We start from the raw sequence: 57,671 nt of genomic DNA on the forward strand, positions 1-57,671 counted from the left end.
GAATGTCGGAGATCTGTGCGATGCGAAAGCCGTGAAAGGCTCCGGGCAAATCACGGACTGAAATGGTGGTCTTCACCAGATCGATCTCGTGGCGTGCGATCTCACCGGCGTAGAAAGCCAGTCCCGCGGCAGCAACGCCGGATCCAAGAATAAATTTACGACGTGATAAGCGCGAAGGCGAGGAGCCCCCCGGCGAAACGGACATAGAGTTCATGATAACGGTTCCTGCGCTCCAGATCCTACCCTGTAATGCCCCCCGGTTGAGTAGAATCAAAAGGATGAACTTTAGGGCCAGAAAAGCAGCAGCGACCCGGGCAGTCAGAGCGCTCGGGGCAGACGGTTTGCTCGTCACGCATCCGGCTGATGTGCGCTATCTCTGCGGATTCACGGGATCGAACGCCGCTCTCGTCCTGGCAGGTGGCAAGTCTGTCCTGTTTACGGATGGAAGATACACCCTGCAGGCAAAGAATGAGGCGCTCGGAACCCGAGTGACGATCGTGTCCAACAGACCCGTTCTACCGGCCGCTTGTGAATGGATCGTGCAGACTGGAATCAAGCGGTGCGGCTTCGATGCGGCGGTTACGACGGTGGCCACGCTCGAATCCCTGCGAAAAGAAGTTCCTGCACGGATTCGGCGCAGCCTGTTTATGGCGCTTCCGTCGCCGGTTGCCAGGCTGCGGCAGGTCAAAGATTCCGACGAGATCTCGAAGATCCGGGCGGCGGCCAATCTGGGGTGCGAACTCTTTGACGACATGCTTGAGTATCTTCGGCCAGGACTGACGGAGATCGATGTCGCCTCTACACTCGAATATCGCGCGCGCCAGGGCGGTGCGGAGGCAATGTCTTTCGACACCATCGTTGCGAGTGGAGAGCGCAGTGCGCTGCCCCATGGTCACGCCAGTATGGCGAAGTTGCCCCGTCGTGGCTTCGTGACGCTCGACTTCGGCGTCGTCCTGGACGGCTATATGAGCGATATGACCCGCACTGTTCACCTTGGAAAGGCACAGGCCTCCGAGAGAGACGTGTATGATGCGGTTCTGGAAGCGCAGGAGGCGGCAGTTGCGATCGTTGCCCCCGGTGTAACCGCTGGCGAGGTCGACGAGGCTGCACGCAGTGTGCTGCGCAGGACTGGACTGGATCGTTGGTTTACTCACTCGACAGGGCATGGGGTGGGGTTGGAGATTCATGAAGGACCGCGGCTCGGTGCGAAGCAAACCCAGCAGCTTGAGCCGGGGATGGTGGTCACGGTTGAGCCAGGAGTCTATATGCCTGGTCAGTTTGGCCTCAGAATTGAAGATATGGTTCTAGTCACGTCAGGAGGGCACGAAATCCTGACGCCGAGTGTAAAAGCCTGGATTGAGCTGTAAACAACGAGAGAAGTGCCGCAACAGGCACAGGAGCGAAGATGGACGGAACAAAGATGCAGGAGCTTCGGGAGCTGGTCGAATTTCTCAAAGCGAACGAGATTGCAGAGTTCGATATGGAACAGCCCGATCTGAAGGTGCGGATCAAGTTTGCGGGTGAGCCCGCTCCAGCTGCGGCCCCCGGAGGAATCGATCTGGCTCAGTTGAGCCGGCTGGTGGCATCCGCTCCCGGCAGTGCAGCCCCGGCAACTGCCGCCTCGGTTGCTGCTTCGGCTGAAGCTCCTGCCGCGACGGAGAAGCTGCACGAGGTCAAGTCGCCTATCGTCGGTACCTTTTACGAGTCTCCGGCCCCGGGCGCGCCGCCTTTTGTTCAGGTTGGCGACCAAATCGAGGCTGGCCAGGTGCTTTGCATCGTGGAAGCGATGAAGCTGATGAATGAGATCGAATCCGACATGGCGGGAGAAGTCGTCCGCAGGATTGCCAGCAGCGGACAGCCTGTAGAGTATGGCCAGCCTCTCTTCGAGATTCGTCCACGCTAACCGCACAAGATGGGCATGACAGCCTTACATTCACAAGAAAGTTCTACGGAAGGCATCTGAAGTATGTTTCGGAAGGTACTGATTGCAAATCGTGGGGAGATTGCGCTGCGCGTCATCAGCGCGTGCAAAGAGTTAGGTATCCGTACGGTTGCGGTTTACAGCGAAGCTGACAGAAATTCGCTGCACGTCAAGTTCGCCGATGAAGCCATCTGTATCGGTCCCCCACGCTCTGCAGAGAGCTATCTCAATGTTCCGGCGGTGATCTCCGCCGCCGAGATCGCCGATGTGGACGCAATCCATCCTGGATATGGCCTGCTCAGCGAAAATGCAAACTTCGCTGAGGTCTGTCGCGCCTCCAATATCAAGTTCATCGGACCTCCTCCGGAGGTCACGCGCATGATGGGAGAAAAATCTACCGCGCGCCAGACGATGAAGAAGGCGAAGGTGCCAATCCTTCCGGGATCGGATGGTGTGATCGCGAGCGAAGGTGAGGCTCTGGAATGGGCGAAGACTGTCGGCTATCCGGTGATCTTGAAGGCGGTCGCGGGCGGTGGTGGTCGAGGTATGCGCATCTGCCGCAATGCTGAAGAACTTCCCGGACTGTATAACCAGGCTTCGACGGAAGCTGCGGCGGCGTTCGGCAACGGCGACCTCTATATGGAGAAGTTCATCGAGCGTCCGCGTCATATCGAGTTCCAGGTGCTGGCAGACGAGCACGGTAATGTGATGAGCTTCGGGGAGCGCGAGTGCTCGATTCAGCGCCGCCATCAGAAGCTCATCGAAGAGGCTCCAAGTCTGCAGATCACACCTAAGCTGCGTGAGGAGTTGGGCAAGACGATCAAGAAGTCTCTTGAGAACATCGGATACTGGAATGCTGGCACGATCGAGTTCCTGATGGACGAAGACGGCAAGATTTACTTCATCGAGATGAATACCCGTATCCAGGTCGAGCACTGTGTCACTGAGATGGTCACTGGAATCGACCTCGTGAAGTCGCAATTGAAGATAGCTGCCGGAGAAAAGCTCAGTTCCGTCGTACCTGGCCCGATCGAGATTCGCGGCCATGCCATCGAGTGCCGGATTAACGCCGAGCATCCGGAGAAGTTCACTCCGAGTGCCGGCAGAATCACCGCCTTCAATGTTCCCGGAGGGAATGGTGTGCGTGTTGACACCGCTCAGTACGCGGAGGGTGTGGTTCCCCCTTACTACGATTCCATGATCGCGAAGCTGATCTGTCACGGTAAGGATCGTGAAGAGGCGATGAACCGGATGCAGCGGGCGCTCAGCCAGTTTGTAGTGCAGGGGATTCACACTACGATTCCGCTGCACCAGCGCATCTTTGCTGACGAAGACTTTCGTGCCGGGAAGTTCGACACCAAGTTCATGGAGCGTTTCCTGGAAAAACAGAAGGGTAGCTAAGATGGATCCGATGAGTTCACAGGCTTCTCCATCGACCCGGCTCCGTACTCACCGTGTCTGGTGCTCCTCTGCCAGGCCTGCGGGGAATTAGCCGGTGGAAGAGAGCTCGGATAAGCAGTCTCCTTCCGTTAAGCTCCCCCGCCTCTATGCCATTGTGGATGCGGAGACAATCGCCAGCAGGGGAATCGGCCTTAAGGCGTTTGTCCAGGAGCTCCGGGATGGAGGCGTCACCCTTCTGCAGTACCGGGACAAGCAGGGAAGTAAAGATCAGATTCTTGAGAACGCTGGCGTCATCTCAGAGATCTTCAGCGCAACGACTGCAACCCTGGTCATGAATGATTCCCCGGAACTGGCCGCAGAGGCAGGCTGGTCTGCAGTGCATGTCGGACAGGGCGATGTAGCTGTTGCGAAGGCTCGTCAGGCTCTCTCGACCGGCTCTCTCGTTGGCTGTTCCACCCATACCCCTGAACAGGTGAGTGCAGCGGATGCTGCTGGCGCCGACTACATTGCGATCGGGCCGGTCTTTGCTACCTCCAGCAAGCTCAATCCGGAACCGGTCGTGGGACTGGAAGGCGTGCGTCAAGCGCGTTCGCTAACACGCGGCCCGCTCGTTGCCATAGGAGGGATCACACTGCAGAATGCCGCCAGTGTGATCGAAGCGCGAGCGGACAGTGTAGCCGTCATCGGAGCTCTTTTGCAGCCGGGTGAAAGGCCGTCTCAACTTGTGAGAGCCTTTCTGGATTTACTGTCGCGCTGACATATTCGTTCCCTGATGACTGAGTTTTGATGTCAATTTGCTATGCTTCGTCTGGAACCTTCAGCAGCGAAACGGAAGATGAGCTTCAACGGGGAAAAATGCTCCAGGGAACAGTTACGGTTGTAATCCCGGTCTATAACGGGCAGCGGTTTATCCGTAGGGCGGTCGATAGCATCCTCAAGCAGACCTACCCTGTGACGCAGATTATTGTTGTGGATGACGGGTCGAAGGACGCGACCTGCTCCATCGTCGAATCTGAGTATTCCGACCAGGTAATACTCCTCCGTCAGCAGAACGGTGGCCCGGCAAAGGCGAGAAATGCAGGTCTCCGAATCGCCATCGGAGAGTTCATTGCCTTTCTGGATGCGGATGACTGGTGGGAGCCCGAAAAGATCGCAACCCAGGTGAAGGTACTCCGGGAACACCCGACTGCAGTTGGGAACTACACAGGACTGCGCGTTATGAGCGATGAAGGAGCGCACCTGATCGATCTCAAGCCGGTCGATCACACCACGCTCTGGCCCACGCTTCGCTGGTGTAATCCCGGTGTACCTCCGTCATCGGTCTTGCTGCGTCGGGCGGTGCTCGAGGAGTTGGGCGGCGGATTTAATGAGCGCCAGTTGGGAAGTGAAGACTGGAATCTCTGGTTTCGTCTCATCACGAAGGGGCCATTCTGTGTCTGTCCCGAGCCGTTAACGGATTATCGATCGAGTGCCGGTGGTCTCAGTGGCGATGCCAACCACATGTACAACGATTTTATGAAGATGCTGGACGACACGCTGCTCGGAGATATGACTGGCCTGCAGCGTTCTCTCTGGCGGCGAAGGATCATCAGCTATCAGGCCTTCAAGGCTTGCCTGACCGCACGTGCGGCGGGAGATAAGAAGACCGAGCGAGAGTACATGAAGAAGTCTCTGCTCCAGTGGCCCTCTCCCTTCTGGGCGTCGGAGCGCTTTCGTTTCTTCGCAGTAACGCTGCTCCGCACCTAACGAGAAGATGTTGCAAGACTTTCTTCGATATTTGGGATAGAAAAGACTGCAACGTGAAGATTTCTACAAAGCAAGCTGACCCAACCTCTGCAGCGCAGCCACAGTTTGTACAGGGCATGGGGCTGTTCTCTGCAACAGCAATCGTGATGGGATCCATGATCGGTTCCGGCATCTTCATCGTGCCGGCAGACATGTCACGTCTCCTGGGTTCACCGGCATTGCTGATCGCTGCATGGCTGATCACCGCAGCCATGACGATAATCGGTGCTCTGAGCTACGGGGAACTCGCAGCCATGATGCCTAAAGCTGGCGGCCAGTACGTCTATCTACGCGAGTCCCTGGGGCCGTTGTGGGGCTTCCTCTATGGGTGGACCCTGTTTCTGGTTATTCAGACCGGGACTATCGCGGCTGTCGGCGTCGCGTTCGGGAAATTTCTCGGCGTCTTCTTTCCATCCGTCAACACCAGCCATTGGCTCTGGCATATAGGACACGTTCCTGCCTGGCATGTAGGTCCGATGATCCTCGGAAACATGGACATCGGCGTTAACACCGCGAACCTGGTTGCCATCGTGATCATCATCCTGCTGACCCTGCTCAACACCTTTGGCATAAGGATGGGGGCGGCGGTCCAAAATCTCTTCACCTCGGCAAAGGTTCTTTCGCTTGCCGCAGTCGTCCTTGTAGGCGTCGTTGTTCGTAACGCCACGGCGCTCGCGACCAACTTCGGCGAGGGGTGGCGGAACTTCTGGGCGGGTGCAGGATGGCACTCCCTTCATCCGTCACAGCTGGGCGGAACGGAACTCGTCGGGGTCTTAACTATCCTCGCCATCGTCCAGGTAGGCTCGCTCTTCAGCGCCGACGCCTGGAACAACGTTACCTTTACAGCCGGAGAGATCCGCAATCCTAAGCGCAATCTTCCACTCTCGCTGGCAGTGGGAACCGGCGTTGTTCTGCTTCTCTATGTGCTCTGCAACTTCGTCTTTCTTAGCGTGCTTCCCCTCGCCGGCAACCCGCATGCCGCAACCATCACGGGGAGGGGAATTCAGTTCGCTACGGAAGATCGCGTGGCGACGGCCGTGATGGAGTTCGCATTTGCCGGCTACGGCGCAAAGCTGATGGCGCTCGCGATTCTGATCTCGACCTTTGGCTGCGCGAACGGGATGCTGCTGGCAGGAGCGCGAGTCTATTACGCGATGAGCCGCGACGGTCTGTTCTTCAAATCGGTCGGCAAATTGAGCGAGCGCTCCAACACTCCCGTCAACTCGCTCTGGGTTCAGTGTGTCTGGACCTGCCTGCTGTGTCTTTCGGGCAGCTATGGTCAGCTGCTGGACTATGTGATCTTTGCCGTCCTGATCTTCTATATTCTGACAATCATGGGGCTTTTTGTGCTTCGCCGGACCAGGCCTGAGGCGCCGCGTCCCTACCGGGCTTTCGGGTATCCGGTGCTGCCGGCTCTCTATATCGTCATGGCAGCCTGGATTTGTCTTGTACTATTGCGTTACAAACCTCAATATACCTGGCCGGGTCTGATCATCGTTCTGCTTGGTGTTCCGGTGTATCTGGTATGGAGGCGGCAGGGCGCTGCGATCGAGGCGGAAGCCGCTGAGTTGCGAACCACCGGGATGTAAAGAAGGAGAACCTTAAGACATTATGTCGATGCTGTTTGCAAGAAAGTCGATGGATGCGCTAATGTCGGAGGCGCGCGAAGAGGGTGAACATACCCTTGAGCGCGCTCTGGGACCGTTCCAGTTGACGGCGCTCGGTGTGGGAGCCGTGATCGGAGCCGGAATCTTTGTCCTCGCAGGCCTTGGTGCTCACTACGCGGGTCCGGGCCTGATGCTCTCCTTCGTTTTGAGCGGCCTGGGTTGTGCGTTTGCCGGTCTCTGCTACGCCGAGTTTGCGGCGATGATTCCGCTCGCCGGTTCTGCCTATACCTACGCCTACGCCACCCTTGGCGAGTTGATCGCCTGGATCATCGGCTGGGACCTCACGCTCGAGTATGCGATGGGCGCCAGCACGGTGAGCTCCGGCTGGTCGAATAACTTCGTCGAGTTGCTGGACGTCTTCCACGTGAAGTTCCCCTTATGGCTCGCCTACGACCACTGGACGGGCCTCAGGAAAGCCATGGAAGAGGTCGCGCGCCAGGTGATGGCGACAAACTTCTCGTCGCTGGTTCCGGGAACGCAGGCGTACATCAAGCAGATGAGTGATCTGATCGCGGCGCCTTCTACCGATATGGTCACGCGGGCGCACGCAGTTCTCGGAGCTCCTGTGCTCTTCGGGCACGAGATCGGCATCAATCTGCCGGCTCTGCTGATCGCTTTGGTCATCACAACTGTCCTTGCCATCGGGATCAAGGAGTCGGCAAAGTTCAATACTGCCATCGTGGTGGTGAAGGTTGCGGTGGTGCTGTTCGTTCTCGGGTTAGGTGCGAAGTACGTTCACCCTGGCAACTGGGGCTCGAACTGGCACGAGTTCGCTCCCTTCGGCCTGAGCGGTATTGGTGCGGGCGCGGCTTACATCTTCTTCGCGTACATCGGCTTCGACGCAGTCTCGACGACGGCGCAGGAGGCCAAGAATCCTCAGCGCGATCTCCCGATCGGGATGATTGCGTCGCTGTTTGTCTGCACTCTGCTCTACATCGGTGTTGCCGGTGTCCTGACGGGAATGGTGCCGTGGCAGTCCGTCAACATCGAGGCTCCTATCGCGCGCGCATTTCTGGACCGTGGACTCACCTGGGCCAGCGACATCATCGTCGTCGGTGCTCTGGCGGGCCTGACGAGCGTGATGCTGGTGATGTTGCTGGGGCAGACTCGCGTTCTGTATGCGATGGCGAGCGACGGCCTTCTTCCCAGGAAGTTCTTTGCCGAGGTTCATCCCCGCTTCCGCACCCCCTTCCGCAACACCTTCCTGGTGGGAACGCTGGCAGGAATCGTCGGAGCGGTAACGCCGATCGACGACATCGGCAAGATGGTGAACATCGGCACGCTGCTGGCATTCGTGATCGTCTGTATCGCGATCATGGTGCTCCGCAAGACCGAGCCGGAGAAGCACAGGCCGTTCCGCACGCCCTGGGTTCCGTTTGTGCCGGTCATGGGAATCCTGTTCAACGGCTACATGATGATTAAGCTTGGATGGCTGAACTGGGCCCGGCTGATCGTGTGGCTGGTGATCGGCCTGGTGGTTTACTTCACCTACAGTGTGAAGCACAGCAAGGTCCGGGCACGGCTGCAGAACTCGGTGAAGGTGGAGGGGTAACCCCCCCATTTTGCGCAAATCTTCAATCCATTGGAGATAGGTCCGGACCTCGCGTTCGGAGCTATCTAGCAAAAGAAGCAAAAGGAGATTCCCGGTCGAGGAATCTCCTTTTGCCTGCTGCTTTAATCTTAACGAATCGGCGCAGGTGAATCGGCATTAATTTTTAGCTGTAAATCTATGCGTTATAAACAGCTTCTGCATTTCGCGGCCTTGACAAACCTCTTGGAAGCTAGCGTGACTGAGGGGCTGGCTGGGAGCGGGCCGATGGGGAGTTGGCCGGCGGGGATGCCGGTTGCGCTTTGGGCGAGTCCGTTGCAGGCGCAGGTGCCGGCTGAGTGTCCGGTGCGGTGGTTGGGGGTGCCGATTCGCTGGGCGGGGGCGCTACTGGTGCCGGAGCCGGAGGCGGAGGTGAGGGAGGCTGCGGAGCACGCGCGATCTGGATCGGGAGGTTGACCAGGTTGGCGGACGCGGGTTCATCCCGGAGCCGCAGATAGAAGCCGCTCTTTGGGGGGCGCGGCATGGTGAGTGTGTTGCTCACGTAGCCCTCAGGAACCGCTATGGGATTGGTGAAGCCGGGGTCGTTCGCCAGGGAGTCGACCAGGTAGAGATCTGAACCGCTGAGGGTGCAGGCGGCAGCGGGATCGGTGGGGCAGTGAATCTCCTGCAGATTGGGCAGGCGTACCAGATTTGCCAGCGAGATCCAGTCGCCTGCGGTTCCGTCCGCAGCGACAGGACGGAGGCGGACCGGCCCGAATGCGGAGGTCCCGAAGGCCTTCAGGGGATCGAAGGTTCCGAGAAGCGTACGTGAGTTCTGCAGGACGAGGCCTGAGGACATGGTCAGGTTGGTGTGGAGGGTCTCGTCTGCGTTCGCAATCTCGATCTGCCCGTTCCGCGGAAAAGGCGAAGACGAGTGCAGAGAGAAGGTGAGCTTCTGGGTGACGGGAAGGTCGTCGGGGTTAGCCAGATGGATCTGTGGACTCGAAGGCTGCGAGATGGCCTTGTTGAGCAGCGTGACCGATGGGCGAGGCGGATCGACGGTAACGGGAACACTGAGTGTGCGGCCATCGCGCAGAGCCACGTGAGCCGTGAGGTGATCTCCGGGATGGATGCCGGGCGCCTGCGCAGACTCAGGAAGAGAGACCGTGAGGTTCTGGATATGCTGCGTGGCGTCTTTCTGCGAGGGGTCGGCGACTGGCTCACCGATCGGTTGGAAGGTAAGGTCGCTGAGGACCAGTTGACGTACCTGATGGAGACTGGTTCCGGTGAGAGTAGCGGCCGTGTCGCCTGCATGGAGGGTGAGTGCATCGATCCGTGCGGGTTCAGAGAAGGTCTGTGCTGTGACTGCGGCCACCGGCGCACCGCCATACTGGTGGACGTCGAGGTGGATGTTACCGGGATCCACGGATTTGAGCGAAAGGGTGACGTCAACGACGTTGGGCTTGTCTGAGTGCTTCCACTCCGCCTCTTCCTTGCGGCCGGAGGCGCGGTCGAAGGTGATGGATTGAATGCAGGCTGTTCCGCTGGAGCTCAACGTCAGGTGATTGTCGCGGCCCGTGATCAGCTGTGGATTGTCGGTTGCGAGCTTCCACCCGGTTCCGGGTACGTCCTGGAGGGGCAGGGTTGGGCCGGTGAACTGGTCGAAGCCCCACCATCCCTTGATGGTTCCGGTGACAGCGGTCTTGGGCGCGCTGGCATCGGTCGGCTGTTTGGGCCCGTTAGAGGAGTCAGGCTTTTCCGACTGCTTCTTTGGTTCCTCGTCTTCCGAAGGGGACATGGGCAGGGCCTTCCGCTCAGAGGGGGATGAGAGGACGAGACCACCTTTGAATGGATCGGGATTCAGCGGAATGTCGGGACGCGTGGGTCCTCCGTTGAGATGGAGCACAAGGTCATGGGCGAATCCGGTCGAGAATACGAGCGGGGCTCCTTCGACAGGCAGTGTTACTCCGGGTTCAAGCATGCAGGTGACGTGCTTGGGGTCGGAGGCGCGCAACGGTGGAGGAACGGCATTTTGGATTGAGGGCAGGCCGATGACGATGACGGATTTCGGATTGTGGAACGAGGGAGCGGTGTTCAACCGCAGATTAAGCGCCTCTGCCTGAGGGAACGCGATCGCGGGGATGTACGTGGTACTGTGCCGTGTGAAGTGTGCTGGTGAGACGGACAAGGTCTACGACCGCGCCGACGTAGGCGCTATAGACTCCGCCTCCAGCCATGGAGGTTGCGGAGGCGGCGCTGATGAAGTCAGAACCGGAGCCATTGGACAGCATGGAGACTACGGTCTGGCCGTGACCGTCATCGAGAAGGGTCTGTGTGCCGGTCTGGGTGAGGCAGTTGTACTGCTGGTCGACGGGCTTGTTGAAGCATTCCTGGTTTGGCTTGAGGCTGAGAGTCCGGGCCAGGAGGGTCGAGTGCTCCTGGAGCGCCTTGGGATCGCCCGGAGGGACGGTCCTCATCGCGGCGAGATACTTTTCGATTCGCGCCTGTTCAAAGCCAGCTTCGGCGAGGTCCTGAGAGGCACGCACAAAGACGCCGGGGCGGCCCTGAACGGCGGAGCGAAGGGTGCTGAAGTCGCCCCCGGTCTCCGGGGCGAGGAAGAGCAAGGCCTGCTGGGCCTCATCCGGCACGGTGATGGTGAAGCCCTCGTCACGAACCTTCTTGTTCCAGGTCTCCATTTTGAAGAACCACTTGTCCGGCGGCGGATTGGTGGTGCCTCGCAGAAAGACAGCTACCAGAAGGTAGTGAACGGACTGGGTTCGGGGAAGGTCGGCAAACAGCCACAGCTTGTCTCCGGCGTGCAGGTTAGGCACGGCGGCGATCGGAAGAGTCTTGTCTCCTCGCGTGACACGTACGTCGATGCGAGGGCCGGTTAGATCGAAGCGTGCACCTGCCTCAGCAAAGGAGAGCCGGCAGCAGAGGAACAGTGCAAAGAGTCCAACAGCGGTGGCGCGCACGCGACCGGAACGGATTGCCATAGTTCCATTTTAGACGTGTGAGGGTAGAGAACCGGATGCAAAACAGGGCGGCAGAATGTATGTGCTCTATTTGTTACGGATACGGCCCGATGCCTGGTCGCTGGCGATGACTCCGTCACGGATGGTGACCACCCGATGGGCGTATTCGGCGATATCCGGCTCGTGGGTGACCAGAACGATGGTATTGCCGCGGGAGTGGAGCTCGTCGAAGAGGGCCATGATCTCGTCGCCGGTCTTGGAGTCGAGGTTTCCCGTTGGCTCGTCGGCGAGGATGATGGAGGGATTGTTGACGAGGGCCCGGGCGATAGCCACGCGCTGACGTTGACCGCCTGACAGCTCGTTGGGCTTGTGGAGCATGCGGGTGCCGAGGTTGACGCTTTCAAGAGCGGCTTTGGCTCTCTGTTCGCGCTCGACCGCCGAGGTTCCGTTGTAGATAAGGGGAAGTTCGACATTGTGCAGGGCGGTGGCACGGGCGAGCAGGTTGAAGGTCTGGAAGACAAAACCTATCTCTTTGTTGCGGATACGGGCCAGCTCGTCGTCGTTGAGCTCGGAGACGTCGTGCCCGTTGAGCCAGTATTTCCCCTGTGAGGGCGAATCGAGGCAGCCGATGAGGTTCATCAGAGTGGATTTTCCGGAGCCGGAGGGTCCCATGATGGCGACGTACTCGTTGTGGCGGATACGGAGATTGACGCCGCGGAGGGCGTGGACCTCCTGGTCGCCCATCTCGTAGGTCTTCCAGAGATTGTCGGTGACGATGACGTCACCGGGACGAGGACCGGCGATGTTGCTGAGAGGAGCTTCCACTGCGGTTTCAATAGCCATCCGAATCTCCGGTGCTTCGTTCCCGGCCTGGTGCGGCGCGAGGGTTCGAGAGCTGATTCTTAAGATAGTACTTTTCCAAGAGCTATACGACCGTGAGAGCCAAGAGGTTCCCGCGGAGAGGGTCGGCCGGTTTTCCGGAGTGGGCGTCAGGACTTGTCGGTGACGGTCTCCGGGGTGTTGTCTCGTTTGATGACAGTCCCGCTTTTGAGGGAGCGCAGGATTTTATAGCGTCCCGTTACGATCTCGTCCCCCTGCTTGAGCCCCTTGACGATCTCGATGTCGGTGGAGCCGGTGACTCCGGTGGTGACAGGTACAAAGACGGCTCGGAGCTTCTTGCGGTCGTTGCGGAGCAGATAGACGCCGGTGACCATCTGAGACTTAGACGCCGGGGGAGCAGTGCTGGCTGCGACGCCATTGGCCGCGGGCGCCTTGCCGTTGTTCTGCTCCAGGGATTTCTCGATGGCAGGGTTGCGCTGCACCAGAGCCTGAATGGGGATGGTCAGGGCATCGGAACGGTGTGCAGTGGTGATTTTGGCGGTGGCGGAGAGGCCCGGCTTGAGGTCGTCTGAGACCTGGTCGAGGGTGACGACGACCTTGAAGTCTTTGGCCTCCTCGGTTCCGGTGGTGGACTGGCTGGTCGCGAGTCCGGTGGTCCGGAGCAGGGCCTGATCTCCGACTTCAGTGACATGACCCTTGAAGATGCGGCCGGGAAGGGCATCCACGGTTACATCCACGGGTTGATTCATCGCGACGTTGACGATGTCCGTCTCATCCACCTTGACCTCGGCGGTGATGACGGACATATCGGCGAGCGTCATCAGGGTGGAGCCTTCGGCGTTCTGGATTCCGACGACGACGGTCTCCCCTTCGCGAACGGGCACATTGGTGACGAGAGCGTCAAAGGGGGCGCGGCTCTGGGTGAGGCCGAGGTTGTAGGAGTTTCCGCGCAGGGTAGCTACGGCCTGCTCGACGTGGCCCTGAGCCGAGGCGGTCTGGGCTTTCGCCTGCGCGACTGCGGCCTGGCGCTGCTGCAGGGTTGCGACGGAGACGTCATAGGCTGCCTTCTTGGCGTCAAAGTCCTGCCTGGCGATCAACTGATCCTTGTAGAGGGCGCTGGCACGGTCGAAGTCGAACTTCTTCTGCTCCAGGTCGGCTTTAGCCTGGGCGACGTTTGCTTCGGCGGTGCGCTCGGCGGCGCGATAGGATTCGACGTCGGTTTTAGAGGCGGCAATCGTAGCGGTCTGGGCCTGGACGGCAGAGGCGGGCTGCTCGCTTTCGACGGTGGCGACCAGTTGGCCGGCTTTGACGTGATCGCCCTCTTTGACGTAGAGGTGGGTGATCCGGCCGAAGGCGGTAGCTCCAACGTTGACATAGGTTTTAGGCTTGATCTGGCCTGTACCGCTGACCATGGAGATGAGATCCTGGCGGACGGCGTGTCCCGTGGCAACCTTTGTGACAGCACCCTGGTTGTGGATGATGCTGCCGACGACGACTCCAGCAAGAACCAGAACCCCGACAGCGATCAGGGCGATTTTTTTAAAGCTCATTGATTTTCTCTGCGTCTTTCTCCGGTTTCAGGCCGGATGGCGCTTTCCAATTGATGTTCTGCTTTGAGATACGGGGCTGGGACCCGTCCCGTTCCATTTGCGGCGAACCTTTTGATATTTTTGTCTTTGCGGACAACCTTTTATAGCTTCCTGCGATATCGGATGAGCCGGAACAGGTTACGGATCGTCAAAAAAGAAACGTTTCAGGTGCGCCCGATGATATCAGGGTCTCCAGAGTGGTTCCACGGCTTGTAACCTGCGCGTAACCCGCTCTACAATATCTACTGGTCAGGAGTATTCGCAGCACTATGAAAACCTCGCGGCACTTGGTTTGTGGAACGGCCTTCTTCTCGCTTGCTCTCTTCGGAGCCTGGATTCTGCCGGCACGAGCGCAGAGCACGCAGGATGATGTGAAGCAGGGAACTCCCGTTGAGGAGAAGCCCGATCCCTTGAAGCGTCAGCCGAGCGACAAGGAACGATTCAAACAGCAGAGAGCGCTGCGGCAGGAGCTGAAGGGCGTCTACAAGAAGTGGCTGGATGAAGACGTTCGCTGGATTATCACCGACCAGGAGATGCAGGCTTTCAAGAGCCTGTCGAACGACGAGGAGCGCGACCAGTTCATCGAGCAGTTCTGGCTACGACGCAATCCGAACCCGGATTCCCCTGACAACGAGTACCGCGACGAGCACTACCGCCGTATTGCGTACGCGAACGAGCACTTTGCCGCAGGTAAGCCAGGATGGAAGACCGACCGCGGCCATATCTACATCGCTTACGGCAAGCCGGACTCGATCGATTCGCATCCGAGCGGCGGCAACTACGAGCGGCCGATGGATGAGGGTGGCGGAAACACCTCCACCTATCCCTTCGAGACGTGGCACTACCGGTATCTGCAGGGTATTGGGGACAACATCGATATCGAGTTTGTCGATACGTGCATGTGCGGCGATTACCACATGACGATTGACCGCTCCGAGAAGGACGCTCTGAAGTATGTTCCCGGTGCGGGTGCAACGATGTACGAGCAGATGGGAATGGCGGATAAGAAGGACCGCTTCTCGGGCGGTGGTCTGGAGCAGCTGGGAACCGGACCGATGTCGACGATGAATCAGAGCAAGCAGTTCGATCGCTTGAATCAGTATGCGAAGCTGATGGCGGCTCCCGAGATCAAGTTCAAGGATCTGGAGGCGTACATGGTCAGCTCGAAGATTCTGACCGGGCCTCCCTTCCTGTTCGATGTGCGTACGGATTATGTGAAGGTCACCAACGACACGATTCTGGTGCCGATCACACTGCAGATTCGCAACAAGGACATTACCTTCCAGAACAAGGATGGGGTTGCGACCGGGACGGTGAATATCCTGGGCCGCATCTCCAATCTGAATCACAGGATCATCCAGCCCTTCGAAGACACGGTGCAGGTGCAGGTTCCGAGCGAGCTTCTTGGGAAGACACAGAACAATGCGTCGGTGTACTGGAAGTCGATTCCTCTGCGTCCCGGCCTGTACAAGGTCGATATCGTGATCAAGGATGTGAACAATCCGGATCACATCGGGCGCTGGCAACGGAGTATCAATGTTCCGAAGTACGACGATGACCGACTTGCTGCCTCGTCGCTGATCCTTGCCGACCAGATGGAGCGGGTTCCGTCGAAGGATATCGGAGCTGGAAACTTCGTTATTGGAAATACAAGGATTCGTCCGCGTGTCTCCTCCGGGGGTACGCAGCCGGTGACCTTCCACCGAAACCAGAACTTGAACTTCTGGATGCAGGTGTATAACCTCGGGATCGACGAAAAGAGCAAGCAAAACGGGGCCAAGATCGAGTACGAGGTCACGAATACGGCAACCAAGCAGGTGCTGTTGAATACAGAAGAGTCGACCGTGAAGACGAATCCCAATGCGGACCAGGTGACGCTGGAACGGTCGATGCCGCTGGCTAGCCTGGAGCCGGGGAACTATAAGATCACCATCAAGGTTGACGATGGAATCTCCAAGCAGCAGATCGCAGAATCTGCGCCGTTTGTGGTAGATTGATTCACTTGGTTTCTGACCTTGAGGTGCGGAAGCAGGAGGCGACACAATTACGCGGATTTCAGTGGCGTAAACGGTCGCAAACGCAACCTGTAACTACGGACCCGGGAACATCCAGGGTTCCGGCCTTTTGGAGCAGTCCTCGACGCCCAGGTGCCAAGACTGTGGAACGTACCAGATTGAAGATCGCGATACTGGCGCTGGTTGTCATGACAGTATCTCTGCGCGGCTGGGCGGCTACACCCGCGGCTGTCTCAGGTGTGGTGCGCGATGCCCAGGGCGTGGCCCAGATGGGCGCACTGGTGCAGGTGATGGGGCCGAATGCCGCCCTGGTGGGGACCGCCTTCACAGATCTCCACGGCCGATATCTCATTGCAAATCTCATTCCGGGCCGATATCAGATTCGTGCCTCCGCCGCACTGTTTGTTCCGGCGCTGCACGGCAATCTTCAGCTGACCCCTGGCGCTCGTGCGGTGGTCAACCTGACGATGAATGCGATCTTCGATGCTGCGGCCTGGTTGCCAGCGGAGCGGCGAAAGGCTGACGAGCCCCGGGATGACTGGACCTGGACGCTGCGATCTGTCGCGAACAAGCCGATCCTTCGGGTCTTTGACGAGAATGGAGACATGGTCATCATGTCTTCTAGCGCCGCCGAGAGGGCCAGGCCAGCAGACAAGGCCAGAGCCGGCGTGCAATCAGGGGACGGCGGTTTCGGAACCGGCGGAATCCACAACGTGTTCAAGATGGATCGATCGATGCCGGATGGGTCGGACGTAGAAGTACGAGCCGACGTGGGCGCGCAGACCGGACCCTATCTGAGAGCGCCTTCCACATCGCTACAGGCTGGATATCAGAGGCGACTCGGGTTCGCTGGCGCTGCCAGACTGGTGACAAGCTACCAGTCGCATCCTGAGATGATGGGGACCGGAGGCACGCGAGGACTGGACGCGATTCAACTTGCGTCCGCCCAGAAGACTCAGCTTGGCGACTCGGTCGATCTAGAGGTAGGTGGCACGGTTTATGTATTGCGCGGTGCTGGATATGGGATGGCGTCGCGACCTTTCCTGAAGATTACGGCTCACCCTGCGTCCCAGTGGAACGCCGGTTATAGGATGGCCACCTCGCGCGATCTACAGTCGTATGGCGGGTTGGACACGGTTGAACTGGAACTACCCGTCGGAGTGATGGAAAAGGGCCGCATGCAGATGGAGAGCGGGCTGCATCAGGAGCTATCCCTCTCTCGGAAGGCCGGGCGCGGATTGGTCCAGGTTTCCTACTACAGAGACAATCTGCGGCGCGCGATGTTGTCGGGGGGCGGCCAACTGGAGGTTGCAGATCTTACCCCGGTGGCAGTTCCCGGAGCGTCCACCAACGGTATCGTTGCCGATACGGCTACGGGGTCCTTCAAGATGCTGGGCGCAGGTTATCGCTCCCAGGGCATAAGCCTGCTGATGACGGAGCCCATCACGCCTGGACTGTGGGTGGCGGTGGAGTACAGCACGGGCGACGCTGTCGCTGCCCCGGAAGACAAACACGCCATGCAGCTGGAGACCGTTGCGGCCGAACTTAAAACGAGGTCGACCCAATCGGCCACGATCGCTTTGAAGGGTCGTGTCATCCACAGCGGGACCCAGGTTCGCGCTTCTTACAGGTATCAACCTGAGATGACAGTTACGGCGGTCAACCCGTTTGCTGCCTTCAGCGATCAGGCGTACCTTAGCTTCCTGGTCCGGCAGCCGATCCGTTGCGGGAAGGTCTTGCCTGACGGTCTGGAAGCGACGGTCGACATCACAAATCTTCTGGAGCAGGGATACCGGCCTGTTCTGTCGCGAGACGGCCACATGCTGTTTCTGGCGCAGACGCCAAGGATGATTCAGGCGGGCCTGGCCTTCAATTTCTAGTCGCAGAGACGCCTTTGTGTTCTCTGGAGCGCAAGCCGATTTCTAAGACCTGCTTCCCTTATCCGAAGTCCAGAGTGGATGCGTCGGTGCCTGCACCGGGGTTGCGCCGGTGCATGATCCAGAAAAGAAGCAGACCGAAGAGTATCCATAGAGTCCCAAGCACCTGTGCCGCATGGCTCAGATTGAGCCATATGAAGGAGCTGATGAGGAGTCCGAGGAGCGGGGCGGTTCCGGCCAGGATCACCTTCTCTTTCGAGCGGAAGCGATAGTGGACCAACGCTGCTGCGTTGACTCCCATGAACGCGATGAAGGCGCCGAAGTTGAGCAGTTCGGCACCGCGCTCGTAGGTGAGGAGAAAGGCGCCGAGCAGGGCACAGGCACCCACGGCGAGAACGTTGAGGTGGGGAACCCCGGTCCGAGCGTCGATGCTTGCGAAGAAGCGGCGGGGGAGCGCACCTCCTCTTCCCATCCCGTACAACAGCCTTGCCGCGCCAAACTGTGCGGCGATTCCTGAACCGAGATTCGCGATGAGCAGTGTTCCATTGAGCAGATGAAAGAGGGCGAGACCACCTACGCGCTGGGCGACGTGGACGTAGGCGGTGTCGACCATGGAGGCAGGAAACGGAGCCGTTGCGGGCCATGCAAGTTGCGCGACGTAGACCTCCACCGCGGAGAGAAGACCTATCACCACGCAGGTAAGGACTGTAGCGAGCATGATGTTGCGCTTCGGGTTTTCTACTTCCTCGCTCATGGTGGAGATGCCGTCGAAGCCTATATAAGTGAGGACTGCGATGGAGGTTCCGCGAAAGAGCCGAGAGGCTGCGAAGCTGGAGGGGTTGTAGAAAGGCACTAACCACTCTCCGCCGACCGGGCGGGCGATGAGGGCGAGATAACGTACGGCATAGGCGAGGAAGACGGCGACGACAAGGCTCATGCCGATCGCGAGGATGGTGTTGGTTCGAGCCGAGGCTCGTACTCCACGGAGATTGAGAGCGGTAAACACCGTTGCGAAGGCGACTGCCCACGCGGCATAAGGGATCTGCGGAAGGATATTGCGAGCTGCGGCACTGCACCAGATGACGCAGATGAGCGGATTGAGGATGTAGTCCAGCAGCATGGACCAGCCGACTACGTAGCCGAGTAGCGGATGAAGCTCACGACCGACATAGGTGTAGGCTGAGCCTGCGCTTGGATAGATTCGGGCCATGCGGCCATAGCTGATTGCGGTAAATAGCATGGCCACCATCGCGATGAGGATGGTAGAGACGACATGGCCCCGAGCTACATTGCTCACAACCCCGTAGATCCCCATCGGAGCCGTCGGCTGAATGATGATGATCCCGTAGATGACCAGATTCCAGAGCGTGAGCGTACGGCGGAGCCCACCGGGAGCCGAGATCTCCGAATCGCTGGGCGAGGTGTTCAGGTGAGCTCCTTTTGCCGGCTGTCAGGTATTTGAACCTAAGCGGATTTTGCAACAAACCCAAAGTTTCTGCTAAGGAGCGAGTATCAGTCGGCCGCAGGATTCGGGCCGCCCAGGACGAGGGTTCCGAAGTGTTCCGGAACGTGGAAGCTCTTGCTCATGGAGGGTTGCCACGCGAGATAGTGACGTGTTTCGGTGGGACCCTGGCAGCGGAAGAGATTGATTCGCAGCCGCTCGCCGGGGGCGGCCGGACGCGTGCTGATAGCGGAGAAGGGAATCCGCATAGCACCATACCAAATCTTGTGAGCTTCATCGATTCGGGCGCTGACCTTCATGCCGGAGTTCCACTTCCAGGCGTTTTTGTCTCCCTGTTTATCGAGATCAATGTCGAGATCGACCCATTCGCCCTGAGGGGAGAGCTCGAACTCTTTATAGCGCCGGATGTTGGTGAAGTCGGAGCCTATAAACGCCTCGGCCACGTCCCAGTTCCATAGCTGGTTCGTCTCTGCGCTGGTGTCGGGAGACGGTTTGAGGTTGAGCTGCTCGTAGGGCGATACGAAGAGGAGATAGAGGCTGTCGCGAGTCCAGCGGGAACGGATCTCGGTCCGATGGGAGGGTACGGGATTGCCGTAGGTGTCTCCGGTGATGAAGACCGGTCTCGTGTGCTGCCAGAACGCAGAGGATGGATCTGTGCTGAGGGAAACGTCCTGAGTGGCCTCTGTGGCCACAATGGTAGAGGATGGAGGTGTGGTTATGTTTTGTGCGCTGGCCATGGGGATGAGTGAGGCAAAGATGACGGGGATCCGAAGACTAAGCACCGATCGCATGCCAACCATCATCTCATCTTCGGAAGATGTACCAACCGATCAGAGGAGAAGCAATGGTAAGAAACGCGGCCAGAGGGAGCTCAAAGGGGATATCGGAAGATCTTTGCTGCAGGAGCGTGCTGAGTGCTGCCATCCAAATGACCAGCCAAGGAAGAGCGGTAATTGTGTCCAGAATTCGTGAGTCCGGCGGCTTTTCCTGATGCATAGACGTAACCTATCAAGCGGGGCTGCCGTCATCTATGTGTCTAAAGTCGTAGCGGCTTTTGTAGGCTTAGCGCCGATGCGCGGGCATGGAAGCTTGATTTGAGAAGGCAGCAGGTGATTCTGCCGATAGACTCGGACGGATTTTGGGGGACAATGAACGACTTTCTACCGATAGAAAACTATGGTGTTATTGGGGATTTAAGAACGACCGCGCTGGTGAGCACGACCGGATCCATCGACTTCTTCTGTTTCCCTCACTTTGACTCTCCTACGTCCTTTGCCGCGCTGCTCGATCCGCAAAAGGGCGGGTATTTCTGTATCCAGGCAAATCTTGAACATAACGGCACGAAGCAGCTCTATCTTCCGGAGACGAATATCCTGTTGACGCGCTTTCTGTCGAGTGCGGGAATCGCCGAAATCACCGACTTCATGCCGATCTACGAGAAGGGAGGACGGGGCCGGATCGTGCGTAGGGTCGCAGTCATCCACGGCAATGTGGAGTTCACCCTGCAATGCCGGCCCCGATTCGACTATGCCCGGGCGTCCCATGTCACGAAGTACGATGGCAGCGCAGTGGTCTTCCGTCCCGAAGATGGCCATCCGCCCTTTGCCTTGCAATCGACGCTGAAGCTCGAGATCGATGGAGATGGAGTACAGCAGGTCTTCCAGCTAGAGGCAGGAGAGATTGCATGGTTTGTTTACAGCGAAGACTGTCCTCAAGCGAGAGAGCCCCTAGTTCCAGAGGATCTGGATAAGGATTTTACAAACACCTCTGACTTCTGGAGGAAGTGGATTTCGCAATCGAACTATAAAGGCCGATGGAGAGAGATGGTCAATCGATCGGCTCTTTTGCTGAAGCTTCTAACGGACCGGGAGTATGGATCGATTGTGGCGGCTCCTACGATGGCGCTGCCTGAACAGATCGGGGGAAACCGAAACTGGGATTACAGGTATACATGGCTGCGCGACTCCTCGTTCACTCTTTACGCCATGATGCGGCTGGGTTTCTTTGAAGAGGCGGCTCACTTCCAGCACTGGATCCACGCGCGGTTGAACTATGACTCTCCGCAGGGACCGCTGCAGGTGCTGTACCGTGTGGATGGGTCGCAGGAGACACCGGAGATCAATCTGGACAATCTTCGAGGCTACATGGACTCCAGACCGGTTCGGGTCGGAAATGCGGCATGGACGCAGTTGCAGCTGGATATCTATGGCGAGTTCCTGGATTCGGTGTACCTGGCTGCGAAGTACGGAGATGGCCTAAGCATCGATGAGTGGGAGAATATCAAACGAATCCTGAGATGGCTCTCCGATAACTGGAACCAGCCTGACGACGGAATATGGGAGGTTCGGGGAGGACGCAGGGACTTCCTCCACTCCCGCATGATGTGCTGGGTAGCGTTCGACCGGGCGATCCGGCTGGGCGGCAAGCGATCGTTACCCGGTCCGTTTGACTGGATGGAGAAGGCGCGGGATACCATTGCAGACGACATCCATAGCAACTTCTGGGATGAAGAACTGCAGACCTTTGTGCAGTACAAAGGCGCTAAGGTTGTCGATGCAGCGATTCTTCTGATGCCGCTGATGCGCTTCATCAGTCCTTCGGACCCGAAGTGGCTTTCGACACTGGCGCGGATTGAGCAAGAACTAACGGTCGACACGTTCGTCTATCGCTATAAGTATGTGGAAGGTTTCGATGGTCTGGAAGGCGACGAGGGCAGCTTCACTGCCTGTTGCTTCTGGTTCATTGAGGCGCTGGCTCGATCGCACCAGACAGCGAAGGCGCGGCTGCTGTTCGAGAAGATGCTGGGATATGCGAACCACCTTGGCCTGTACTCAGAAGAGTTAGGAGCGAGTGGGCAGCACCTGGGGAACTTTCCGCAGGCTCTGACGCACCTGGCCCTGATCAGCGCGGCAACCTATCTGGATCGGGAATTGTCGGGAGCAGAGCCGAAAGAGTGGAGATGAGAGGGAGCCGTCGGCCCGCTCAGGCAGAAGAACATTAGAGGGAGAACCTGTCACAGGAGCGTTATGGATAAGAGAAGACTAGGGAATTCAGACATGGAGATCACGCCCATTGGATTTGGGGCATGGGCGATTGGAGGAGGGGACTGGCAGTTCTCGTGGGGGCCGCAGGACGATCAAGATTCCATTGCCGCAATCCACAAGGCATTGGATATTGGAGTCAACTGGATCGATACCGCTGCAGTGTACGGGCTGGGGCACTCGGAAGAGGTTGTCGCCCGTGCTCTGAAGGAGACGTCTCATAAACCATATGTCTTCACAAAGTGCGGTCTGGTATGGAACGAAGAGCGCGAGGTGCTGAATGACCTGAAGCAGATTCGCCGTGAGGTGGAAGACAGCCTTCGCCGGCTGCAGGTGGAGGCGATCGATTTGTACCAGATTCACTGGCCGAAGCCAGACGAAGACGCCGAGGAGGCCTGGGGAGTTATGGCCGATCTTCGCAAAGAGGGCAAGGTCCGCTGGATTGGAGTGTCAAACTTCAATGTCAGTCAGATGGAGCGTGCCATGAAGATTGCCCCGATCACCTCGAACCAGCCGCCCTACTCGATGCTCAACCGTTCCGTAGAGGATGAGATCCTTCCGTTCTGCGAGAAGAATGGTATCGGCACGATAAGCTATGCTCCAATGCACTCCGGTCTGCTGACAGGAGCTATGACCAAGGAACGCGTTGCGAACTTCCCGGAAGATGACTTCCGTCGCCGCGCCAAGAACTATCAGGAACCGTTGCTCTCAAGGAATCTGGGTGTGGCTGAGTTTATCGGCGAGATCGGACGGCGGCACGGTGTCAGCGCGGGCGTGGTGGCTATTGCGTGGGTGTTACATCACTCCGCAATTACCGGGGCAATCGTAGGAGGAAGAAGCGCAAAGCAGGTAGAGGGAATCAGCCCGGCGGCGAGCTTCCGCTTGCCCGAGGAGGAGTTCCAGGAGATCCAGACCTACCTGGCAGAGCACGTCTCCTAATGCTCTCTTCGCCGGCGTCAGAGGCAAAGAGATCCGAAATGCAGGGCAAATGAGAAAGGGTGAGAGGCCTGTGTGGCTCTCGCCCTTTTATTTTGTTTGCGCAGTTCTCGTTGAAACACTACCTGCTGGAACTGGCCGTCGTTTCGAATGGCGAATATCCGTAGTACGGATGATGCCGGCTCTGTGATAGCTTTATTGCCTGTCACCTGACGTTTCTGTTTTGAGTTTGCCAGTCTCACTATCGGTTCTGTCTAAAGCCGTAAAGCAAATGGCCGGAGAGAACCTGAACTCAGAGTATGGAATGACCTGTGACCTACTTCCTGGATGAAGACAGTGAACAAGCGCTTCGAGATTTGAGGGAATGGATCCTCGGTATGCCCGAGCGCTTTAACATCAGGATCAAATATGAGAGATGGCTCCTGTGGATCGCATTGGGATCTCTCAGTCTGGTTTACTTGCTTTCCTGGTTAGCCTGAAAGTCGGCCTCAGATGCTCCGAATCGTTTATCCGTAGCGAGCGAATCGAGTGCATACTATTACTTCGGAGATGATGGTGGACGCGGAAGGAATCGAACCTTCAACCTGTCGATTAAGAGTCGAATGCTCTGCCAGTTGAGCTACGCGTCCAGGGTTTGCTTTACTTCCTCGGGAGAGGAGCGTCGTCTGAGAGCCGCACGCGGCTACGATCATCCGACTAGTTAAAGATAACACAGCCTGCAGGGATTTGGTGTCCTGCAGGCTGTTCTTTCAACAGTTTTCAGCCGACGAAATCTACATTTGCGCGGTGAGGGATGATCCCGCGCTCGTATCCCATATCGAGCAGTTTTCGGATGGCTTCGCGGCCGTCTTCACCGTAGTTGAGGGTGCGTTCGTTGACATACATTCCTACAAAACGGTTGGCAAGATTCGGATCAAGATCACGCGCGAACTGCATAGCGTAATCGAGAGCCTCTTCGCGATGATCAAGAGCATGCTGGATGCTGTCACGAAGGGCGTTGGTGGCCATCACCATCGTCTCCTGACCAAGGGAGCGGCGAATGGCATTACCACCGAGAGGCAGCGGAAGGCTGGTCTGTTCACGCCACCACTGGCCGAGATCGAGCAGCTTGACGAGGCCATCGTTTGCGTACGTCAGCTGGCCCTCGTGGATGATGAGGCCCGCATCGAATTCGCCTGAGGTAACCGATGGGATGATCTTGTCGAAGGGGACGACGGTGTACTGGATATCCGGAGCGAAGAGGCGGAGAGCGAGAAAAGCCGTGGTCAGCGTTCCGGGGATTGCGATGCGCGTCTTCTGTGCTTCGGCCAGGGTGAGCTTCGGGTTTGCGACGATCATCGGGCCGTAGCCTTCGCCCACGCTTCCACCGCATGCCATCAGGGTGTACTTGTCCTGCAGATAAGGATAGGCATGGAAGGAGATGGCGGTTACATCGTAAAAAGCCTCGTTGATGGCCTTGTGGTTGAGAGTTTCGATGTCCGTCAACACATGCGTGAACTTGTAGCCTGGAACTCGAACCTTGTTGGTCGCAAGGCCATAAAACATAAAAGCATCATCAGAGTCGGGGCTGTGAGCAATGCTAATCTCTTGAACTGCTGTCTGGGGGGTCATGATACGGCTTCCTCTGCAATGAATGGGACGACGAAAGGATGCGCCTTAAAGGCGTTCCAAGAAGAAAAATTATGCCTGGCGCCAGCGCTGAACGGAGGCTGCGATGCCAGCGGCTGCTGCGATCTTCACGATCTCGCCGGGAAGGAATGGCGCGATCGACATAGTCCAGACGGCGGGCGCACTGAGGTGAAGCACCTTTGCAATCCAAAGCGAGCCGACGGCGAAGAGGACGATGGTTGCCAGTGTGCTTGCAACAGCGGCGCGGGCATAGAGAGAGCTTATCCGCGGCATGCGGAAGATCCATCCAGCCATAGCGGCGACGAGTGGATAGGCGAAGAGATAGCCTCCGGTGGGCCCAAGGAGCTGGAGAACGCCGCCAACGGAGTTGGGGTTGAAGACAGGAAGTCCCATCGCTCCCTCAGCCAGATAGAGGACCATCGCGGAGAAGCCTGCCACAGGGCCGAGCGTAAGACCGACGAGGACGACGGCGAAGTTCTGCAGGGTGAGCGGAACCGGAGTAAAGGGTAGAGGGATTGAGACATGAGCGCAAGCCGCCACAAAGAGAGTCGCGGCGAATGCGATGGTCAGGCGACCGGGAAGAGATTCGGCAACTGAGCGTGAGGACTGCGGCGCCAGACTTGAGGAGGAGGAAAAGGAGATTGGCATAAGGAACGACCCTTTCGCGCTATGGATTTTTGGATGACGCGGCACGGTTGCCTGCGATGACGCGGAGGCGAGGAGCGGGGACTGAGTGAAGCTTATCAAAGGCAGCCGATGCGTCGGGAGATGAATCGATCGAAGATCGACGAACGGCATGAAGGCCGGAACGATGATTTGGAGGCTGTCCTTCCGAAGGGGTGTCGTGAGGCTCCTGCCTGGAATCTGCTTCCCAATCTTTCTTCGAGCTGATTGACTGCGCAGATTGAGGAGCTACGATTCGAGGCGAGCGTGGTGAGCCATATTCGGTGGCTGCCTGCAGATGTTCGGCAAAGCTTGGCTCAGGAGGAGCTTCGACGGATCGCTGCAATCGATGACTGACCCGGATGTGATGGACAATTGCCGCAGTGGCACCGATGAGGACAGTGAGAGAGGCTACCGAGATCAGGAAGAGGAGATGCACCAACAAGAGGATATCAAGCGCCGCACTGTCGCGCACCCAATTCGTGTCCGTCGAGGCCTGAAGAGCCGGAAAAGAACTCGAAATCGACGGCAAACGTCGTTCGGAGATGGGCTGAGACAGTACGAAGTAGGTACGTCTGTGCCGGTTGGCGGTTTTCCACTTGACGGTATTCCCGCAGGAAATTTGTACTTTGAAGAGAGATGTCAGGAAAAGGCAAAAGCGGCGCGGGGCAGGCAAGTCATGGAATGGTCATGCGCCTGGTCCTGGGTGTTGTAGGCGGCTGGCGGCGATGGGTGACCGTCGCTGCGGCAATCATTGCAATTGGAATGGCTTATCACGTCGTGTTTGGGCAGAATGGCCTCACTGCGTATCAGCGTAAGACTCACGACGCACATACGCTCGATGGTCAGCTAAAGAGCCTTCAACATGAGAATGATCTCCTTAAGGCGCACATCGACCGACTGAAGGACGACCCTAACGCGATCGAGCATCAGGCACGCGAAGAGTTGCACTATACGCGGCCGGGAGAGGTAATCTACACGCTTCCTGCGGCTCCTGCCGGGTCAGTTCAAGTTACAACCAGCGATGCTAAGCAATAGCCATCGGGCGGATGTATCTCACAAGCGTCGAGTAAACCTATCGTTACGTTGACATCCGGTGGACTCGTAGTTATTATCGGCCAAGTCGATAACACAGATATGGTTCCTTCGAATCAAATACGTGTGGCGGTCTTCTGCCCCCGGTCTTGGACATCATGTTCCAACTGCTTCTGTTGTTGCTAATTCGATAGCACTTTCCCTCTACTCCCAAAACAAAAATTAGAACGCGCGTTCTATCCGTGTAGCTGTGTTCTCTCGGTACGGTGCGCGCGGATCTTCCTGACATGTCTGGAGACGATTGTGTCCTTCCGTAATAGCATCTTTTTTTTCCTTGTAGCGTTTTTTGGGACCTCCGCAGTGCGCGCCCAGGTAGACACTGGAGCTATTGTCGGGACGGTTGTTGATAGCCAGCAGCAGAGAATTGCAGGCGCCTCCATCCGGCTCATCCAGGAGTCGACGAATATCGAGCGGACAACGAAGTCGGATCAGGATGGCAACTTCAGCCTTTCGCCCGTTGCGATAGGAACCTACTCCATCTCTATAGAACAGAATGGCTTCGACCGCTACGTACGCACGAAGGTTGTGATCAGTGCACAGACCACGGTTCAGGTGGATGCGATCCTGCGCGTGGGCTCCCTCAGTGAGTCGGTGGAGGTTGCTGCGGATGCGCCTCTGCTTGAGACCCAGACCTCGTCGCTGCAGCAGGTTGTCAATGGAAGAAGCATCACTGATCTTCCTCTGAATGGGCGTAACGTTACGTTTCTTGCGCAGACGGCCCCTGGAGTGACGTTTGCCCAGGCTGACTCGCGGGGGCTCTCTGCCAGCGGGTCTTTCAGTGCGAACGGCGCGCGACGCGGGCAGAACAATTATCTTCTCGATGGCATCGACAACAACGCGGCCATCGCGGACTACGTAAATCAGACGCAGTACGTCATTATGCCGCCGCCGGATGCGTTACAAGAGTTTGTGGTGCAGACGAATAACTACTCGGCGGAGTTCGGCCATTCTGCGGGGGCTGTACTTAACGTCTCTACCAAGTCAGGTGGAGATGCCTTTCACGGAGCCGCCTGGGAGTTCGTCAGAAATGAGGTGCTGGATGCGCGGAACTACTTCGCGACTGCAGCCAGAAAGCCGGCTTATCGACAGAACCAGTTTGGATTCGATGTCAGTGGTCCAGTTGCGATCCCCAAGGTTTATAACGGACGCGGCAAGACGTTTTTCTTCTTCGACTACCAGGGAACCCGTATCGCCCAGGCAAACAGCAAGGTCGTTACTGTTCCGACAGCGGCAGAGAGGGGCTCTGGGTACACGAACTTTGGCGATCTGATCGAGCAGCAAAGCGGCACACGAACCGATGCGCTGGGTCGTATTTTTCCGGTAGGAACGATTTTCGATCCGGCGACCAGCAGGGCTGTGACTTCGGGGAGAGCGGATCCGACGACCGGGTTGATTGCTGCTTCGACAGGATTTGTGCGGGATCCGTTTTACCGCGGACCGATTGCAGGGCAGCGGAGCTTCACCAGCGATGCTCAGAAAGCTCTCCTTAACCAACTGCCTGCCAATCGCCTTAATGCTTCCGCCATTGGTCTGCTGAACCTCTTTCCTTCACCGACAGGGTCGGGGATCGTGAACAACTTCAGCTCGTTTCCTTCCGCAACGAACAACAGCGATGGTTTCGATGTTCGGATCGATCAACATTTCAGCGAGCGTGATTCTGCATTTGCCCGCTACAGCTATCTAAACACTGACCAGCTTAACCCCGGGCCATTTCCAGGAATTGCAGACGGCCAGTCGAGTCGTCCAGGCAATGGGGCTACACAGGCGCAGAATATTGCGGTGAGCGAGACCCATATCTTCAGCCCGCGGTTGGTTAACGAAGCACGGTTCGGATATAGTCGGGTCGCAGATATTCGACGTCAACCCTTCGCGAATGAGAGCGGTATTCCCGATCAGTACGGGATTGGAGGGATCCCACAGTTTCCGGGCAATGGTGGTCTCCCTCTTCTCTCATTCGGAAGCCTGGCTAACCTGGGACAGTCAGGTTCACTGCCCAGCAACAAGGCGAGCAAAGTCGTTCAGCTGTCGGATAACCTGACGATCTCCCGCAACCGGCATGTTTTTCGTAGCGGTGTGCTGTATCAAAACATCTCGTACCCGACCTCAACTCCATCCTCATCACGCGGCTCTTTCGGCTTCAGCGGAATTTATACCTCCGTGGTTAACCAGACAGATGGATCGACGGATCGGGCACAGTTTCTTCTCAATCCGACTGCAAGCTCTGTCCCTGGGGGCATCAGCAACGTCGGCGGAGCCAACAGCGTTAGTGCATCCAACTTCCCGTTGATCAGCAATCTGCAGCGCTGGTACGTCGGGTTTTATTCTCAGGATGACTGGCGCGTCAGTCCGAAGCTTACCGTCAACCTTGGGTTGCGCTGGGAGTATTACGGTGTTCCGAATGAGCGCGATGGAAGGCAGGCGAACTTTATTCCTGGCCCTGTCGACCCAAGAGTAGGGGCGAGGTTCCTTATTCCGGCATCGCAAGCAGCCGATGTTCCTGTAGCGTTCCAGGCACTGCTCGCGAAGGATAATATCGCCTTTATTCCGACCAGCGAGAGTGCGCTGGGGAGCGCTCAGAAACAGAACTTCGCTCCTCGCTTCGGATTTGCTTATCAGCCGACTTCACGCGTCGTTATCCATGGTGGATTCGGACTTTTCTATGGAGGCTACGAGAACTACGGGCTCAGCGCCAGTCCGCCCGCGAACTTCCCGTTCAACATCGCGACCAGCTACTCGGCTGCGAACTCTGTAACGCCGCTGGCCCCGGATAATTCAATCGGGTCGATCAACAATGGGCTCATCAATGTTCCCCTGAGCGCACAAAACGCTAACCTGACGAACATCAGTCTGCTGGGGCGACAGTTCGAATGGAAGAGCGGTTACAGTGAAGCCTACAACCTGCAGGTTCAGTATCAGTTGAGTTCCAAGGCAGTGCTGAAGATCGCTTACGCCGGATCTGTATCGCGACACCTCCAGGTCCCTGTCAGTACGAATACGTTGAATCAGGTACTGCCTGCGACTGCGAATGCGCAGACGAACAGCTTTTTCCCGGACTTCGCCCGGGGTGGTGCCTTCCTTACCCCGTCTGCGTCGACAAACTACAACGGTCTCCAGTTGGATCTGACGCGGCGATGGGGGAACGACCTCACACTCGACGTAAATTACACACGCTCGAAGTGCCTCGGCAATGCTCGCGACCAGCTCGATAACACCATCGGTGGTTATCGTGCGCCCTATGTTCCGGGCGCTGGGATAGGGTTTGACTACGCGCTTTGCGATACGGATGTCCGCAACATCTTCCATACCAGCGGGGTGTTCGAACTGCCCTTTGGGAATAATCACAAATACCTAAATCAGGGGGTCACCTCCGCGGTTGTGGGAGGGTGGTCGCTGCAGTGGATTGCCGCCGTCCAGGAGGGCCAGCCGTTTACCGTTGCGTGCAGTGCGACGACCGCAGCGGGGCTTGGTTGCAATGCTATGAAGGTGCCGGGGCAGGATCCCTACGCCGGACCTCACAATGCGACGCACTTCCTGAACGCCGATGCGTTTGCCAATCCTGCGTCTTCTGCGACCGGTCTGGCCCTTCTAGGTGGATCTCCTACCCAGGTCACAGGGCCGGCTTACCGAAGACTGGATCTCTCCCTTTTTCGTAAGATTTCTCTTGTCGATCAGGTTCGTCTGGAACTGCGCGCGGAGGCCTTCAACATTACGAACACACCCAACTTTTCGGCTCCGGGTAATTTGAACTTCACGTCACCGTCAACGTTTGCTTCGATCACGAGTACGCGTGACAACGCAAGACAGCTCCAGTTCGCTGGAAAAATTTACTGGTAGGAGTTTTGGAATGTCAGAAAACACACAGAGCCGGCGGTCCTTCTTCAAAGGAAGCATGGCGGCAGCAGTCACAGCCGCCGTGGCGACTACGGCAGAGAGCCAGGGGAAGGCAGCCCCGTCCGCTCCAGCAAAGAGGCCGAACATCATCCTTTATCTCGCGGATCAGTTTCGTGCAGACTTCGTCGGCGCTAACGGACGGAACGGTTCCACTCACACTCCGAATATCGATGCCATGGCAGCCCGGGGAAAGAATTTCACGCATGCGGTGACCAATCAACCTGTCTGCGCTCCTGCGCGCTCGGTGCTGATGACAAGTCGCTACGCCACGGAGACGGGGGTGTGGCACAACGGTCTTGAGCTGGACAAATCTCTGCCGACGCTGGCGGGTGAGTTGCGCAGGTCGGGATATACCGCAAACCTGATCGGCAAGTGGCACCTGGCCCTCGAAAATCCGAAACAGGGAGGCAATCCCGGGCCGGTAAAGGCAGAAGATCGCGGGGGATTTCTTGATCTGTGGGAGGGTGCAAACGCACTCGAGCACACAAGCCACCCCTATGAAGGGACTATCTGGGATCGGGATAACAAGCCGATCACCTACAAGGACGAGTATCGAGTCGACTTTCTTACGGATCGTGCCGAGCGATTCCTACGGCAGAAGCAGGAGAAGCCTTTCTTCCTATTTATCTCGCAGCTCGAACCGCATCAGCAGAACGACATGCAGCGCCCTGTGGCTCCAAAAGGCGCAGCAGCTCGCTTCGTCAATTCGACCGCTCCAGAGGACCTGCGAGCTTTGCCTGGGACGTGGCAGGATCAGCTTCCGGATTACTACGGTTGCATTGAAGCCATCGATAGTTCCGTGGGCCGCATCCGCCGCATCCTCGAGGAAGAAGATCTGGCAGACGATACAATCTTCGTCTTCTTCAGCGATCACGGCTGCCATTTCATGACGCGCAATCAGGAGTACAAACGGAGCACCCACAATAGCTCCATCCGTGTGCCGCTGATCATCGATGGCCCCGGGTTTGAGGGGACACAGCAGATACCAGAACTCGTGGGTCTAATCGATCTAGCCCCGACGCTTATGGACGCTGCAGGCATCGCTGTTCCTGCAAGCTGGAAGGGCCGCAGTTTCTTTCCCCTGGTCAATGATTTCAAGGCGAGGCAGAACTGGACGAATCAGCAGCTGATTCAGATCAGTGAGTCTATGACGGGCAGGGCCATTCGCACGAAGGACTGGACCTACTGCGTTGCCGATCTGTCGGGCGATACCAAGCAGCCTGCGGCGAAGGTGTACCAGGAGTACCAGTTCTACGATCAACGTGCCGACCCGCACGAACTCGTCAATCTTGCCGGTCGCAAGGAGTACCGCGCAAAGGCAGATGAGTTGAGAGAGCAGTTGAAGAAGCTGCTCGCTGCGGCTGGAGAGCCCGAGCCACAGATTCTGCCTGCGAAGCTTTACCCGTAACCGGGGCATCAACGAAGAAAGAGCCTCGCGAGGAGACCTCCGAGGCTCTTTTCCGTTGAGGTGAGTGTCAGACTATTTCCGATACTCGTAGGGCTTGGTGTCGACCGACTGGTTATAGCGGATGTTGGTATAGGTGGCGGTCCGATAGTCGCCTGCAGGCGTAAAAAACTGCTGCTTCAGGGAGATGTCACGATCGACGTCAACCCAGATAACGATGTGGCTGAACATATTCCGAACGTCGGCGTCTTTGGCTACCAGGTCGAGCTTGACCGTCTGAACTGTCGTGCTGCCATCGGTGATCGGCTCTGTTCCAAGATCGGTGATCGTCCAGGCCTTCGCGAGCTCGGAACCGCTGCCTCCAAAGCCGAGTGTGAGGAAGCTCTCATAGCGTGCCTTGTTCTGGCCCGCCGCCAAGACCTTCAGTTCCTTCGTCCCTGGATCGAACATGGCCAGCTTGCCGTCTTTATAGGAAAGAAACTTCGCGGAGGGAGGGAGGATTTTGGCTCCCATCTCAAGTTTGTTGCCATTCTTTTTGAAATAAATCTTTCCGTTCTGGGTGGTCGTCTCCTTGACGACAAGCTCATAGAAGTCCCACCGGAAGTCAGCTTCAGCCGATTTAAATCGCGCGCTGGCCGCGTCCATCTGCCGGATCGCCTGATCGAGCTCGCCTGGCTTGACCTGGGCCGAGAGTGTCAGGGGAGCGGTGAGAAGAAAAGCAGCAGTAACAAGTCGGCGCAGAATCATGCGTATATATTCTCCGTGGAGTTAGATGCGTACGACAGGATGGCGGTTCCCGGGACGGAAAGCCGCATACGCTGGATAGTCTCTACTGCCGGGTCACCCAGGCATCGTAGGCGATAAGGTGGCCCTGAGCATCGCGTACAGGCTCGTAGCGCTCGAGCGTGACCTCGCCGGCTATGGGCTCGATAACCCTCAGAATGGCGGATCGAATGGCAGCGTCACTCTGGTCTCCGTCGACGAACTGGTGGATATCATCGGCACGGATCTGGTAGAGGAACCGGCTTGCATCTCCGATGTTACCCGCCTCCTTGACGAGAACCTCAGAGGAATTCAGCGCAACGGTCTCCACGGGGCGATCTTTGAAGTCGATGAAGCGAGGACCGAGAAAGAGAAACAGAAGGATGAGCGTAACCATGACATCGTAGTGGAAGCTTCCACGGTCATAGGTCCACCAGAAGTACGATCGCAGCAATTTGATCATCTTCTAAACACACTCCCCGTTGAGAGTGCCGTACGGCGTTTCACCGAGCTCAGGCACCAACCCCATCTCCGGGGTCTCGCCCCACATAAGTTTAGGACGAAAGCCCACTAGATGCGCTCCTGTTTCGTGATAACGGTCTGTCCGTTCATATAGGGAATGAGCACCTCGGGTATGCGCACAGAGCCATCATCCTGCTGATAATTCTCAAGAATTGCGAGATAGGTGCGTCCAACGGCAAGCCCGGAGCCATTGAGCGTGTGCACAAACTCCGACTTTTTGGCACCCGCAGGACGAAAACGGATGTTCGCCCGGCGCGCCTGGAAGTCAGTGAAATTAGAGCAGGAGCTGATCTCACGATAGAGGTCCTGTCCGGGCAGCCAGACCTCGAGATCGTAGGTCTTCGAGGAGGCGAATCCCATGTCGCCGGTGCAGAGCAGCATGCGCCGATAGGGAAGTTCGAGATGCTCAAGCACGGTCTCCGCATGTCTGGTCAGGGATTCATGCTCCTGCTGCGACTTGTCGGGAGTCGTGAACTTGACCAGCTCCACCTTCTGGAACTGGTGCTGACGGATCATGCCGCGGACATCTTTGCCGTACGATCCCGCTTCACTGCGGAAGCATGGAGTGTAGGCGCAGAACGAGATGGAGAGCTGGGATTCGTCGATGGTCTCGTCTCGCAGCAGGTTGGTGACGGGCACCTCGGCGGTGGGAATCAGCCAGTGGTCTCCCTCCTGCAGATCGTTCGGCACATAGGGTCCCTTGTCGTCGCAGTGAAATAGGTCTTCGGCGAACTTCGGCAACTGACCGGTCCCGAACAGAGAACGCGAGTTCACCATGTAGGGTGGTAGAACCTCGGTGTAGCCGTGCTCGCGGGTATGAAGGTCGAGCATGAAGTTGGCCAGCGCACGCTCCAGCCGGGCGCCTGCGCCATAGTGCACTACGAAGCGTGATCCAGAGATCTTTGCGGCACGATTGAAGTCCAGGATATTGAGAGCCTCACCGATCTCCCAGTGCGGCCGGGCGGTGAAGTTGAATGAAGGTTTGGTACCCCAGACCTTCTCTTCGCGATTGCCGCGCTCATCGGCCCCTACAGGCACATCGTCCTGGGGGAGATTCGGGATGCTCTGCAGAATCGCCTGCAGCCGCTGGTCTGCCTCGCCCGCACGCGATTCCAGGGCCTCAACATCTGCCTTGAGGGAACGTGTCTCCTCGGTCTGAGCGGTGGCGTCGGCGCCTGACTTCCGGAGCCGCGCGATCTCTTCGGTCAGCTTATTGCGCTTTGCCTTGAGGGTCTCGACCTGCGTAATCGCATCGCGGCGTTCACGGTCGATAGCGGCAAAGTCTCCGAGAGCGGCGGCTGGGTCCATGCCCCGCGCACGCAGTTTTTCCTCTACAGCGGGTAAGTTCGCCCGGACGAATGCAAGATCAATCATTTGAAGATAATTTTAGCGGTTTTTCAGAGTGCGAGTTCAGAGGGAGGACGAGACGGTACGAAACTCGCTGAGAGTTCTTTGTCGATCACCTTCCGCCAAGCCGGCTTATCACTGCCAATTGATGTGCCGGGTAGCCGAAATAGGGGAGCCAAAAACAAGGAGCGACATGGAGGCAGGAACAGGCCTACCGGTGCGGGCGGGTGAAATGCTACAGCGGCCGCAGGTAGCGAGAAGTGCAATACCGTCACTCGACCAAAAGAATTTGAGGAGAGCAGTGAATCGCCTATGTCTGATGTTTCGCTGTGATTCCATGGTGGGATTCGTGGAAGCAATAGCCGCGACGTCATCAAAATGTAAGGCTTCGTCGTATACGAAAGCGGTTACTCTAAAACAATGCGTGCCTTTGCATCCGCTCTTCTGATCCTTGCTCTCCTTGTACCTGGTTCCATGCCAATGCGTGCCGATGCTTATCATGCGACACCGAAGCTGGTTGTCGTTCTGGTCATTGATCAGTTTCGTGGAGACTACCTGGACCGCTACCGTGGCGACTTCAAGACCCCGAACGGCTTCAACTTGTTTTTGAAAAAAGGTGTTCACTTCACAGACTGCTACTACGACTACGCCAATCTTGTGACGGCGGCCGGGCACTCCACCATTGGAACGGGAAGCTATACAGATGGGCATAGGATTCCCGTCAACGAGTGGTGGCAGCGCGGTAGCGATGGAAAGCTGGAGCGGGTCTCCTCAGTAAGTGATGACCGCTACAAGCTGGTTGGAATGCCGGATGGAGAAGCGGTGTCTCCTGGGGCGTCGCCGCACAGGGAAGCGGCATCTACGCTGGGCGATGAGCTGGAACTGGCGACGCAGGGACGGGCGAAGGTCTTCGGTCTGTCCTTCAAGGACCGGGCGGCGATTTTGACCTCCGGGCACGCAACTAAGGGCGCTTTCTGGACCGATCACGACTCGGGCGCGTTTGTCACCTCGACCTACTGGATGCCGGAGCTTCCGGCATGGGCAAAATCCTTCAACGCCAGCGACGAACGCGCGAAGGCAAGAAAGGCAGCCGGGGTTCCCACTGGAAACTTCTACGAAGAGGTCGGCCAGAAGCCTGCCGCCGTGCAGTACATGATGGATTTCGCCAAAGAGCTGGTGAAGAACGAAAATCTGGGCAAAAACAACGTCACGGACATGCTGACGATGTCCATCAGCAATACAGATATCCTTGGCCACAAAGTCGGGCCGGATTCTCCAAGACAGCGAGAGATGATCGATGCGGTCGATGGTTCGCTGAATGACTTTTTTACCTTTCTCGACAAGCAGGTGGGCCTGCAAAATGTTGTCGTGGCCCTCACGGGTGATCACGGAGTAGCGCCCACTATGCAGGCCGCGAACGACGCGCAGATGCCTTCGTCGGCGATCAAGAGCGGACCTCTTCTCAAAGCCCTCGAGGCAGGTATCGAGAAGAAGTGGCCGGCAAAGAAGGGGACCCAGTATGTGCTGGAGGGGGAAGAGTATCCATACATCCAGTTGAACCAGGACGCATTTGAAGCCGTGCATGTGACCGAGATGGATGCTGAGACGGCGGCAGCCGAGATATTGCAGGACCTACTAGCTGAAGGTAATTCGTTCGCTGTGAAACGCTCGAGCCCCGCAATCCCCACGACACGAGTAGCCGATCCGCTGAGCCTTGGGAGTGTCTACCCGGTCGCAAAGATGAGGTCAGGGCAGATTCCGAATACAGAGCTTGGACGGAGGATCCTGCACAGCTACTCGCCCTATGTGGGGTGGGCTATCTTTGTGAACTTCAGCGCCTTCGAGTTTCCAGGCGGCGAGAAGGGAGCGACTCACTACTCGTCGTTCGCTTATGACCGCCATGTTCCTCTGGATTTCTATGGAGCAATGTTTGTTCCGGGAACCTATCATGATCGTGTAGCGCCGGTAGATATTGCAGCGACGTTCGCATCGATTCTTCGGGTGAATCAACCTTCAAGCATTGAGGGCTACGTTCTTACTCAGGTGATGAAGGCTGATACGGGAAACGGCGCTGCGTCACGTAATCGAACCCATGAGACGGTGCAGAAAGGTAGTCAGCGGTGAGCACACACGGTCCTGAGATGTCGGTGGAGGTAGCTGGGGTGCAGCTCCGTTCGCCAGTCATTGCGGCCAGTGGAACCTTTGGATACGGCGTCGAATTCGAAGATATCGTCTCCCTCGATCGGATCGGCGCATTTGTCACTAAAGGCCTGTCCAGGGAGCCGATGGCAGGCAATCCGACGCCCCGGATCATCGAAACTCCGGCAGGCATGATGAATGCGATCGGTCTCCAGAATATGGGGGTCCGTGCCTTTGTGGAGGAGAAGCTTCCGAAGCTCCGGCAGATCAATGGCGCTCTCGTGATCGCGAACATCTTTGGCTTTACAGTCGAGGACTGCCTCGAGGTCATTCGGGTACTGAATGACGCCGAGGGCATCGCGATGTACGAGTTGAATGCGAGTTGCCCGAATACGAGCCACGGAGGCATGGTCTTTGGGACTGATCCGGAGTTGCTGAAGGAGTTGGTCTCCCGAACCAAAGAAGTGGCAAAGCGACCTTTGATGGTCAAGCTGTCGCCCAATGTGACCAGCATCGGGCAGATGGCGAAGGTCGCCGAAGAAGCTGGAGCCGACGCGGTGTCGCTGGTGAACACCTTCCTCTCGATGGCCATCGATGTAGAGACGCGCCGGCCCAGGATTGCGAACGTGACCGCCGGACTCTCCGGCCCGGCGATCAAACCGATCGCTGTACGGATGGTTTACGAGGCTTTCAAGGCAGTGAAGATCCCGGTGGTAGGGATGGGCGGCATTCTCCGTGCAGAGGATGCGATCGAGTTCATGATGGCCGGGGCGACAGCGGTCCAGGTAGGAACGGCAAGCTATGCCGATCCGCGGGCTGTGGAAAACATCGCAAATGGCATGAGGAAGTGGTGCAGCTCCCGTCAGGTGGAGCGGGTCAGGGGACTGACCGGAACCGTGGCTTTGCAGTAACCACTATCCAGGGTTTTGATGGTTATCGGCGTTTCCGTGACGCCGCGAATTCTCCGGCGAATGACTCGGCAGCGAGACCGCAGAATCCCGACATAGAATAGAGGGTGATGACTTCCCATAGTGCACCCTCTACCGTTTCGGTCGATCTTCGTCCTGTTCGCCGTGCTCTTTTGTCGGTTACCGATAAGACTGGTCTTGTCGAGTTTGCCCAGGCTCTGGCCGGGCATGGAGTTGAGTTGGTTTCGACCGGAGGCACGGCGAAGGCTCTACGCGATGCGGGTCTTACGGTGAAAGATATCAGTGACTTGACGGGCTTCCCCGAGATGCTGGATGGACGGGTCAAGACGCTGCACCCCAAAGTGCACGGAGGGATTCTGCACATGCGGGGAAACCCGGAGCATGTTGCTGCGGTGGAATCGCATGGGATTGAGCCCATCGACATGGTTGTGGTCAACCTGTATGCCTTTGAGAAGACAGCGCAAAAACCAGGTGTGGCCTTCGCAGATGTGATCGAGAATATCGACATAGGCGGTCCGTCGATGGTGCGGTCCGCAGCGAAGAACTTCGAAGATGTGGCGATTGTTACGTCCACGGAGGACTACGGTGCTCTGGCCGAGGAGCTCAAGACGAACGATGGTGCTTTGACGCGGGCGACGCGATGGGAGCTGGCGAAGAAGGCTTTTGCTGTTACCGCGGCGTATGACGCCGGGATTGCAACTGCTCTCGAGGCTATTGAGTCGCCCTCCGGGCCGGCAATCTTCTCAAATGAGCTTCCGCAGACGCTACGGATCATCGATCCGCTTGCCCAAACGCTGCGTTATGGAGAGAATCCTCATCAGAAAGCAGCGCTTTACGCTGACGGAAGCGGAAAGGGAATTGCCGCCACCCAGCAGTTGCAGGGTAAAGAGCTTAGCTACAACAACCTGGTCGATCTGGATGCCTGCTGGGGGCTGGTCCGGGAGTTTGACAGCTCGGCAGAAGCTGCCGTCGCGATTATCAAACATACGAATCCGTGTGGTGCCTCGACGGGAGCGACCGTGCTTGAGGCATATAAGCGCGCGCTCGAGGGCGACCCGGTATCTGCCTTTGGAGGCGTCATCGGCGTCAACCGTGAGGTGGATGGGGCTGCCGCGGAGGAGATTGCAAAGCTATTTATCGAGGCCATCGTGGCGCCTGGTTTTACCAAGGAGGCGCTGGACAGGTTTGCAGCTAAGAAGAACCTGAGGTTGGTGAAGATCACGTCTGCCGAGACCACACGGGTTGTCAAGCAGGTATCAGGCGGCTTCCTGGTGCAGGATGCGGATCGTCTGCGGGTGACGGAGGCGGAACTGAAGGCTGTCACGGACCGCAAGCCCACGGCAGAGGAGATGCGGGCGCTGCTGTTCTCGTGGCGAGTCTGTAAGCATGTGAAATCGAACGCGATTGTGTATGCCCGTTACTCTGAGGGGCATGGCCAGACGGTGGGTATCGGGGCGGGACAGATGAGCCGTGTCGATGCTGCCCGGTTCGGAGCGATGAAAGCGGTGTTGCCGTTGAAGGGAACTGTGGCCGCGTCGGATGCGTTCTTCCCATTTCCCGACGGTCTGGAGACGATTGCGGAGGCTGGAGCGACGGCTGTGATTCAGCCCGGAGGCTCAGTCAAGGACGCAGACGTGATCGCCGCAGCGAACCGGCTGGGGATCGCCATGGTGTTTACCGGATTTCGCCATTTCCGTCATGGATGAGGGAAAGGCGCATATAATCACGCCCAAGCCCTGACTGCGGCCCCTGAACTGGCCAGTTGCAGCCAATCTTTGACTGCCGCCGTCTAAATGAAGTGACCTACGTCTGGCGTATGCAATCTGTTTTGATCGATGTTGTTTCATCTCGGCGGCACAGGAATTTATTGATGACAAAGCCATTTTCACGTGCCTCCACCGCCAGATTTCTGGCTGCGGCAGCTATTTTTTCCATCGTCCCGTTTGCCTCTGCACAGTCGGCAGCTTCGCAAGCAGCTCCGGCCCAGAAGCCCGACCGGGCCTCGGCGTACTACCACTATGGCCTTGCCCATATGTACGAGGACATGGCGGTGAGCGCAGGTCGACCGGACTATGCCACGCAGGCGGTGGAAGAGTACAAGCTGGCGATGGATGCGGATCCGGAATCGTCTACGCTGCAGGACGGGCTGGCAGAACTGTACTTCAAGCTGGGCCGGATTCGCGAGGCAGTGACCTCTGCACAGGCGCAGGTCAAGAAGGACCCGCAGGACGTGGCGGCCCATGAGCTACTTGGGAAGATCTACCTGCGTTCCTTGGGGGATATGCAGAGTCAGCAGTCAGGCCAGATGCTTAAGCTGGCGATTGACGAGTACGAGAAGCTCGCAGTACTGAAGCCGAAGGAAGTAGAGACCAAGCTGCTGCTGGGACAGCTATATGGCCTGAACCACGATTCGGCGAAGGCAGAGGCGGAGTTCAAGGCGGCGCAGGCGATCGATTCGGATTCAGAGGAAGTGGTTCTGAATCTTTACAGGCTCTACACGGAGCAGGGTGATTACTCACGCGCCGTCGATGTGTTGAAGTCCATCCCGCAGGACGATCGGACCGCGAGAATCGACTTTGCACTGGGTGCAACCTACGATCAGCTCAAGAAGCCAAAAGAGGCCATAGCCGCGTACCGCAAGGCGCTCGATGACGATCCCGATAATGTTGATACCGAGCGTGGGCTGGCAACAGCGCTGCTTCGTGACGGGCAGTTGGACGAGGCGTTGAAGATTCTGAACAGCGTTGTGACCTCAGAACCGCAGGACGCGCAATCAATGATCAAGATCGCTGACATTCAGCGGCAGCAGGGTCATTATGATGACGCGCTTGCGACGCTGGAGAAGGCGAAGCCTCTGGCGCAGGACAATCTGGAACTTAACTACAACGAAGCCCTGGTCTACGACACGCTTGGCAGATACGACGACGCGATCCGCACCTTGAAGGCACTGGTGGATTCGACCTCCCATACGGACGGCGTTTATACCGACCAGGAGAAACAGAACCGAGCCATCTTCCTGGACCGGTTGGGAATCATCTACCGGGAACAGAATAAGACTGCTGAAGCAGTCGCGGTGTACAAGCAGATGGTGGCGCTGGGCGGAGACATTGCGAAGAACGGGTATCAGGGAGAAGTAGATGCCTATCGCGACGCACACCAATGGAAGGAAGCCACTGCGAGCGCTGCGGAGGCGGCGAAGGCACTACCAAAGGATCAATCGGTCCAGTTGATGTATGCCGGTCAACTGGCAGACACAGGCAAGGCCGAGGAGGGCATCGCTCTTGCGAAGTCTCTGACCTCAGCGGCGGGTGATCATAAGGATGACCGGGAGGCACATCTCGCATTAGCCAATATGTACATCCGGCTTAAGCGGTGGCCCGATGCGAACAAGGAACTGGCTGCGGGCGAAGCGGTATCGAACACACCTGCAGAAAAGCTGTACGTTTACTTTCTGCGCGGAATTATGGCAGACCGGCAAAAGCAGTATGACGCTGCAGAGGCTCAATTCCGCAAGGCGCTGGCCATCGACTCGCAGAATGCGACCATCCTGAATTATCTGGGCTACATGCTTGCTGACCGTGGCGTACGGCTGAGCGAAGCACTGACGATGATTCGTAAAGCAGTCGAACTGGATCCGCAGAATTACGCGTATCTCGACTCATTGGGTTGGGCGTACTACAAGACCGGTCAATATGCTCTCGCGGAAGAGAATATCCGTAAGGCCAATGAGCGTAACAGTGGTGACCCCACCATTCACGATCATCTTGCGGAGATCTACGAAAAGACGGGCAAGCTAAAGCTTGCGGTCGAACAATGGGAGCGATCGCTGAATGAGTATGGCCGCTCGCTGCCGGCGGACGCCGATCCTGAGGATGTAGCGAAGGTACAGCATAAGCTGGATAACGCAAGGGTCAAGCTGTCGAAGCTGAATACACATCCGTAAAGCGGCACAGAACAAATGTGGAAGTACGAGGGCTCATCCGGGGGATGAGCCCTCAGTGCATGCAGAGGAGATTCGCGGCATTCCGGTACACTCATACTGGATATGGCGAAGGATCTAGAGTACTGCGCGGTGCAGGGAGATGAAGCCGATCCCCTGCTGCAGCGTGTTTATCCTGCTCCCGTAAGATCAGGCAGAACGGCCTTTCAGCGGGATCGCGAGCGCGTTGTACAGTCTCGTGCATTTCGGCGGCTGGCGGGAAAGACCCAGGTCTTCACAAGCAGGGCTTCTGATCACTTCCGCAGCAGATTGACACATACGATCGAGGTTGCCGAGATCGCCCGCGCCGCTGCCTCGGAGTTGGGTCTGAATGAGAATCTCACTGAGACCCTGGCGCTTGTCCATGACATTGGACATCCGCCGTTCGGACATGCGGGCGAGCGCGCACTGGATCGATGCCTCAAACGGCATGGGAGAAGCTTCGATCATAACCTGCATGCACTGCGCATCGTGGAGCACTTCGAGCAACGCTATGCCGCTCACCGGGGGCTGAACCTGACCCTTGGCGCGCGCGAGGGCATCATCAAACATTCGCGCGATTATGATCCCAAAGAGCACATTGAACTGGCGGACTATTTCCTGGATCTACGGCCGCCTCTTGAAGCGCAGTTGATTGATCTTGCAGATGAGATTGCCTATCTGACGGCGGACCTGGATGACGGTGTGGAGTCGGGTCTGCTGGAGATAGGTCATATCTGCGACAACGTGACGATCGTTGGACGCTGCTACCGCTCGATCGCGGAGCGTCATCCGGTCGTGGAGGAGAAGTATCTCTTTCATGAAGCGTTGCAGCTGATGCAGAACATCCTGACGGACGATCTGATCGCCAATACCTTGAAGAACGTGCATGCAATCGAAGCGAAGTCGCTGAGGGATATTCGGTTGCATCCACGACGGCTGGCATTATTCTCTGCAGAGATTGAGTCGCAGCGGCTGGAGGAGAAGCGCTACCTTTACGACACGCTCTATACGTGTCAGTCGCTGGAGCGTGAACACGACAAAGCAGAAGAGGTGGTTACGGCGCTGTTCGACTTCTGGATCGCCTATCCGGAGGAGCTGCCGCCGGGACACTTCCAGGACATCGAGGCAGAGGGGCTGGCGCGTGTAGTTGCCGACTACATCGCAGGAATGACTGACAGCTTCATCCTGGAGCAGTATGCACAGGTGAAGCGTACCGTTCGTCGCTGAGCGTTTGAGTCGGCGTGATTGCGTGGGCCAGAGTAGAATTCGTGCACCATGCACTTTTCGGCGGCAAACATAACAGCGCTGATCATCGCAGCGAGCTTCGCTGGCGGCTTGAATATCTATGCGACGGTTTTGACGCTGGGGGTGCTTGCACGAACTCACTGGGTCGCGCTTCCACCGGGCCTGCATGGCTTGGGCGAGACCTGGGTGATCGTTGCGTGTGCCATTCTGTTCGCTGTCGAAGTCTTTGCCGATAAAATTCCAGGCTTCGATTTAGTTTGGAACGGCGTGCAGACCCTTGTCAGGGTTCCTGTAGCCGGGCTGGTTGCGTATCACGCCAGTTCTCAGTTGCCGCCGCAGATGCAGCTGCTGGCGACCGCCATTGGAGCTGGAATTGCGTTGGCGGCACATAGCTCAAAGACGCTGGTGCGAACGGCGGTCACGCCGAGTCCGGAGCCTATATCGAACATTGCGTTGAGCTCCACAGAAGATGTGCTGGCGGTAGGAATCACCTGGTTTGCCACTCATCATCCGATGATCGCAGCATCTATGGCGGTATGTCTGTTGATTGCGGCGGCTCTTGCCGCACGGGCCTTGATCAGACTCATACGAAGGCCACTGAAAAAGATGTTTCCTGGCAGTGACAGAGCCATGATTGAGGCGGAGCGAGGACGGGAAATATAAATCCTCTAGCGGCGGCGCGCGGGGGCGGGTAGCTTGAGGAGAAACAGCTTGGCCGGATCGAGATACTCACCCTGCCAGCGCACGCTGAGATGCAAATGAGGGCCGTTTGCACGTCCGGTTTTTCCGCTGAGAGCAATGAGCTGGCCACGAGTGACTCTCTCACCTTCTTTAACTTCGAACTTCGACAGATGCATGTAAATAGTCGTCAAGCCAAGACCGTGGTCGATGACGATGCAATTGCCTTCGAAGTAGAGGGGCCGGGCGAGGACTACGCGACCAGAGTTGGTCGACCGAACGGGAGTTCTCATTTTGGCCCGATAGTCGAGTCCTCTATGAACGCTCGCGAGGGTGCCATTGAAGACTCTGCGGGTGCCGAAGGAATCGGTGCTGGGAGCGCTTTTCAGCGGAGATAAAAACCTTCCACTGAAGAGCGGAACGGAAGAGGAATCGGCGAAGACTTTACGTTTGAGTTCCTGGTCCGCTGCAATGATCTTCTGAGATGCGGCGTCGGGCTCTACGAATTTCTGGGGTACGGAGAGAGGAATCTCCTTGTAGGACGCAGGTGAGATCTCGACGATCCGATGCAGAGACTGCGTCTGAGTCGCGTTGGCTACAGCGATCTCAAGAGGATAAGCTCCGGGTTTGGCAGCAACATCGACTCCACCTATGGCGTACCATGTCTCGGGATCGTGCGCTGCGCGGAAGAACTCCAGCGGGTGGCCCTGCCAGGTGCCGGTGACAGCTGTGGAGCCAGGTGATCTGACGGTGAACATGCAAGGAGAACCACTCTCGAGCGTCTGTGGATCCCACGACACCGAAGCTGTCTGCTGTGCCCAGACCGGAGTAAGCAGGAGAACCAGGAGGAGGATGCCGAAGAGATATCTCGGGATATGGAGTGAGGCTGCTCCGATCCAGTGGGTGCGCGCGTGTGAGCCATGGATTTTTTTCCATTGCGGCGCTATCAACGGTAAGCGGGCCTTGAGAGGATGCCTGCACATATTCTTATCAGGCCCCGTTGATTTGTTGAAGCCAGCGCTCGAGGAACGCGATGAGCTCCAGTGGAGGACGGATCCACGCCTGAGCCGCGGTTTCTCTGTATTCATTCCGGACGAGCACGGATAAGCCTCGATGTGCAAGGCGCCGGAAACCATCTTCGTCAGTAAGGTCGTCGCCCAGAAAGGCCACGGGAGTATCCGACTGCAGGCCTTCGAGGATGGTTGCGATGGCGTCGCCCTTGTCAGGTCGCGTGACGCGCAGCTCCAGGCCACCTTCAAACTGAAGCAGCTTCAATCCTTCCTGCTGTAACAGCGAAGACCATCCTTCAAGGGTCTGTGAGCGAATGGATTCGATCTGGTGGTCAGGCAGACCGCGCCAATGAACGGCGACTCCTCCCGGCTTGACCTCAGTCATCGAGTGCATGCCATGTGAATGCAGGAACTGTTCCGCTTGAGTGAGGGCGGCTGAGAGTTGGGGAGCGATATCTACCTTCTGGCGTGTGCCGTCTGCGAGCAGATGATCAAGACCATGTGCTCCCCAGATCTCAATGCCTGTGAGGGGGCTGAGAAGATTCTGAACTTCGTGAATAGGACGGCCAGTGATGACAATCAGGCTGGTCCTCCCATTGCTTTGGATCGCCTGCAGGAGCGGAAGTATGCCCGGGTAAGGATATGCCTGATCGCGCTCGATCTGAAATGGAGCGAGAGTCCCATCGTAGTCCAGGAGCAGGACAGATGAAGGCGCGGCTGCTACTTTTCCCAGGAAGGCGGAGATGATCTCCGTAGCTTCACCTTGTTGCATTTGCGAACTCCTATGAGGCGGCGCTACCGTTTGAGGCGAAGCTCACAGAGCTCACCGATGAGAGAGCCTGCCCACCAGTAGATGTTGTGTTCCTTGACGGTGCGACGCATTCTGCGCATTCGATCGATGATTTCGCTGACATCCATCTCGAGGACGCGGGCGATGGCTTCTCCCGTTGCTTGGATGTCGTAGGGATTGACGATGATTGCGTCATGGAGCTCACGTGCGGCTCCTGTGAAGCGGCTCAGGATGAGAGCTCCACGCTCATCGGTTCGCGATGCCACGTACTCTTTTGCGACGAGATTCATGCCATCATGCAGGGACGTTACGAGACAGACGTGAGCTGCGCGATAGTAGCGCCGCACTTCCTGGTGGGAGTGCTGCCGATTAAGGAAGACGATGGGCCGCCATTTCCCCCGCTTGAAGCGATCATTGATACGGTTCGCTTCGAACTCTACTTCACGTTGAAATTCAGCGTATCGCGGGATATTACTGCGGGTTGGAGCCCCAATCTGAATGAACGTAAACTTTCCCTGATAACGTGGATGCCGCTCCAGAAAGGATTCAACAGCCTGAAAGCGCTCTACGATCCCTTTTGTGTAATCGACGCGGTCGACTCCCACACCGAGGAAAGTAGCTTCGATTCCAAGCTCCGAGATGATCGCGCTACGTTCCTCTTCGGCGCTGTGGACTGCCGTCGTATCCGATGCGTCTTCGGTCAAATCAACACTGATGGGGAAGGGAAGTACCGACGACAAGTGATCGTTGCGCTTGACGGAGAAGTGTTCCCAGTCGACCCGGGCTTCGAGAACCCGGTCCACGGTGCTGAGGAAGTTATTGCAGTGGGCCTGTACGTGGAAACCGATCAGGTCAGCGCCGAGCAGGCCGTCCAGGATCTCGCGCTGCCAGGGGCAGATGCTGAAGGATTCAGGGTTGGGCCACGGGATATGCCAGAAGATGGCGACTCTGGCGCTGGGCACCCTGTCCTTGATAAGTCTTGGGAGGAGCGCGAAGTGGTAGTCCTGAATGAGAACGACGGGATTTTTCTCGCCAGCCATCTCTTCTACCAACGCATCGGCGAAGCGCTCATTGACCTTGTTATAGAAATCCCAGTCAGAGGCGCGGAAGGTCGGCCGGGTGTGTGCCATGTGGCAGAGGGGCCATAGACCCTCATTGGCAAACCCGTAGTAGTAGCCTTCCTCTTCGGCGGCGCTGAGCCAGACACGCCGAAGCGTATATTTTGGATCGTCGGGTGGAACCTGCAGGCGGTCGTTGCTGTCGACAGTCTCCGCATCCGCACTTCCGCTACCCTGGGCGACCCAGGTTCCATTGCAGGCACAAAGAATGGGCTCAATGGCAGTAACCAGCCCGCTTGCGGGAACGGTCACCGTTATCGAGTTTCCCTGCCAGTTGTGGATGTAGGGCTCGCGATTGGAGACGACGAAGAGGCTGCTGCCATCCAGCTTATTGCGGACATGCTCGGCGAGGCGCTGGGAGGTCCAGATTGATTCGTTGGTATTGCGAAGGCGAGCTTCCTTTTCGGCTGCCTCACGAGCACGCTGCATCCCTTCTGCCAGAGGTGCAATCTCCCGCGTCAAAGGAAGCAAGAAATCGAGATCCGCGGATGGAGGCATCTGCTTGCCTGTCCGCAACGTCTTCATCCACTGCGCAGCGCGAGCAATGGGACCAACGAGAGTCCATCGCAGGATAAGCAGTGTAATGAAGACGATGACGAGTACCTGACCGGCAATGCGAACGAAGACGCGACCCCAGACGCCGAAGATCTGAGAGCGGATATAGCTGGTCTCGTAGACAAGGACAATTCCGCCAATGACATTTCTGTCGGCAGAGTGCAAAGGAGCGGCAAGCAGATAGACCCGGTGAAAGTGCAGCCGAGTCCAGCGTGTCTCCGGACGATCTTTCGCGAGGGCCGTGGAGAGCGCCGGTGGCGTCCCGCCTACCAGAGGGCCGAGCTCACGTGTCATGACCAGAGAGGAGCCAGTCGTGTCGTAGATCCCAATGCCTAGAAGATGATCACGATTGCTGAACCGTCGAACGAGCTGTTCCAGCCGGACGTTGTCGCCGTTTGAAAGATAAAGCTCAGCGTTGCTAGCAAGGCTTTCTCCAAAGGCCTCTGCCTTGTACTGGAGGTCGCGTCGCAAGGCTTCCTTCTCCTCCTGAACGTCAGACCACGACGAAGCAAGAGACACAAGGGTGACCCCGAGGATCAACGCGATTATCAGACGTAAACTCAAAATACGCATAGGCTTATAGGTGCAAACGTGTGAAAGCGCCGCAAGAGACTAGTTTAAATGCTGAAGGCCGTGATGTCTCCCATTCTGAGGACACGAATAAGAGGATCGCCTTCCGGGCGAGACTTACGGTTGGGCTGAAGAGCGGTCGGAATGACCGAGATCGCGCCCGGGCGAGATACGATCGCGAACGAGTTGCTTGAGCTCTTTCATCTCGGGAAATCGTTGCTGGGCAGCGCGGGACCAGACGATATCGTCGCCAATTCGAACCTCGAAGATACCTCCCGTGCCGGGCTGAAGCGCTACCTCTCCCACTTCATCCTGAAACGTAGTCAGTAGTTCCTGGGCCGTCCATGCAGCGCGCAGAAGCCACCGGCATTGAGTGCAATACTCGATCTCTATCCTTGGCAGACTCTGGCTCATCTCCTTCAAGTCTATATGGAACGTCTGCTGGAGGAGTGGGGGATGGCTTGCATGACTGTGGATCTGATGATCCCAGTACTGGAATTGTCTTGCCGGATCTGCAGAGGAGGATTGCAGGGTCTTAGCCCGTTTCCGCTATAGAAATCATGCCCTGCGACACGGTTGTCTGCACCGCAGGGGCTAAAAACATCCTGAACAGTTACTTCTTTTGAGTTGTGAGCTTCTTTTGAGCTTCGAGGAAGCGGCGAACGCGGTCGAGCGTGCGTGCCTTGCCAAATACGATCATGCTCTCCAAGAGCGGCGGCGACGTGGTGCTGCCGGTGACGATGGCACGAAGAAGCATGAAATTTTCTTTTACCGACCACGACTTCTCTTCGCCAAGCTTTTTTAGTCCGGATTCGAGTGCATCGTGCGTCCACTCTGAGGCTTCCAGCGCAACGAGTTGATCCTGCGCGAAGGCGAGCGTCTCATCTAGAGACCTCTTCTTAGGCAGAAAGACATCCGGCGCGGGGATGACATTATCGGAGAAGAAGAAGCTGGTCAGATCACCAAACTGAGAGAGTATCTCGATTCGAGTCTGCATGAGTGAGGAGATCTGCCGGAGGTAATCGTCGCTGAACACGCGATTGCGGACGGCAAGGAAAAACTGTTCCGGCGACAGCTTTCGAAGGTACTCGCCATTGAGCCACTTCAGCTTTGTGAGATCGAAGACGGGTCCGCCAACACGAATATCGGTGAACACAAAGTGCTGAATTATTTCGCTAAGCGTGAACTGCTCGGTCCCATTGTTGATGTCAGCCGGCATTCCGCCGCCCAGCAGGCCGAGGAAGTTGATGATGGCTTCAGGAAGGTAGCCGCTGTCGCGGTAATAGATGAGCGAGACCGGATTTTTGCGCTTGGAGATTTTGGATTTGTCGAGATTCCGCAGCAATGGCATGTGCCAGAAGCGAGGTATCTGCCAGCCGAAGGCTTTATACAGAAGGACGTGCTTCGGCGTGGAAGAGATCCATTCCTCAGCGCGGATCACGTCGGTGATCTCCATGAGGTGATCATCGACCACATTGGCGAGATGATAAGTCGGATAGCCGTCTGATTTCAGGAGAACCTGATCGTCGACGTTATTGTGTTCAAAGGTAATGGCTCCGCGAAGCTCATCCCGGAAAGTGGTTGCGGAACTAAGATCGGCTCCATGCGGAGGAACAGCAAGGCGAATAGTATGCACTTTCCCGGTAGCCAGATTCTGCTCTATCTGCTCGGACGAGAGCCGACGGCAGGTACCTGGATAACGCGGGGGCAGCTTCGATGCCATCTGCTGCTTCCTTACGACCTCCAGCTCTTCGGGGGTGCAGAAGCACCGGTACGCCTTCCCGGTCTGAAGCAGAATGTCCGCATGTTCGCGATAGATTTCTGTACGCTCGGACTGGCGATAAGGCCCAAAGGGACCTCCAACATCCGGGCCCTCGTCCCAGTTGAGTCCCAGCCATCGAAGCGAATCGAAGATCATCTCTTCGGAGGTCGCGACGAAGCGTGCACGATCTGTGTCTTCGATACGGAGCACAAATTTCCCGGCACGCTGACGGGCGTAGATGTAGTTAAGGAGACCAATGTAAGCGGTGCCTACGTGGGGGTCTCCTGTGGGAGAAGGTGCAATACGGACGCGAATGGGAGCTTCTGTGCTAGCGCTGGTCATGGTGTGGTCAGGCCTTAATGCTAGCAGAGGGCAGAGGCGCCGCGTACATGATCAGGTCCACGCCTCGACTATCAGGGCTGTTCCCCATAGAGCGTAATGCTCAGTGTAGAGTCCTGAAACCGATACGAGCGTGCAAGCTTGAAGGTCGACATCTTCTTGTGGATGTCATAGTGAGTCCCCGTAACGACAGTGGGAACGGAGAGCAGGCAGGCCGCAGAGAGAGTGGGGATTTTAGATTTCCAGGCTCCCGCCAGAATGTTCGCGATCTCCCCCAGCCCATCCAGCACGGTATCGTCCACGGCCGAAACTTCGATGCCCATCATGCATGCGGTGATCTGCTTCGCGCCAGGTTCGTTGACCACTACCGTAAAGGCGCCGCTGAGCGCCCCGGCCAATCCAATTACTGCGGTAAGAGTGACTGGGATGTTGGTTGGAGAAACGGCCGTCTCACAGACCTGGACCGGTACCTCCAACATGAGGCCAAGCACCTCTTCCACAGTCTGATCGAGCACGGACGCGTCTGTAATGCTGGCGAAAAGATTGCTGGAGGCTGGGGCCTCAATGGTCGGGCTGGTGAATTGGGCCATGGAATTCTAAGCCCTCCTTCAAAGGTATGAACTCTCTATCGGCGGGCCTCGGAGAAAGATGAAAAGGTTGTGCGCAGACTTATCGGATCCGTATTTGACGGAGGTGTACTGCTATGGTGCGATAGGACAGTGAACTCCAGATTGACTCTTCCGGTGGATGCGCTTTTGCCGGAGATCCTAAAATCACTTCATCGAAATCCCAACCTCGTTCTAGAGGCTCCGCCGGGCGCAGGAAAGACGAGCCGGGTTCCACCCGCGCTTCTTGAGATTGTTAAGGGAGAGATCATCGTTCTGGAGCCGCGCAGAATTGCGGCACGAATGGCAGCCTTGCGAGTTGCCGCAGAGCTAGGTGAAGGCATCGGCGATACGGTGGGGTACCAGGTTCGCTTTGAAGAGGTCGGAGGACGGAAGACACGGCTGCGATATGTGACAGAAGGAATCCTCACCCGGCGCCTCGTTTCAGAATCCGATCTGGTCGGTGTGGACGCGGTTATCCTGGACGAATTTCACGAGCGGCATCTGGACGGCGACTTTGCCTTGAGTCTGCTGAAACGCCTGCAAAGACAACGTCCTGAGTTAAAGATTGTGGTTATGTCGGCGACCCTGGATGCTGCTCCTGTAGCCCTTTACCTCGGCGACTGCCCGGTGATTCGTTCTGAGGGAAGGTTATTCGAAGTTTCGATCCGACATCTTCCTTACTCTTCCGAATCTCTTGCTGCCCAGATTCGAAACGCGGTGGCTCTACTGCTGAGTACGGGAAACAAGGGACACACACTGATCTTTCTGCCGGGAACAGCTGAGATACGACAGGCGATGCGAGAGTGCGACAGCCTCGCCTCGCAGAATGGAATTTTGATGCTCCCGCTGCACGGGTCGTTATCAACAGAAGAGCAGGATCGTGCGTTGATGCCGGCCAACCAACCGAAACTTATCTTCTGCACGAATATTGCAGAGACATCCGTAACCGTGGAAGGTGTAACTGCTGTCATAGATAGTGGGTTGGCGCGAGTTTCAAGTTATTCACCCTGGACGGGGTTGCCAACGCTGCGCGTTCAAAGGATCAGCAAGGCATCGGCGAAGCAGAGGGCGGGGCGGGCGGGGCGCACAGGGCCTGGCAGGGTGATACGTCTTTACCCTGAAGAGGACTATGCCTTACGCCCGGAGCAGGATGTGCCTGAAATCCTGAATGCCGATTTGTCTAAGCTCTGCCTATCTTTGCGAGCGATGGGAGAGGCTGGACCAGATGCATTCGAGTGGATCGACGCGCCTCCGAAGTCTGCAGTCGAAGGTGCCCAGATGTTGCTGGACCGGCTGGGAGCGAAAGGCACAATGGCCTCGCGGCTTGAGAGATATCCTTTGCACCCGCGACTCGCGCGCATCCTGGAAGAAGCTTCCATCCGTGGGGCATCGGAAGAAGGCTGTAAGATAGCGGCGCTTCTGGAGGTCGGACTCCGGGCGGAGACGAACGACGTTCTGGAAGCGATGGATGCTGTACCGCATGATTTTCAATTTCGTCGCCACTTGCAGCAGCTTCGAAGAATTGCTCGACGGTCAGTCCAGAGACATGATGTTGATGACGAATCTGTGCTGATATCGATTCTCAGCGGCTTTCCGGATCGGGTTGCGAGGCGAAGAGCAGGAAAGCAGCTTCAACTATCAAACGGCACGACTGCAGAGATTCATGGCTCAGTCCCTGCATATGAATTCATGGTCGTGCTGGATGTAGAGGATCGGAAGGACAAATCGGTTCCCATTGCGCGAATGATGGCGCGAATCGAGCCAGAATGGTTGATCGATCTGTTCCCGGAGGATGTACGAGAGAGAGAAAACCTTGAATGGAATCGCATCTCCGAACGGGTCGAGTTGGTGAGTGCGTTCGTATACGACGAGCTAGTTCTCCAGGAGACCCGTGGTGTAGCTTCAGGTGCGAGTGCGACCGAATTACTTCACAGAAAAGCGATGGAGTCGGGACTTGATCGGTTCGTCGATCGCAAGTCCGTTGAGCGCTTGCTGGCTAGAATTAATTTTGCAGCCTTGGCACAGCCAGATGTCTCTGAAGCTTTTCGCCAGCTGTGTACAGGGCTGAGCAGTTTTGCCGAATTGGAAAAGGCTGGCCAAGGCTTCCTCTCTCAGCTGGAGCAGAGCGCAGATCAGCGCATTCTTAGAGAGCGAGCACCCGAAAGTATTCGCCTGGCAAGTGGCCGCCAGAGCAAGGTTCACTATGAGAATGGTAAAGATCCGTGGGTTGCATCGCGACTCCAGGATTTTTTCGGAATGCGAGAGACACCACGAATTGGTGTGAATCGAACGCCCATTGTTATGCACCTGCTAGCTCCCAATCATCGAGCGGTGCAAACTACGACCGACCTTTCAGGATTCTGGCAAAGACTTTACCCTGAAGTTCGGCGCACGCTCATGCGACGTTACCCAAAACACTCGTGGCCTGAACGCCCTTAAGAGAAATTTTGACCTGAACTCGGAGCGAATTTGGGTTCGAGATTTTACGGCTTACGAACTGGGACAAGAATGCAGTGATTAGGCTCCCAGCCTTAGTAAAAGCTCGGGGACCCGATTGCCGCTTCGACCGCATAATTCCGCATCTAAAGGCATATGCCTACGCTGCCAAATGCCGAGCCCTATCTCCCCCCAAAACGGACGCTCCCAGTCTTGCGTAAAGCGGTGCAACAGTGTCAGGGATGTGATTTGTACCGGCACGCAACGCATGCCGTCTTTGGCGAGATCCAGCTTGAATCCAAAAGCGGTGATCATCAGGTTGCACTCATGATGATTGGGGAGCAACCTGGCGATCGTGAGGACCTGGAAGGGCATCCGTTTGTTGGTCCTGCAGGCAGACTGCTGGATGAATGTCTGGAGCAAGCTGCAATCGACCGTAGCCAGGTTTATGTGACCAACACCGTCAAACATTTCAAGTGGGAGCCGCGAGGAAAACGACGCATCCACAAAAAGCCCACCATGAGGGAGATTAAGGCATGCCGTCCGTGGCTGGATGCAGAAATGGATGCAGTTCGACCGAGCCTGATTGTCTGCTTAGGTGCGACGGCTGCTCAATCTCTACTTGGCCCGAGCTTCAAGGTGACGCAACAAAGAGGAACGTTGATCACCAGAGAAGGATTGCCCCCGGTCATGGCAACGGTTCACCCTTCTGCGATTCTCAGAGCACGCACTGATGAAGATCGGCAACGGGAGAAGGCAGCCTTTATCGCTGATCTAAAGAAAATCAGCAAAATAGTTTAAGGCAATAAGCCATAAACATGCAGGAGCTTAGCGGGTTGGATGAGCAGATCTTCCGCAGATCCCCGAGTTGACTTCGCGGAAATTTATGGCGAAGATAAGGCGAAGATAAGTTATGACTTCCGCCTCGCAGATACGCACCCAAATAGAAACTGTGCTCGGAAACCGGATTCCTGGGGCGTTGACGCCTCGCCCGCAAACCGTTCGGCCTGTGACGAGCTTAGGCATAGCTTCTATCGACGGAGCATTGAACGGTGGTTTGCCTGCTGGTGCGGTGACGGAGGTGGTTGGGGAGGAATCCTCAGGTCGTACCTCTTTAGCTCTTAGCTTTGCAGCGCGGATGACTCAGGCCGGCAAAGTGTGCGCCTGGATCGATGTGGCCGATGCCCTTGACCCCGAGTCGGCGGCCGCAACCGGGGTTGATCTAAGACGACTCCTGTGGGTGAGATGTCGAACTTCTAACGAACACGTCTCTTCCACTTCGCCTAGATCTGAAGAGATGTGTCAGGCATTGAAGGTAGCTGATCTTTTATTGCAATCCGGAGGTTTCAGTTTGATTACTCTGGATATGGGAAGCGTTTTACCTGAGTACGTATTGCGTGTGCCACTGTCCACCTGGTTCCGTTACAGGGCAGCAGCTGAGCGAACTCAGACGAGTTTCTTGTTGCTCACGCAGAAGAGTTGCGCTAAAAGCAGCTCCAATATGATTTTAAAATTGCGCGCACGTGAGATGAACGAAAGCCAGAGATCAATTTCTTTCTTCACAGGCCTGAATACTGACATCGAGGTGATAAGGGAGCGCTTTACGCCTTCGCCTGCCAGTATTCCTGGTTTAAAGAAACAGCCGCATAGTTATGAGGCTGTGAACTGGTACCGCCGAACCACCTGGTCAGGTCGGCGATGACAGGCCGTGGAGAGCTCTATGCATGTCTTTACATAAAAGAGTTTCCTGCACAATCACTGCTTCGTGTGCGGCCCCAACTCCGTCAACGTCCTTGCGTAGTCATGGATGGGGATGCTCCGTTTCGCACCGTGTGTTCTCTGAATGGACACGCAAGGCGGGCCGGGATTGTTCGAGGGATGTCACAGGCAGAGGTAGATACATTTACGTCTGTTGTTTTGCTCTTTCGGTCGCGTGGCGAAGAGGAAAATACACGGGGAGCACTCCTGGAGTGTGCGTCAAGAATTTCTCCACGAATTGAAGAGCTCATGGAAGCTGAGATGTTCGCCTGTGTTCTCGATATTTCGGGAACAGCAAGACTTTCTGGATCTCCTCAAAAATTAGCTAAAGCACTCTTGCAGCAGGTGAGAAACGTTGGGGTCTCAGCATCCATAGCCATAAGCCGCAACTTCCATGCTGCTGTCTGTATGGCAAGAGGAATGTCGCGAACGGGCTCGGTAGTTATCGCACAAGGAGAGGAGAGCAGGGTGCTGGCTCCCTTGCCGCTCTCTATTCTTCAATTATCGGAAGAAGAGGCAAAGACCTTTGAGCGATGGGGGATTCGCTCGCTTGGCGCGCTTGCCGCATTGACTGAAGAACCACTAATAGCCCGCATGGGACAGGAAGGAAGACGACTTCGTCGGCTAGCCCTTGGCGAACTACCCCATCTGTTCGTTCCGAAAGAACCTCAATTTAAGCTCGAAGAATATCAGGATCTCGATCATCCCGTACAAGATGTTGATTCCTTGCTATTCGTTATAAGGCTGTTGCTGGAAAAGCTAATGATACGAGCAGCAGCCAGAGTTCTTGCACTTGCCTCGGTTACGCTGGATTCATCTCTTGAAGATAAGACTACTTATTCCCACACGATTAGGTCAGTTCTTCCAAGCAACGATCTCCATCTTTGGCTAAAACTCATTCACCTGCATCTCCAGTCTTATCCACCGCAAGCAGCAGTTCTAACCTTGAGACTCTATGCGGACCCAGAGCCCACAAGCAAACTTCAGCTGGGATTGTTTTCACCCCAGCTGCCGGAAGCAGTAAAGCTGGATGTAACCCTCACGAAGATTCGAGCCATCGTTGGAGAGGATCGAGTAGGACGTGCGGTTCTAAAGGATACGCACCAACACGATGCGTTCTTCATGGAGACTTTTTCCGTCCCGTCTACTTCTGAATCGGCAGATCTCTCTTCGACTGAATCCTTCCTCGCCATGCGACGTTTCCGCCATCCACTTTCTTTGAAAGTGGTGATCGATAAAGAAAACCTGAAGGCAGTTTTCTTTCAGCGGAAGCGCTATGACGTTGCTTTCGCGTACGGACCCTGGCGCAGAGGAGGCGACTGGTGGAGTTCGACACCTTGGGAAGAAGAGGAGTGGGATGTGGTTGCAAGAGATCAGCAGGGTGAACTCCTGTGTTGTTGCATTAAGAGAGATCGATCTGGGCGAGCCTGGCAGATGGTGGGAATCTATGACTGACCGTTACGTTGAGTTGCATGCAGCGAGTGCCTTCAGCTTCCTGGAAGGAGCTTCACAGCCAGAGGATATTGTGGAGCGTGCGGTGGAGATAGAGATGCCCGCAATATCTCTTCTGGACCGAAACGGGCTCTACGGAGCAGCACGCTTCCACACAAGTGCAGAAAGAAACAATGTTCAGGCTCATATAGGAGCCGAGATATCCGTCTCCGATCTTGGTCTTCGACTTGCGCCCCCTTTCTGGCTTCCGCACCAGTATTCTCCTGAAGCAGCGCGGTTGCCACTGCTGTGTGAATCACGCCATGGCTACCAGAACCTATGTCAGCTGATAACAAAGTTTAAGATGCGAGAAAAGACCAAGGCCGAAGGTGCAGCGACGCTCCAGGATCTGGAGCAATATGGATCGGGCCTGGTTTGCCTTACTGGTGGAACCGAAGGACCGTTAGCCGCTGCATTAACTCGTGGAGGAGAAGAAGAGGGGCGTCGGGTTGTAGCGCAATTAGCAGGTATCTTCGGCCAGCATAATGTTTATGTCGAGTTGCAACGCCATTATGAACGCGAAGAGGAGTGGCGCAATCAGGCCGCCTTGAGAATCGCGGATTCATTAAAACTTCCTGTACTAGCAACCAATGGAGTTCGTTATGCCACACCCGGTGACAGGGAGATTCTGGATGTATTCACAGCAATTCGGAATCATACCGATCTGGATTGTGCCGGGCGACTTTTAGCATTCAATAGCGAACGCTATTTACGCACGCCACGTGCGATGAACAGGCTTTTCCGAGATATACCTCACGCCGTATCGAATACATGTGAGCTGTCTTCGCGTCTTCAGTTTAGGCTGGGTGACCTGGGGTACGAGTTTCCTCGCTATCCCGTTCCAGAGGGAGAGACGATGGATAGCTTTCTCCGAAAACGAGTGGCCGAGGGGGTAATGAAGAGATATGGGCAAAAGAATAATCGTGATCTTTTAACACAAGCTAAAAAACAGGTGGGTTATGAACTCGCGCTTATTGAGCGGCTGGGCTTTTCCGGATACTTCCTCATCGTTTGGGACATCGTCAATTTCTGCAAAGAAAACGACATCCTCATACAAGGTCGGGGTAGTGCGGCCAACTCGGCTGTGTGTTATTCGCTGGAGATTACAGCAATCGACCCTGTCGGAATGAACCTGCTCTTTGAACGCTTTCTGAGCGAAAACCGAGGTGAATGGCCTGATATCGATCTTGACCTTCCCTCTGAAGACAAACGAGAACAAGCCATTCAGTATGTCTACCAGCGCTATGGAGAATTGGGTGCTGCTATGACTGCGAATGTCATAACTTATCGGGGTAAATCCTCTGCGCGCGAGGTAGGAAAGGCTCTTGGAATTGATCAAGAATCCCTAAGTCGACTGTCTAATCTGGTAGGCCAGTGGGAGTGGCGCGGAAAGACGGACACGATGGAGCACTCTTTCGCTGGTGCCGGATTTGACCTTAAACATCCACGAATCGCTAAATATCTTGAACTCTGTACACGCATCAAAGATCTCCCTCGCCATCTTGGACAGCATTCAGGAGGCATGGTGATTTGCCAGGATCATTTGAATTCGATTGTTCCGCTGGAGCGTGCCTCAATGCCCGGCCGCACGGTGGTGCAATGGGATAAAGAAGACTGCGCAGATCTAGGCATTATCAAAGTAGATCTGTTGGGATTGGGCATGATGGCTGTAGTTCATGACAGCCTGGAGCTCATCTCGCGCCATTATGGAGATGCGGTAGATCTGGCGAATCTTCCTGAAGATAAGGACGTCTACGAAACACTTCAGCGCGCCGATACGGTGGGTATGTTTCAAATTGAAAGTCGCGCACAGATGGCCTCACTACCGCGAAATAAGCCGGAAAATTTTTACGATCTTGTGGTCCAGGTAGCGATCATTCGTCCCGGTCCTATTGTTGGGAACATGATGCATCCATATATCCGTCGCCGTC

43 protein-coding genes and 1 tRNA gene (2 of these 44 only partly in view) are annotated in these 57,671 nt (G+C 56.7%); 25 read left to right on the plus strand and 19 right to left on the minus strand.

Annotated elements, in window-relative coordinates:
- A protein-coding gene (locus JAO29_RS03400) for a metallophosphoesterase (protein ID WP_334266772.1) crosses the window boundary here: on the minus strand, positions 1-214 show its 5' portion. It extends 680 nt beyond the left edge of the window; the window shows 214 of its 894 coding nt (coding positions 1-214); it begins with the start codon at positions 212-214; its stop codon lies off the left edge, out of view.
- 64 nt (positions 215-278) lie between these two features.
- Here JAO29_RS03400 and JAO29_RS03405 point away from each other — a divergent pair, with 64 nt between their 5' ends.
- From JAO29_RS03405 to JAO29_RS03435, 7 genes are all read left to right on the plus strand, one after another.
- Positions 279-1,367, plus strand: coding sequence for a Xaa-Pro peptidase family protein (locus JAO29_RS03405; protein ID WP_334266773.1), 1,089 nt, complete (start codon positions 279-281; stop codon positions 1,365-1,367).
- Between the two features lie 38 nt (positions 1,368-1,405).
- Positions 1,406-1,903 carry an acetyl-CoA carboxylase biotin carboxyl carrier protein gene (accB, locus tag JAO29_RS03410; RefSeq protein ID WP_334266774.1) on the plus strand — a complete coding sequence of 166 codons (498 nt, stop codon included), beginning with the start codon at positions 1,406-1,408 and terminating at the stop codon, positions 1,901-1,903.
- A 63-nt stretch (positions 1,904-1,966) separates the two neighbouring features.
- Positions 1,967-3,322, plus strand: coding sequence for an acetyl-CoA carboxylase biotin carboxylase subunit (gene accC / locus JAO29_RS03415; protein WP_334266775.1), 1,356 nt, complete (start codon positions 1,967-1,969; stop codon positions 3,320-3,322).
- Between the two features lie 94 nt (positions 3,323-3,416).
- On the plus strand, positions 3,417-4,079 hold the full coding sequence (gene thiE, locus JAO29_RS03420) for a thiamine phosphate synthase (protein ID WP_334266776.1): 663 nt from the start codon (positions 3,417-3,419) through the stop codon (positions 4,077-4,079).
- Between the two features lie 98 nt (positions 4,080-4,177).
- Positions 4,178-5,068 (plus strand): glycosyltransferase family 2 protein, encoded by an 891-nt coding sequence (locus tag JAO29_RS03425; protein ID WP_334266777.1) that lies wholly within the window; start codon positions 4,178-4,180, stop codon positions 5,066-5,068.
- Positions 5,069-5,184: 116 nt separating this feature from the next.
- Positions 5,185-6,696 (plus strand): APC family permease, encoded by a 1,512-nt coding sequence (locus JAO29_RS03430; RefSeq protein ID WP_334266938.1) that lies wholly within the window; start codon positions 5,185-5,187, stop codon positions 6,694-6,696.
- Between the two features lie 22 nt (positions 6,697-6,718).
- Positions 6,719-8,326 (plus strand): amino acid permease, encoded by a 1,608-nt coding sequence (locus tag JAO29_RS03435; RefSeq protein ID WP_334266778.1) that lies wholly within the window; start codon positions 6,719-6,721, stop codon positions 8,324-8,326.
- Between the two features lie 229 nt (positions 8,327-8,555).
- Here the strand turns inward: JAO29_RS03435 and JAO29_RS03440 are convergent, their stop codons facing one another.
- The 4 genes from JAO29_RS03440 to JAO29_RS03455 form a co-directional block, all read right to left on the minus strand.
- Positions 8,556-10,400 (minus strand): hypothetical protein, encoded by a 1,845-nt coding sequence (locus tag JAO29_RS03440; RefSeq protein WP_334266779.1) that lies wholly within the window; start codon positions 10,398-10,400, stop codon positions 8,556-8,558.
- A gap of 7 nt (positions 10,401-10,407) precedes the next feature.
- On the minus strand, positions 10,408-11,298 hold the full coding sequence (locus JAO29_RS03445; protein ID WP_334266780.1) for a hypothetical protein: 891 nt from the start codon (positions 11,296-11,298) through the stop codon (positions 10,408-10,410).
- Positions 11,299-11,364: 66 nt separating this feature from the next.
- Complete coding sequence (locus JAO29_RS03450; protein WP_334266781.1) at positions 11,365-12,120, minus strand: ABC transporter ATP-binding protein; 756 nt, start codon at positions 12,118-12,120, stop codon at positions 11,365-11,367.
- 146 nt (positions 12,121-12,266) lie between these two features.
- Positions 12,267-13,667 (minus strand): efflux RND transporter periplasmic adaptor subunit, encoded by a 1,401-nt coding sequence (locus tag JAO29_RS03455; RefSeq protein ID WP_334266782.1) that lies wholly within the window; start codon positions 13,665-13,667, stop codon positions 12,267-12,269.
- Between the two features lie 308 nt (positions 13,668-13,975).
- On the opposite strand from JAO29_RS03455, the gene JAO29_RS03460 reads away from it, so the two are divergent.
- Positions 13,976-15,703, plus strand: a complete 1,728-nt coding sequence (locus tag JAO29_RS03460) for a GWxTD domain-containing protein (RefSeq protein WP_334266783.1) — start codon at positions 13,976-13,978, stop codon at positions 15,701-15,703.
- 176 nt (positions 15,704-15,879) lie between these two features.
- Entirely contained in the window at positions 15,880-17,601 is a 1,722-nt protein-coding gene (locus JAO29_RS03465; RefSeq protein WP_334266784.1) for a carboxypeptidase-like regulatory domain-containing protein, read from the plus strand.
- A 58-nt stretch (positions 17,602-17,659) separates the two neighbouring features.
- Here JAO29_RS03465 and JAO29_RS03470 read toward each other — a convergent pair whose 3' ends face one another.
- Positions 17,660-19,027 (minus strand): APC family permease, encoded by a 1,368-nt coding sequence (locus JAO29_RS03470; protein WP_442886307.1) that lies wholly within the window; start codon positions 19,025-19,027, stop codon positions 17,660-17,662.
- A gap of 83 nt (positions 19,028-19,110) precedes the next feature.
- Positions 19,111-19,863, minus strand: a complete 753-nt coding sequence (locus JAO29_RS03475; protein WP_334266786.1) for a carbohydrate-binding family 9-like protein — start codon at positions 19,861-19,863, stop codon at positions 19,111-19,113.
- Between the two features lie 345 nt (positions 19,864-20,208).
- On the opposite strand from JAO29_RS03475, the gene JAO29_RS03480 reads away from it, so the two are divergent.
- Together JAO29_RS03480 and JAO29_RS03485 are read left to right on the plus strand one after the other, a co-directional pair.
- The gene (locus JAO29_RS03480; RefSeq protein WP_334266787.1) at positions 20,209-22,023 is read left to right on the plus strand and encodes a glycoside hydrolase family 15 protein; all 1,815 of its coding nucleotides are present in this window, start codon (positions 20,209-20,211) and stop codon (positions 22,021-22,023) included.
- A gap of 63 nt (positions 22,024-22,086) precedes the next feature.
- On the plus strand, positions 22,087-23,040 hold the full coding sequence (locus JAO29_RS03485) for an aldo/keto reductase (RefSeq protein ID WP_334266788.1): 954 nt from the start codon (positions 22,087-22,089) through the stop codon (positions 23,038-23,040).
- A 550-nt stretch (positions 23,041-23,590) separates the two neighbouring features.
- Here JAO29_RS03485 and JAO29_RS03490 read toward each other — a convergent pair.
- From JAO29_RS03490 to JAO29_RS03500, 3 genes are all read right to left on the minus strand, one after another.
- Positions 23,591-23,666 (minus strand) — tRNA-Lys (locus tag JAO29_RS03490).
- 130 nt (positions 23,667-23,796) lie between these two features.
- Positions 23,797-24,648, minus strand: a complete 852-nt coding sequence (locus tag JAO29_RS03495) for a menaquinone biosynthesis family protein (protein ID WP_334266789.1) — start codon at positions 24,646-24,648, stop codon at positions 23,797-23,799.
- A 69-nt stretch (positions 24,649-24,717) separates the two neighbouring features.
- Positions 24,718-25,314 carry a biotin transporter BioY gene (locus JAO29_RS03500; RefSeq protein WP_334266790.1) on the minus strand — a complete coding sequence of 199 codons (597 nt, stop codon included), beginning with the start codon at positions 25,312-25,314 and terminating at the stop codon, positions 24,718-24,720.
- A 654-nt stretch (positions 25,315-25,968) separates the two neighbouring features.
- Here JAO29_RS03500 and JAO29_RS03505 point away from each other — a divergent pair.
- The 3 genes from JAO29_RS03505 to JAO29_RS03515 all read left to right on the plus strand — a co-directional run bounded on the left by JAO29_RS03505 (position 25,969) and on the right by JAO29_RS03515 (position 31,723).
- Entirely contained in the window at positions 25,969-26,367 is a 399-nt protein-coding gene (locus tag JAO29_RS03505; protein WP_334266791.1) for an FtsB family cell division protein, read from the plus strand.
- Between the two features lie 300 nt (positions 26,368-26,667).
- Positions 26,668-30,258: a TonB-dependent receptor gene (locus tag JAO29_RS03510; protein WP_334266792.1), complete on the plus strand. Its 3,591-nt coding sequence runs from the start codon at positions 26,668-26,670 to the stop codon at positions 30,256-30,258.
- Positions 30,259-30,268: 10 nt separating this feature from the next.
- A complete protein-coding gene (locus JAO29_RS03515) occupies positions 30,269-31,723 on the plus strand; it encodes a sulfatase-like hydrolase/transferase (RefSeq protein ID WP_334266793.1) in 1,455 nt (484 codons plus the stop codon).
- Between the two features lie 72 nt (positions 31,724-31,795).
- Here the strand turns inward: JAO29_RS03515 and JAO29_RS03520 are convergent, their stop codons facing one another.
- The 3 genes from JAO29_RS03520 to serS all read right to left on the minus strand — a co-directional run bounded on the left by JAO29_RS03520 (position 31,796) and on the right by serS (position 34,378).
- Positions 31,796-32,467: a LolA family protein gene (locus tag JAO29_RS03520; RefSeq protein ID WP_334266794.1), complete on the minus strand. Its 672-nt coding sequence runs from the start codon at positions 32,465-32,467 to the stop codon at positions 31,796-31,798.
- 82 nt (positions 32,468-32,549) lie between these two features.
- The gene (locus JAO29_RS03525; protein ID WP_334266795.1) at positions 32,550-32,945 is read right to left on the minus strand and encodes a hypothetical protein; all 396 of its coding nucleotides are present in this window, start codon (positions 32,943-32,945) and stop codon (positions 32,550-32,552) included.
- 107 nt (positions 32,946-33,052) lie between these two features.
- Entirely contained in the window at positions 33,053-34,378 is a 1,326-nt protein-coding gene (gene serS, locus JAO29_RS03530) for a serine--tRNA ligase (protein WP_334266796.1), read from the minus strand.
- 393 nt (positions 34,379-34,771) lie between these two features.
- On the opposite strand from serS, the gene JAO29_RS03535 reads away from it, so the two are divergent.
- From JAO29_RS03535 to JAO29_RS03560, 6 genes are all read left to right on the plus strand, one after another.
- Positions 34,772-36,475, plus strand: a complete 1,704-nt coding sequence (locus JAO29_RS03535) for an alkaline phosphatase family protein (RefSeq protein WP_334266797.1) — start codon at positions 34,772-34,774, stop codon at positions 36,473-36,475.
- Positions 36,476-36,492: 17 nt separating this feature from the next.
- Positions 36,493-37,401 (plus strand): dihydroorotate dehydrogenase, encoded by a 909-nt coding sequence (locus JAO29_RS03540; RefSeq protein WP_334266939.1) that lies wholly within the window; start codon positions 36,493-36,495, stop codon positions 37,399-37,401.
- Between the two features lie 107 nt (positions 37,402-37,508).
- Positions 37,509-39,125, plus strand: a complete 1,617-nt coding sequence (gene purH / locus JAO29_RS03545) for a bifunctional phosphoribosylaminoimidazolecarboxamide formyltransferase/IMP cyclohydrolase (RefSeq protein WP_334266798.1) — start codon at positions 37,509-37,511, stop codon at positions 39,123-39,125.
- Positions 39,126-39,289: 164 nt separating this feature from the next.
- Positions 39,290-41,362 carry a tetratricopeptide repeat protein gene (locus JAO29_RS03550; RefSeq protein WP_334266799.1) on the plus strand — a complete coding sequence of 691 codons (2,073 nt, stop codon included), beginning with the start codon at positions 39,290-39,292 and terminating at the stop codon, positions 41,360-41,362.
- A gap of 102 nt (positions 41,363-41,464) precedes the next feature.
- Positions 41,465-42,607, plus strand: coding sequence for a dGTP triphosphohydrolase (gene dgt, locus JAO29_RS03555; protein WP_334266800.1), 1,143 nt, complete (start codon positions 41,465-41,467; stop codon positions 42,605-42,607).
- Between the two features lie 48 nt (positions 42,608-42,655).
- A complete protein-coding gene (locus tag JAO29_RS03560; protein ID WP_334266801.1) occupies positions 42,656-43,288 on the plus strand; it encodes a DUF4126 domain-containing protein in 633 nt (210 codons plus the stop codon).
- A gap of 5 nt (positions 43,289-43,293) precedes the next feature.
- Here the strand turns inward: JAO29_RS03560 and JAO29_RS03565 are convergent, their stop codons facing one another.
- The 6 genes from JAO29_RS03565 to JAO29_RS03590 form a co-directional block, all read right to left on the minus strand.
- Positions 43,294-44,286 carry a M23 family metallopeptidase gene (locus tag JAO29_RS03565; RefSeq protein WP_334266802.1) on the minus strand — a complete coding sequence of 331 codons (993 nt, stop codon included), beginning with the start codon at positions 44,284-44,286 and terminating at the stop codon, positions 43,294-43,296.
- A gap of 7 nt (positions 44,287-44,293) precedes the next feature.
- Positions 44,294-45,085 carry a trehalose-phosphatase gene (gene otsB / locus JAO29_RS03570; protein ID WP_334266803.1) on the minus strand — a complete coding sequence of 264 codons (792 nt, stop codon included), beginning with the start codon at positions 45,083-45,085 and terminating at the stop codon, positions 44,294-44,296.
- Between the two features lie 23 nt (positions 45,086-45,108).
- The gene (locus JAO29_RS03575) at positions 45,109-47,247 is read right to left on the minus strand and encodes a trehalose-6-phosphate synthase (protein WP_334266804.1); all 2,139 of its coding nucleotides are present in this window, start codon (positions 47,245-47,247) and stop codon (positions 45,109-45,111) included.
- A 216-nt stretch (positions 47,248-47,463) separates the two neighbouring features.
- Positions 47,464-47,760, minus strand: a complete 297-nt coding sequence (locus JAO29_RS23390) for a SelT/SelW/SelH family protein (protein WP_442886300.1) — start codon at positions 47,758-47,760, stop codon at positions 47,464-47,466.
- Positions 47,761-47,959: 199 nt separating this feature from the next.
- On the minus strand, positions 47,960-49,450 hold the full coding sequence (gene gltX / locus JAO29_RS03585; protein WP_334266806.1) for a glutamate--tRNA ligase: 1,491 nt from the start codon (positions 49,448-49,450) through the stop codon (positions 47,960-47,962).
- Positions 49,451-49,521: 71 nt separating this feature from the next.
- The gene (locus JAO29_RS03590) at positions 49,522-50,037 is read right to left on the minus strand and encodes a chemotaxis protein CheX (protein WP_334266807.1); all 516 of its coding nucleotides are present in this window, start codon (positions 50,035-50,037) and stop codon (positions 49,522-49,524) included.
- A gap of 153 nt (positions 50,038-50,190) precedes the next feature.
- Between JAO29_RS03590 and hrpB the strand changes: the two genes are divergently transcribed.
- The 5 genes from hrpB to JAO29_RS03615 all read left to right on the plus strand — a co-directional run.
- Complete coding sequence (gene hrpB / locus JAO29_RS03595; protein ID WP_334266940.1) at positions 50,191-52,494, plus strand: ATP-dependent helicase HrpB; 2,304 nt, start codon at positions 50,191-50,193, stop codon at positions 52,492-52,494.
- 153 nt (positions 52,495-52,647) lie between these two features.
- Positions 52,648-53,292, plus strand: coding sequence for a UdgX family uracil-DNA binding protein (locus JAO29_RS03600; RefSeq protein WP_334266808.1), 645 nt, complete (start codon positions 52,648-52,650; stop codon positions 53,290-53,292).
- A gap of 112 nt (positions 53,293-53,404) precedes the next feature.
- Entirely contained in the window at positions 53,405-54,193 is a 789-nt protein-coding gene (locus JAO29_RS03605; protein ID WP_334266809.1) for a recombinase RecA, read from the plus strand.
- Positions 54,190-55,704: a DNA polymerase Y family protein gene (locus JAO29_RS03610; RefSeq protein ID WP_334266810.1), complete on the plus strand. Its 1,515-nt coding sequence runs from the start codon at positions 54,190-54,192 to the stop codon at positions 55,702-55,704. Before JAO29_RS03605 ends, JAO29_RS03610 begins: the two co-directional genes overlap by 4 nt.
- Positions 55,607-57,671, plus strand: the 5' portion of a protein-coding gene (locus JAO29_RS03615) for a DNA polymerase III subunit alpha (protein ID WP_334266811.1). It continues 182 nt past the right edge of the window; only the first 2,065 of its 2,247 coding nucleotides appear in the window; the start codon lies at positions 55,607-55,609; the stop codon falls past the right edge of the window. Before JAO29_RS03610 ends, JAO29_RS03615 begins: the two co-directional genes overlap by 98 nt.

Source organism: Edaphobacter sp. HDX4 (genome assembly GCF_036877565.1).
Classification (GTDB): Bacteria; Acidobacteriota; Terriglobia; order Terriglobales; family Acidobacteriaceae; genus Edaphobacter.

Coding starts and splice junctions, on each gene's coding strand:
- JAO29_RS03610 (WP_334266810.1), top strand. CDS start 54,190: ATGACAGGCCGTGGAGAGCTCTATGCATGTCTTTACATAAAAGAGTTT.
- JAO29_RS03540 (WP_334266939.1), top strand. CDS start 36,493: ATGTCGGTGGAGGTAGCTGGGGTGCAGCTCCGTTCGCCAGTCATTGCG.
- JAO29_RS03450 (WP_334266781.1), bottom strand. CDS start 12,120: ATGGCTATTGAAACCGCAGTGGAAGCTCCTCTCAGCAACATCGCCGGT.
- serS (WP_334266796.1), bottom strand. CDS start 34,378: ATGATTGATCTTGCATTCGTCCGGGCGAACTTACCCGCTGTAGAGGAA.
- JAO29_RS03495 (WP_334266789.1), bottom strand. CDS start 24,648: ATGACCCCCCAGACAGCAGTTCAAGAGATTAGCATTGCTCACAGCCCC.
- JAO29_RS03425 (WP_334266777.1), top strand. CDS start 4,178: ATGCTCCAGGGAACAGTTACGGTTGTAATCCCGGTCTATAACGGGCAG.
- JAO29_RS03515 (WP_334266793.1), top strand. CDS start 30,269: ATGTCAGAAAACACACAGAGCCGGCGGTCCTTCTTCAAAGGAAGCATG.
- JAO29_RS03550 (WP_334266799.1), top strand. CDS start 39,290: ATGACAAAGCCATTTTCACGTGCCTCCACCGCCAGATTTCTGGCTGCG.
- JAO29_RS03565 (WP_334266802.1), bottom strand. CDS start 44,286: ATGTGCAGGCATCCTCTCAAGGCCCGCTTACCGTTGATAGCGCCGCAA.
- JAO29_RS03600 (WP_334266808.1), top strand. CDS start 52,648: ATGCCTACGCTGCCAAATGCCGAGCCCTATCTCCCCCCAAAACGGACG.
- otsB (WP_334266803.1), bottom strand. CDS start 45,085: ATGCAACAAGGTGAAGCTACGGAGATCATCTCCGCCTTCCTGGGAAAA.
- JAO29_RS03430 (WP_334266938.1), top strand. CDS start 5,185: ATGGGGCTGTTCTCTGCAACAGCAATCGTGATGGGATCCATGATCGGT.
- accC (WP_334266775.1), top strand. CDS start 1,967: ATGTTTCGGAAGGTACTGATTGCAAATCGTGGGGAGATTGCGCTGCGC.
- JAO29_RS03435 (WP_334266778.1), top strand. CDS start 6,719: ATGTCGATGCTGTTTGCAAGAAAGTCGATGGATGCGCTAATGTCGGAG.
- JAO29_RS03505 (WP_334266791.1), top strand. CDS start 25,969: ATGTCAGGAAAAGGCAAAAGCGGCGCGGGGCAGGCAAGTCATGGAATG.
- JAO29_RS03560 (WP_334266801.1), top strand. CDS start 42,656: ATGCACTTTTCGGCGGCAAACATAACAGCGCTGATCATCGCAGCGAGC.
- accB (WP_334266774.1), top strand. CDS start 1,406: ATGGACGGAACAAAGATGCAGGAGCTTCGGGAGCTGGTCGAATTTCTC.
- JAO29_RS03525 (WP_334266795.1), bottom strand. CDS start 32,945: ATGATCAAATTGCTGCGATCGTACTTCTGGTGGACCTATGACCGTGGA.
- gltX (WP_334266806.1), bottom strand. CDS start 49,450: ATGACCAGCGCTAGCACAGAAGCTCCCATTCGCGTCCGTATTGCACCT.
- JAO29_RS03605 (WP_334266809.1), top strand. CDS start 53,405: ATGACTTCCGCCTCGCAGATACGCACCCAAATAGAAACTGTGCTCGGA.
- JAO29_RS03590 (WP_334266807.1), bottom strand. CDS start 50,037: ATGGCCCAATTCACCAGCCCGACCATTGAGGCCCCAGCCTCCAGCAAT.
- purH (WP_334266798.1), top strand. CDS start 37,509: ATGACTTCCCATAGTGCACCCTCTACCGTTTCGGTCGATCTTCGTCCT.
- dgt (WP_334266800.1), top strand. CDS start 41,465: ATGGCGAAGGATCTAGAGTACTGCGCGGTGCAGGGAGATGAAGCCGAT.
- JAO29_RS03460 (WP_334266783.1), top strand. CDS start 13,976: ATGAAAACCTCGCGGCACTTGGTTTGTGGAACGGCCTTCTTCTCGCTT.
- JAO29_RS03455 (WP_334266782.1), bottom strand. CDS start 13,667: ATGAGCTTTAAAAAAATCGCCCTGATCGCTGTCGGGGTTCTGGTTCTT.
- JAO29_RS03405 (WP_334266773.1), top strand. CDS start 279: ATGAACTTTAGGGCCAGAAAAGCAGCAGCGACCCGGGCAGTCAGAGCG.
- JAO29_RS03480 (WP_334266787.1), top strand. CDS start 20,209: ATGAACGACTTTCTACCGATAGAAAACTATGGTGTTATTGGGGATTTA.
- JAO29_RS03475 (WP_334266786.1), bottom strand. CDS start 19,863: ATGATGGTTGGCATGCGATCGGTGCTTAGTCTTCGGATCCCCGTCATC.
- JAO29_RS03485 (WP_334266788.1), top strand. CDS start 22,087: ATGGATAAGAGAAGACTAGGGAATTCAGACATGGAGATCACGCCCATT.
- JAO29_RS03520 (WP_334266794.1), bottom strand. CDS start 32,467: ATGATTCTGCGCCGACTTGTTACTGCTGCTTTTCTTCTCACCGCTCCC.
- JAO29_RS23390 (WP_442886300.1), bottom strand. CDS start 47,760: ATGAGCCAGAGTCTGCCAAGGATAGAGATCGAGTATTGCACTCAATGC.
- JAO29_RS03535 (WP_334266797.1), top strand. CDS start 34,772: ATGCGTGCCTTTGCATCCGCTCTTCTGATCCTTGCTCTCCTTGTACCT.
- JAO29_RS03445 (WP_334266780.1), bottom strand. CDS start 11,298: ATGGCAATCCGTTCCGGTCGCGTGCGCGCCACCGCTGTTGGACTCTTT.
- JAO29_RS03500 (WP_334266790.1), bottom strand. CDS start 25,314: ATGCCAATCTCCTTTTCCTCCTCCTCAAGTCTGGCGCCGCAGTCCTCA.